Annotated in this window: 33 protein-coding genes (1 of these 33 cut by a window edge); 31 read left to right on the top strand and 2 right to left on the bottom strand. The window is 44.4% G+C overall.

Features of this window, described 5'->3' with window-relative positions; all coding sequences use genetic code 11:
• Positions 1 to 21: 21 nt before the first annotated feature.
• From BMX50_RS13735 to BMX50_RS13710, 6 genes are all read left to right on the top strand, one after another.
• Positions 22 to 2,130, top strand: a complete 2,109-nt coding sequence (locus BMX50_RS13735; protein ID WP_091211074.1) for a GDSL-type esterase/lipase family protein — start codon at positions 22 to 24, stop codon at positions 2,128 to 2,130.
• A gap of 11 nt (positions 2,131 to 2,141) precedes the next feature.
• Positions 2,142 to 3,320 (top strand): AGE family epimerase/isomerase, encoded by a 1,179-nt coding sequence (locus BMX50_RS13730; RefSeq protein WP_091211073.1) that lies wholly within the window; start codon positions 2,142 to 2,144, stop codon positions 3,318 to 3,320.
• 1 nt (position 3,321) lies between these two features.
• A complete protein-coding gene (locus BMX50_RS13725) occupies positions 3,322 to 4,485 on the top strand; it encodes a sialidase family protein (RefSeq protein WP_091211072.1) in 1,164 nt (387 codons plus the stop codon).
• The gene (locus BMX50_RS13720; RefSeq protein ID WP_091211071.1) at positions 4,475 to 7,036 is read left to right on the top strand and encodes a family 20 glycosylhydrolase; all 2,562 of its coding nucleotides are present in this window, start codon (positions 4,475 to 4,477) and stop codon (positions 7,034 to 7,036) included. The genes BMX50_RS13725 and BMX50_RS13720 overlap by 11 nt, the downstream gene beginning before the upstream one ends.
• A 73-nt stretch (positions 7,037 to 7,109) precedes the next feature.
• Entirely contained in the window at positions 7,110 to 8,363 is a 1,254-nt protein-coding gene (locus BMX50_RS13715) for an MFS transporter (RefSeq protein ID WP_091211070.1), read from the top strand.
• A gap of 129 nt (positions 8,364 to 8,492) precedes the next feature.
• Complete coding sequence (locus BMX50_RS13710) at positions 8,493 to 10,037, top strand: sulfatase family protein (protein WP_208864702.1); 1,545 nt, start codon at positions 8,493 to 8,495, stop codon at positions 10,035 to 10,037.
• Positions 10,038 to 10,244: 207 nt separating this feature from the next.
• On the opposite strand, the gene BMX50_RS13705 is transcribed toward BMX50_RS13710, so the two are convergent.
• The gene (locus tag BMX50_RS13705; RefSeq protein ID WP_091211069.1) at positions 10,245 to 10,994 is read right to left on the bottom strand and encodes a hypothetical protein; all 750 of its coding nucleotides are present in this window, start codon (positions 10,992 to 10,994) and stop codon (positions 10,245 to 10,247) included.
• Between the two features lie 505 nt (positions 10,995 to 11,499).
• On the opposite strand from BMX50_RS13705, the gene BMX50_RS13700 reads away from it, so the two are divergent.
• Positions 11,500 to 12,507 carry a GntR family transcriptional regulator gene (locus BMX50_RS13700; RefSeq protein ID WP_091211068.1) on the top strand — a complete coding sequence of 336 codons (1,008 nt, stop codon included), beginning with the start codon at positions 11,500 to 11,502 and terminating at the stop codon, positions 12,505 to 12,507.
• Here the strand turns inward: BMX50_RS13700 and BMX50_RS13695 are convergent.
• On the bottom strand, positions 12,502 to 13,533 hold the full coding sequence (locus BMX50_RS13695; protein WP_091211124.1) for a GntR family transcriptional regulator: 1,032 nt from the start codon (positions 13,531 to 13,533) through the stop codon (positions 12,502 to 12,504). The genes BMX50_RS13700 and BMX50_RS13695 overlap by 6 nt on opposite strands.
• Before the next feature lie 253 nt (positions 13,534 to 13,786).
• Here BMX50_RS13695 and BMX50_RS13690 point away from each other — a divergent pair, with 253 nt between their 5' ends.
• The 24 genes from BMX50_RS13690 to BMX50_RS13575 form a co-directional block, all read left to right on the top strand.
• Positions 13,787 to 15,130 carry a rhamnogalacturonan acetylesterase gene (locus BMX50_RS13690; RefSeq protein ID WP_091211067.1) on the top strand — a complete coding sequence of 448 codons (1,344 nt, stop codon included), beginning with the start codon at positions 13,787 to 13,789 and terminating at the stop codon, positions 15,128 to 15,130.
• Positions 15,131 to 15,167: 37 nt separating this feature from the next.
• Positions 15,168 to 16,388: an oligogalacturonate lyase family protein gene (locus tag BMX50_RS13685; RefSeq protein WP_244280976.1), complete on the top strand. Its 1,221-nt coding sequence runs from the start codon at positions 15,168 to 15,170 to the stop codon at positions 16,386 to 16,388.
• A 13-nt stretch (positions 16,389 to 16,401) separates the two neighbouring features.
• Positions 16,402 to 19,260 (top strand): glycosyl hydrolase, encoded by a 2,859-nt coding sequence (locus BMX50_RS13680; RefSeq protein ID WP_091211123.1) that lies wholly within the window; start codon positions 16,402 to 16,404, stop codon positions 19,258 to 19,260.
• 172 nt (positions 19,261 to 19,432) lie between these two features.
• A complete protein-coding gene (locus BMX50_RS13675) occupies positions 19,433 to 22,648 on the top strand; it encodes a SusC/RagA family TonB-linked outer membrane protein (protein WP_091211065.1) in 3,216 nt (1,071 codons plus the stop codon).
• Positions 22,649 to 22,667: 19 nt separating this feature from the next.
• Positions 22,668 to 24,191, top strand: a complete 1,524-nt coding sequence (locus BMX50_RS13670) for a RagB/SusD family nutrient uptake outer membrane protein (RefSeq protein WP_091211122.1) — start codon at positions 22,668 to 22,670, stop codon at positions 24,189 to 24,191.
• Between the two features lie 196 nt (positions 24,192 to 24,387).
• A complete protein-coding gene (locus BMX50_RS13665) occupies positions 24,388 to 25,797 on the top strand; it encodes a glycoside hydrolase family 28 protein (RefSeq protein ID WP_091211064.1) in 1,410 nt (469 codons plus the stop codon).
• A 52-nt stretch (positions 25,798 to 25,849) separates the two neighbouring features.
• Positions 25,850 to 28,711, top strand: coding sequence for an exo-beta-1,4-galactosidase (locus BMX50_RS13660; protein WP_091211063.1), 2,862 nt, complete (start codon positions 25,850 to 25,852; stop codon positions 28,709 to 28,711).
• Between the two features lies 1 nt (position 28,712).
• Positions 28,713 to 29,480, top strand: coding sequence for a rhamnogalacturonan acetylesterase (locus tag BMX50_RS13655; RefSeq protein ID WP_091211062.1), 768 nt, complete (start codon positions 28,713 to 28,715; stop codon positions 29,478 to 29,480).
• A 13-nt stretch (positions 29,481 to 29,493) separates the two neighbouring features.
• A complete protein-coding gene (locus BMX50_RS13650) occupies positions 29,494 to 30,303 on the top strand; it encodes a rhamnogalacturonan acetylesterase (protein ID WP_091211061.1) in 810 nt (269 codons plus the stop codon).
• 16 nt (positions 30,304 to 30,319) lie between these two features.
• Positions 30,320 to 31,393: a glycoside hydrolase family protein gene (locus tag BMX50_RS13645; protein WP_244280974.1), complete on the top strand. Its 1,074-nt coding sequence runs from the start codon at positions 30,320 to 30,322 to the stop codon at positions 31,391 to 31,393.
• Between the two features lie 10 nt (positions 31,394 to 31,403).
• Positions 31,404 to 33,545, top strand: a complete 2,142-nt coding sequence (locus tag BMX50_RS13640) for a hypothetical protein (RefSeq protein ID WP_091211060.1) — start codon at positions 31,404 to 31,406, stop codon at positions 33,543 to 33,545.
• A gap of 42 nt (positions 33,546 to 33,587) precedes the next feature.
• Positions 33,588 to 34,733, top strand: a complete 1,146-nt coding sequence (locus BMX50_RS13635) for a glycoside hydrolase family 88/105 protein (protein ID WP_091211059.1) — start codon at positions 33,588 to 33,590, stop codon at positions 34,731 to 34,733.
• Positions 34,733 to 37,204, top strand: coding sequence for a glycoside hydrolase family 31 protein (locus BMX50_RS13630; protein WP_091211058.1), 2,472 nt, complete (start codon positions 34,733 to 34,735; stop codon positions 37,202 to 37,204). Before BMX50_RS13635 ends, BMX50_RS13630 begins: the two co-directional genes overlap by 1 nt.
• A 20-nt stretch (positions 37,205 to 37,224) precedes the next feature.
• Positions 37,225 to 38,832: an arylsulfatase gene (locus BMX50_RS13625; protein WP_091211057.1), complete on the top strand. Its 1,608-nt coding sequence runs from the start codon at positions 37,225 to 37,227 to the stop codon at positions 38,830 to 38,832.
• A 467-nt stretch (positions 38,833 to 39,299) separates the two neighbouring features.
• Positions 39,300 to 40,955: a glycoside hydrolase family 28 protein gene (locus BMX50_RS13620; RefSeq protein WP_091211056.1), complete on the top strand. Its 1,656-nt coding sequence runs from the start codon at positions 39,300 to 39,302 to the stop codon at positions 40,953 to 40,955.
• Complete coding sequence (locus BMX50_RS13615) at positions 40,955 to 41,947, top strand: pectinesterase family protein (RefSeq protein WP_091211055.1); 993 nt, start codon at positions 40,955 to 40,957, stop codon at positions 41,945 to 41,947. Before BMX50_RS13620 ends, BMX50_RS13615 begins: the two co-directional genes overlap by 1 nt.
• Positions 41,948 to 41,952: 5 nt before the next feature.
• Entirely contained in the window at positions 41,953 to 43,854 is a 1,902-nt protein-coding gene (locus BMX50_RS13610; RefSeq protein WP_091211054.1) for a glycoside hydrolase family 88 protein, read from the top strand.
• A gap of 25 nt (positions 43,855 to 43,879) precedes the next feature.
• Positions 43,880 to 45,373 carry a tagaturonate reductase gene (locus tag BMX50_RS13605; protein ID WP_091211053.1) on the top strand — a complete coding sequence of 498 codons (1,494 nt, stop codon included), beginning with the start codon at positions 43,880 to 43,882 and terminating at the stop codon, positions 45,371 to 45,373.
• A 12-nt stretch (positions 45,374 to 45,385) separates the two neighbouring features.
• Complete coding sequence (locus BMX50_RS13600; RefSeq protein ID WP_091211052.1) at positions 45,386 to 47,038, top strand: UxaA family hydrolase; 1,653 nt, start codon at positions 45,386 to 45,388, stop codon at positions 47,036 to 47,038.
• A gap of 152 nt (positions 47,039 to 47,190) precedes the next feature.
• Positions 47,191 to 48,204, top strand: coding sequence for a zinc-binding alcohol dehydrogenase family protein (locus tag BMX50_RS13595; RefSeq protein WP_091211051.1), 1,014 nt, complete (start codon positions 47,191 to 47,193; stop codon positions 48,202 to 48,204).
• A 206-nt stretch (positions 48,205 to 48,410) separates the two neighbouring features.
• Positions 48,411 to 49,958, top strand: a complete 1,548-nt coding sequence (locus BMX50_RS13590; RefSeq protein ID WP_091211050.1) for an MGH1-like glycoside hydrolase domain-containing protein — start codon at positions 48,411 to 48,413, stop codon at positions 49,956 to 49,958.
• Positions 49,959 to 50,179: 221 nt separating this feature from the next.
• Positions 50,180 to 52,942 carry an alpha-d-galacturonidase gene (locus BMX50_RS13585; RefSeq protein WP_244280972.1) on the top strand — a complete coding sequence of 921 codons (2,763 nt, stop codon included), beginning with the start codon at positions 50,180 to 50,182 and terminating at the stop codon, positions 52,940 to 52,942.
• A 5-nt stretch (positions 52,943 to 52,947) separates the two neighbouring features.
• Positions 52,948 to 55,746, top strand: a complete 2,799-nt coding sequence (locus BMX50_RS13580) for a glycoside hydrolase family 95 protein (RefSeq protein ID WP_091211048.1) — start codon at positions 52,948 to 52,950, stop codon at positions 55,744 to 55,746.
• Positions 55,747 to 55,807: 61 nt separating this feature from the next.
• On the top strand, positions 55,808 to 57,671 hold the 5' portion of the coding sequence (locus BMX50_RS13575) for a malectin domain-containing carbohydrate-binding protein (RefSeq protein WP_244280970.1). 1,643 nt of this gene lie beyond the right edge of the window; the window shows 1,864 of its 3,507 coding nt (coding positions 1-1,864); it begins with the start codon at positions 55,808 to 55,810; its stop codon lies beyond the right edge, outside the window.

Genomic DNA, 57,671 nt, shown 5'->3' with positions numbered 1-57,671 from the left:
TCCATTCCTAAAATTTAGCAGATGAAATTTAAGAACAAGTATTATCTATTACTGCTGTTTGCTTTATTGATTGGGGTAAAACAGTTATATGCCCAAACGGGGGGTATTAAAATAGCTTGCATTGGTAATTCGGTTACCTACGGTTATGGCCTGGCTAATCCCGCACAGGAGAGCTACCCTGCCCAACTGCAGAAACTGCTGGGGAATCAATACCAGGTTTTAAACTTTGGGCATAGCGGCGCTACTTTGCTGAAAAGCGGGCATAATCCATATTATAAAACGCCGGAGTTTAAAGAATTGATAGATGCTAAGCCGGATGTAGCTATTATTCATCTCGGGTTGAACGATACCGACTCGAGAGATTGGCCCGATTACAGGCAAAATTTTGAAGCAGACTATGCCTGGTTGATTGATACCATCAGGAAGGCCAATCCGCATGTACACATCTTGATCTGCCGGTTAACCCCCATCTTCAGCGGGCATCCGAGATTCAAATCAGGTACCAGGGATTGGTACTGGCAAACTCAAAACCTGATCCCCTTGATCGCGAAAGCTAATCATGCTGATCTAATCGATTTTAACAAACCGCTTTATAACCGGCCGGATCTTTTTGCCGATAATTTGCACCCGGATAAAGAAGGTGCTTCGATATTGGCGGGGACTGTTTACCGCAGGCTTACCGGAAATTATGGTGGCCTGAAGTTACCCGCCGTATTTACCGATCAAATGGTATTACAGCGCGACCGCCCCATCCCGGTATATGGCACGGCTAATGCCGGTGATGAAGTCACCGTTAAGTTCAAAGGTGCCGTCACTAAAGCAAAGACCAATGAAAATGGCGAATGGAAAGTAATGCTGCCTGCATCAAAAGCAGGCGGGCCTTTTCAAATGAAGGTGAGCGCTAAGGATACCAGTATTACCCTCAGCAATATTTTAATGGGAGATGTTTGGCTTTGTGCAGGGCAATCTAACATGTATTTCCCGCTAAACCGATCGGCAGAGGCAAATACTGCTATGCGGACTGCATCTGCGAATACAAAACTGCATCTATATAAACTTAGTCCGCTGGCCGAAACTGACCCGGTGGTTTGGGATTCCGTAAGCTTATCTAAAGCGAATAAACTGGATTTTTTCTCAGGTTCATGGAAAGCATGTGACAGCAGCTCCGTAGCAGGCTTTTCGGCAGTGGCGTACTATTTTGGTCAAAAGATATCGAGAGAAGCCGGTGTTCCTATCGGCCTTATTGAAGTGGCGGTTGGAGGTTCACCAACCGAGTCATGGATAGACCGGTATACGATGGAGCATGACGATCAACTGGTTGATATGCTGAATAACTGGCGCACCTCCGATTATGAAATGGCTTTTTGCCGGGATCGGGCGGCCATCAACCTCAAAAATGCCGTCAACCCAAAGCAGCGCCACAGCTATGAGCCATGTTACAATTATGAAGCAGCCATTGATCCGCTTACCCGATTCCCGGTAAGGGGTGTGGTATGGTATCAGGGCGAAAGCAATACCCATAACGTTGAATTGTACAGTCGTTTGTTTACAACATTGGTAAGCAGCTGGCGGCAAAAATGGGGAGCTGATCTGCCTTTCTATACAGTACAGCTCTCTACCATCAACCGGCCTTCGTGGCCGGTTTTCAGGGATGCCCAGCGCAAACTGCAAAAAAGCATTCCCAATACGCAAATGGCCGTAAGTTTCGACCTCGGCGATTCATTGAACGTGCACCCAACCCGCAAAAAGGAAATAGGAGAACGGCTGGCCTTGCTGGCAGCGCGTTATACCTATCACCAGCCTGTTAAAGCCAACAGTCCCGAACCATTAACGGCTACCAAACAAGCCAATCAGATTGTGATATCCTTTGACTTTGCTACACAACTAAAAACAGCAGGTAATAAAGCTTTGAATGGTTTTGAGCTGATCAATACTAAAGGGCAAAGTATTTTCACAACTGGTACCATCAAAGGAAACAAAGTATGCCTCTTAATTCCTGCCAGTGAAAATATCAGGGGGATTAACTACGCCATGCAGCCATTTACCAGGGCTAATTTAATTAACGAAGCGGGGCTGCCCGCTCCAACTTTTACCATGCTGCTGCATGAGAAGGAAAACGTGTTTTATTAAAATCTACAACAATGAGTTATTCTGATACCGACTTACATACCTTAAAAACATTTTACGAGCATCAATTGCTGCAGGATACCATACCTTTTTGGTTTCCCCGCTCTGTTGATGAGCAATATGGCGGCTACCTGCTCATGCGCGACCAGGACGGCAGCCTGATAGATGATGACAAAGCCGTTTGGATCCAGGGTAGGGCAGCCTGGCTGCTGGCAATTTTATATAACACCGTTGAACCTAAACAGCAATGGCTGGACGGCTCGCGTTCAGGTATTAACTTTTTGCTTGACCATTGTTTTGATACCGACGGGCAAATGTTTTTCCACGTAACCCGCGATGGCAGCCCGATCCGCAAACGGCGGTACTTTTTTTCTGAAACATTCGCGGTTATCGCCATGGCGGCTTATGCCAAAGCATCGGGCGATGAGGTCATCGCTCAAAAGGCGAGGGACTTATTTGGTAAATGTATTGAGTATGCCACTGTACCCGGTTTGTTTCCTCCTAAATTTACATCCATCCGCCCCTCAAAAGGCATTGGTGTGCCCATGATCATGATCAATACGGCCCAGCAATTGCGCGAAACCATAGGCGATGAACGCTGCGACGTGTACATCGAAAAATGGATCAAAGAAATTGAAACCGATTTTGTAAAGCACGATATCAAATGTGTAATGGAACAAGTTGCACCTGACGGAAGTATTATTGACCATATTGACGGCCGCACGCTAAACCCCGGTCACGCGATGGAAGGTGCCTGGTTTATTTTGCATGAAGCCAAATACCGTAATAACGATGCGCACCTGATTGAACTTGGCTGCACCATGCTGGATTACATGTGGGAACGCGGATGGGACAAAGAACATGGCGGTATTTTATACTACCGCGATGTTTATGATAAACCGGTGCAGGAATACTGGCAGGATATGAAATTCTGGTGGCCGCACAACGAGGTTATTATAGCTACGCTGCTGGCCTATACGCTCACCGGTAACGAAAAATATGCCCGCTGGCACAAAATGGTGCATGATTATGCTTATGACAAATTTCACGACCCGGTAAACGGCGAGTGGTTCGGCTACCTGCACAAAGATGGGAGCCGGGCCCAAACGGCTAAAGGCAATTTGTTTAAAGGGCCTTTCCATTTACCCCGCCAGGAATGGTATTGTATGCAATTATTAAAACAACTGAAATAAGATGAAAAAATCAATCATATATCTTTTATTGAACCTGCTGGTTACGTCTTTGCACGCACAGCAACAGGAGGTGACAGTTTTTAAATCGGGAGCTGATGGGTACCGCTCTTTCAGGATCCCGGCTATTGTTAAAGCCCCAAATGGGGAATTGCTTGCCTTTGCAGAAGGAAGGGTAAACGGCAGCGGAGATTTTGGCAATATCCAGATTGTATCGAAACGGAGCGCCGATGGTGGTAAAACCTGGGGAGCTTTACAGGTTGTGGCTTCTAACGATACGCTGCAAACGGGCAATGCTGCTCCGGTGATTGACCGTACCGATCCGGCTTATCCTAAAGGGCGGTTGTTCCTGTTCTACAATACAGGCAATGCGCCCGAAAATATGGTGCGGAAGGGAAAAGGCCTGCGCGAGGTATGGTATAAAACATCAACCGACAATGGTTTAAGCTGGTCGGCCCCGGTGAATATTACTTTGCAGGTTCACAAACCTAAGCAGCCACAGGTTAACGGTGCTTATAACTTTAATGAAGACTGGCGCAGCTATGCAAATACTCCCGGTCACGCCATACAACTGGCCGCCGGGAAATATAAAGGCAGGATCTACATAGCAGCTAACCACTCTGCAGGCGAACCGCAAAAGTATTACGCGGATGGCCGGGCCTTTGGTTATTATACAGACGATCATGGCAAAACATTCAAGCTGAGCGATGAAGTGAGTTTCCCCGGTGCCAATGAAAATATGGCGGTTGAACTCAGTGGCAATAAACTGATGATGAATATCCGCAATCAATTGGGTAATATAAAACAACGTATCGTTACCATAAGCAGCAATGGTGGGCAAACCTGGGATACCACTTATTTTGACGCTCACCTACCCGATCCTGTTTGTCAGGGCAGCATCTTCAATTTAGGCAAAAGAAAAGGCAAGGCAATCCTGGCTGTTTGTAATGATGCCGATACCCTGCACCGGGATAACCTTACGCTTCGCATTAGTTTTGATGAAGGCAAAAGCTGGAAACAGAACTATGTTATAGCCAAATCGCCCGAAGGTTATAAGGGAGATTACAGCGCCTATTCAGATCTGGTAGCGGTTGATCAAAAGCATGTTGGCATCCTGTATGAAAAAGATGATTATAAACAGATAGTTTTTACCTGTTATGGCTGGTAAGCGGGGCTTTTTTACTTTTTGCTGTCTGCTTGTTTTTAGGTTGATGACGGTTGCGCAGGTACAATTACCTGTGTATCCTGATTCTCTGTTTTCTACCTATTATCAGCAGCGGGTGAGCCATTTTAAAACGCTGCCCAAAACTACAGATGATATCATTTTTTTGGGGAACAGTATTACCGATGGAGCAGAGTGGAGCGAATTATTTGGCGATAGCCGCATTAAAAATCGCGGCATCAGCGGGGATATCAGCGCGGGAGTGATCGCCAGGTTACCTGAAATTGCCGGTCGCAGGCCTGCAAAAGTTTTTCTGCTTATCGGCGTAAATGATCTTTCCCGAAATACTTCGCCGGATAGCGTGGTGAAAAATATTGGACTGATAAGCAACTATCTTCATGAACAAACTCCGGCCACACAAGTGTATGTACAAAGCATTTTACCGGTCAATAAAATCTATAATAAGTTTGGAATACATACTAATAAATCGGCTCGAATCATCGAGGTAAACCAACGGCTTGAATCGGCTGCGGATAAAAATCATTATACTTATATCAACATCCATGATGCGTTTCGCGGTAAGGATGGGCTGCTCAGACCTGAGTTGACTAACGACGGGTTACATCTAAAAGGCGAAGGATACCTGGTCTGGAAGCACCTGCTTTATCCCTATGTTTTCGACCTCGGATCGAAGCCATCTTTACTCCCATTGCCACAATCATTAAAATGGCTGCCTGGTTTTTTCCCGTTTTATAAATGTAATTCGGTTATAGCCGACAAAGAGTTGGCAAATGAAGCCAACATTATCCAACAATTACTGAAACTAAACGGTGCATCGGCCATTGGGCATGATTCAATTGGCAATAAACTTTATATCGAATTAAAGCTCACCAAACTTAAAGTACCCCGGCTGGCAGATGAGGCTTATCATTTACAGGTTTCAGAAAACTGTGTGAAAATAATTGCCAATACAGCTCATGGTATTTTCAATGGCATTCAAACGCTGATACAATTACTACGAGATAATGTGATACTGGACGCCTGCGATATAACCGACTGGCCCGCTTTTGCGTGGCGCGGGTATATGGTTGACGTTGGCCGTAATTATCAATCGGTAGAACAGCTAAAGCAACAGATAAACATGATGGCTTTGTACAAGCTGAATACGTTTCACTTTCATGTAACGGAAGATATCGCCTGGCGCTTAGCCATAAAACAATATCCTGAGCTTACCCTGCCCAAAAACATGACGCGTGATAAGGGGCGATTTTATAGTGTTGATGAAGTGAAGGAATTACAGCGGTTTTGCCGGGAACGCCATATTGAGTTTATACCGGAAATAGACATGCCCGGCCATAGCGCCGCATTTAAAAGGGCTTTTCACTGTGATATGCAAAGCGATACGGGTATGCGGATATTGAAAAATATTATCCGCGAGGTATGCGAAACCTATAAGCCGGCTTACCTGCATATCGGCGGCGATGAGGTAAAGATCAGCAATGCCGGTTTTTTACCGGAAATCTGCCGCACGGTTGAACAATATGGTGTAAAAACGATAGGGTGGAGCCCGGGAGGTAATGTACCTCAAAACACCATCAGGCAGTTGTGGATGAAGGAAGGGCCTGTAGATAAAAAGACTAAATATATTGATTCCAGGCATATGTACCTCAATCACATGGATCCGCTGGAAAGTGTCACAACCCTTTTTTACCGGATGATAGGCGATGTATCAGCAGGAAACAACAACGTATCAGGTGGTGAAATTTGTTTATGGAATGACCGCGCTGTAAACCGTGAGGAAGATCTGTTAACCATGAACCCGGTTTATCCGGCTATGCTTGCCTTTGCCGAACGTTCATGGCGGGGCGGAGGGCGGCCGGGTTGGACAGCCAATATCATATCGGCAGATACATCTGCATTAAATAGTTTTAAGGAGTTTGAAAACAGGCTTCTTGATCAAAAGGAACAAAGTTTTAAAGGATTGCCTTTTCCATATTACCGTCAGTGTAATTTAGTTTGGAGGTTTTATGGGCCATACAACAATGGCGGCGACCGGGAGGCAAAGTTTAAACCAGAAACAGATGCTTTTTTGAAGGATAGTGCTTCCTTCGTCGCAACTGGCGGCACATTGATATTGAGGCACTGGTGGTATCCGTTGGTAAACGGTTTGATTGTGCATCCAAAAGAAAATTCAACATGGTACGCTTCTGCAAAAATCTGGTGTGATACCGAAGGATATAAAAACTTTTGGATAGGGTTTAACAACTTGTCACGTTCGTACGCTACAGATACTCCTGATCCAGGTACGTGGGATAGCAAGGGAAGCGCCTTATGGGTAAATGGTAATATGATAAAACCACCATTGTTTAAATTTGCCGGGAGCAAGGGAAACCTGGAATCGCCATTGATTGATGAAGGTTATGAGTACCGGCAACCGGCAAGGATCTATTTAAACCGGGGATGGAATAATATACTGGTTAAATTGCCGGTAGCCGGCTTTACCGGAAAAGACAGTAACAACCCTGTAAAATGGATGTTTACGTTTTTGCCGTTTTAGCACGCTCAATTTTTTTTGATCAAATTTATGACGATGCCTGCCACTATATTTGGCGCTCGAAATAACAGAATAAATGTCAACAGTAAAACAAGCTATACCTACTATCAAACCGGCCGATGTAAAGCCATACAATAATATCTTCGGAGTATTGATAACTATTTTCGGGATGATTTTCCTGGAGTTCCTGGTTATGGGAATCTCGCTCGGTGTTTTACCCGATTATGTGCATAGCCGGCTTGGTTTTAGTAATTTAATGGTGGGTGTAGTTATAGGTTTGCAATATGCTGCTACGCTTTGCACCCGTCATTTTGCCGGTAAAATGGCAGATACAAAGGGTGGCAGGCAGGCAGTTGTAATCGGGATATTGCTCTCAGCCTTATCAGGTATTTTTTGCATTGTTTCGGGTTTAGCCATTGGTATTCCCTCAATTTCATTGTTAGCTTTAATTGCAGGGAGGATATTGTTGGGTATCGGTGAAAGCTATCTGGTAATAGGAGTTTTTGCCTGGGGATTTATTTTGGTTGGCCCGCAAAATACCGGCAGGGTAATGGTTTGGAACGGAATGGGTATGTACGGTGGCATGGCCTGTGGGGCACCTTTAGGCATTTGGTTACAGTCACAATCGTCAATTACGACATCGTTTGCGGCAATAGCCTTATTGCCTATAGTCAGTTTGCTGGCTATGCGAATGCTGCCCAGGGTAATATTATCGGGTCAGGTTAAAAGATTACCGTTTTATAAAGCAGTAGGCCTCGTATGGAAATCGGGAACAGGGCTGGCCCTGGCCAGTATCGGTTTTGGGGGGATTGCCTCATTTATAACCTTATTTTTTATACAGCAATCGTGGCAGGGCGCATCTTTTGCAATTACGGCTTTTGGCGCTGGGTATATTGTTGTGCGGATCTTTTTTGCCGGTTTGCCCGATAGGTTTGGCGGGGCACGGGTTGCCATGATCTCTTTACTGGTAGAGGTTGCAGGTCAGCTTTTAATATGGTCTGCCACCTCCGGCCTGGCGGGGATTTTAGGGGCGGGACTTACAGGTATTGGTATGTCGCTGGTTTTTCCTTCATTCGGGACTATTGCCGTGAAAAGAGTTAGTGCCGAAAACCGTGGAATGGCTATGGCTGCCTATAATGCATTCTTTGACCTGGGGATTGGGCTTACCGCCCCAATTGCCGGGCTTATAGCCGGAAAAGGCCATTATAGTAACATTTATCTATTAGGCGCATTAACCGCAGCGGTAAGTGCTTTACTGGCTTACTTAGAATATAAAAAGGATAAAGTTGTTTTTACAAATAACAGTGATGATGTAATTGAAATGATATAAGGATCAAGTAAAGCTTTACCGGTTAACAAAAAGCTTTTTTTATACGCTCAATCACTGATGATCCGAATCTTAAAAGTGCGATTCAAAAACCCCAAATTAAGCCTTCAATATACCATAATGAAGAAACAAATGAATAAAAACAAAGCAATGTTCCTGCTTATCGTGTTTATGCTGCTATGCAATATCAGCATGTACGCGCAGAGCAGACCCAATATTGTGATCATCATTTCTGATGACCATGCGTACCAGGCAATCGGCGCGTATGGCAGTAAACTGGCGAAGACTCCTAACATTGACCGGATAGCCAGGGAAGGTGTGATTTTTAAAAAGGGTTATGTAACCAACTCTATTTGCGGGCCAAGTAGGGCGGTTATCCTTACGGGCAAGTACAGCAATAAAAATGGGTTTAAGGATAATGAGAACTCTAAATTTGACGGTAGCCAGGACGAATTTGTAAAGCAACTGCAAACTGCAGGATATCAAACTGCATGGATAGGGAAATGGCACCTGGAAACCACGCCACAGGGATTTAATTACTATAAAATTTTACCGGGACAGGGCCAGTATTACAATCCTGATTTTATTAATATGGATGGCAACACGCAACGGGTAGAAGGATATGTGAGCAATGTCATTGAAGATGAAGCGGAAAAATACCTGGATTCCAGGGATAAAAGCAAACCATTTTGCCTGGTCATCGGCCATAAAGCAACTCATCGTACCTGGGTGCCGGATACCTGCGACATGGGGATGTATGATAAGGTTACCTTCCCGCTGCCGCATGACTTTTATGATAATTATGATAATCGGAAAGCCGCAAAGGTACAGGATATGACCATCAGCAAAACGATGCAGATGGGTTATGATCTTAAAATGCTGTCGGACAGCAGGAAAGGAGAGGAAGCTGTAAACCGGATGAACCTCGATCAGCGGGCTAAATTTGATGCTTATTATAGGCCGATAGAGGCAGACCTTAAAGCTAAGGGCTTGAGCGGGAATGCGCTTACTGAATGGAAATACCAACGCTATATGCGGGATTATTTAAGTACGGCAGCATCATTGGACAGGAACATCGGGCGTACGCTTGATTACCTGGATAAAAACGGTCTTTCAAAAAATACAATGGTGATCTATATATCCGATCAGGGTTTTTACCTGGGGGAGCATGGCTGGTTTGATAAGCGCTGGATATATGAAGAATCATTCAGAACGCCGATGGTAATGAGGTATCCGGGTGTAATTAAACCAGGAACGGTATCGAACGAGTTTGTGTTAAATCTCGATATTGCACCTACTGTGCTTGATGCAGCAGGTGTAGCTATTCCTAAAGATATCCAGGGCGAGTCGTTTTTACCACTGGTAAGAGGAACTAAGACCAAAGGCCGTGACGCAATTTATTATCACTATTATGAAAATGGAGAACATGCTGTTTCCCCTCATTTTGGGATAAAAACCAAACGCTATAAACTCATACGTTTTTATACCCGTGTTGAATGCTGGGAATTATATGATCTTCAAAAAGACCCGAACGAAATGGACAATATATTTGGTAAGAAGGGGTATGAAAAAGTTACGAAAGATTTGAAAACACAGCTTAAGCGACTGATCGATAAATATGAGGATGAGGATGCAGCAAAAATCTTTTCGGTCAATCTCAGGCCGGTTGCTTTATAAATATTTGTTACCTGCCGGGATAAACCTTAAATCAATTAAACGTGGAAGCTGGCTAATCCCTGACCTTGCCAGTTTATCCCGGTAATAACGCAAATCCACCGGCAAGAACCTGGCGACCTGCGTGGGGGCCTGCTTCATTTTTAATGGATGGTACAGTAATGAAACAGATCTGGGATGCAAAAAAATACCGGCGCCTGATAATTAAATCTAACTCGTTAGGTAGATTTTAAAAAATTGCGTTGAAACATTGGCCTGGCTGCTCTTTCTTAGTTCAAAGTTAGTCCAGCCGTTTTTATTTAAAAGCGATAGTACCGCTTTACTGTAATCCAGTTGTGGGTCATTATAATAAACAACCTGATTATGTGAATGGGATATGTCATAGGGGGCGTTGTCCAGGCCAGATTGCACGCCGTTTTCAGTTAATAGTTTGTTGATGCTTTCTGCTTTTTCTTTCAGGGCGGGCAAATAATAAATTTTGACAATTGCGGCTTTTAAGATGGTTCTAAAGTTGTTTTTCAATAAAAGGCCGGATACTTTTTCATCGGCATTTTGAATTTTGGTTTGGGATGGTTCACTAAGTCCGTTCATTGAAAACGCAACTGCGCTTTTCATTTCTATATAGGCCTGGGAAACTTGTTTTAGTGCTTTTGATGAGGAATCTAACCTATTGGTGATCCTGCCAAGGCTATCGTTGTATACTTTAATCTGTCTGTTTAAGGTGTCTTTTTTAGCTTCAGCTATTTTGATGTCCAGATCTGCTTTGGCATTTTTAATGTTTGACAAATAGCTTTGCAATCCGAAACCAAATATTGCAATAACAACGGTAACTATCGAAGTCCAATACGATAACTTCTTGTACGACGGTTTTTCGAGATCTTCTACTTTCAGTTTCAGTTCACGAACCTTCAGATCGAGTTCACGGAGTGCCAGGTCTTCTTTCAAGTCTTTGTTAGCCATAAGAGTATAGGTTTAAAAAAATGTTGAAGCAATTTAATGATTAATTGGAATATGATACTACTACAATTTCATTGACTTCGCTAAGTTCTGCGGTTGTTTTGACAAAGTCTTTGCCGGCTTGTGGCGGTTCATGGCTGTTAACTAATTCAGTTTAACGAGTAGCTGTAGTTTTACTAAAGACACCCTGAAAATATCCATTTAAGGAGTGAGCGGCCGCTGCATTTGCTGTAAATGTGAACTCTTTTTTATTATCCCAACATTAAAATCTGGACAATAAAGATGTTTTAATTTTATCATCCTTACAACACTTCTAAATGACCTTATTATTATAAATTTACAGAAATGAGGCCCTGATCAGCTGACAAAGAAAAATACCGGTACCGTTTCATATTCCAATATTTTAGTTTAATAACATATTTTATATTTTCATTGCTTTATAAGCGGCTTTGACGAATTTAAAGGATTGTTTAAACGACAATTGTAAACCAATAATAAATAAAGCATAATGCAAACAAAGCAAAGAGCTAATTACGGAGCGAAATCTCTGGTACAGCAAATTGTCGGAACTATAAGTAAGAACATTGACAAAGGTATTTACCGGAAAAATGAAAAGCTGCTGTCAATTAACAGCTACAGCAAGCAGCACGGTGTAGCCCGGGATACCATCGAAAAAGCTTATATGATACTTAAGAACGATGGTTATATCCAGTCGGTTTCGGGTAAAGGCTATTTTGTACTTGGTAAGCCGGATGTGAGGATGAAAGTGCTTTTGCTGTTCAATAAACTGAGCTCTTATAAAAAAACTGTTTATGATACCATAGTACGTACCCTGGGTGATAAAGCCAGGGTTGATCTTCATATCCACCATTATAATCCGGCTCTGCTTGAGGAAAGCATAGATGCTAACTTAGGCAATTATCATTATTACGTTGTTATGCCGCATTTTTTTGATTACAGTAATGAACAGGAGTATTTAACCATTTTAAAAAAGATTCCGGTTGATCAGTTGATATTGCTTGATAAAGATCTGCCCAAATTGGCCAAACAATCAGCTGTATTTCAGGATTTTCGTAACGATATCTACGGGGCATTAAAAGTAGTGACCGACCTGATTGCCAAATACGAAAAACTAATAATCATTTATCCATTAGATCGCCATCACCCACCCGAAATTAAAGATGGGGTAATGCAGTTTTGTGAGGAAAACCGCAAAAAGTTTGAAGTAATTCCTGCATTTAAAGCAGATGATCTTAAAAAAGGTGCAGTTTATATCGTGCTTACCGAAAATGACCTGGCCGATTTGATCAAAGGTGCAAGAGTAAGCGGTTACGAATTAGGGAAAGATATAGGGATTATATCTTTTAATGAAACCGTGTTTAAAGAACTATTGGATATTACCGTTATTACCAGTGATTTTGAAGAAATGGGCAGAAAAACAGCTGAGTTGATGCTTCAAAATAAAACGGCAGTTATTAAAAACGCCTTTAAAATAATTATCAGGAAATCGCTATAACGAAGCCCTGAGTGTGAGGTAAAAAGGTACCTCATACCGTCCGGTAGATCCATTTTTAATAATCTCTGCAGTCATTTTTCCCATCCGTTCAAAATCTGTTGATATGGTGGTTAAGCCATTCAGGATGATTTTTTTCAGTGGGGTTTCATTGTAAGAGATCACGCCAACATCTTTACCTATTTTTAGTTCAGTAGCCAGGATCCTTTCAATCAAAACTACAAGGTCGTTTTCCATCAGGTTAATGAATACATCTCCTTCATTTATCGGTTCGCCCTGTATGTCATGAACTACTTTGTAGGTAAATGCATATTGAATGCAGAAACTGAAAAAGCCTTTCAATATTTCGCCCGGAAAATACGTGTATTCAGGAAATATGATCTTTAGGGTATGATAATTTCTCAGCTGCGGTAAGGCTTCTTCCAGTGCCAGGTAAATATCTTTTTCAAAATTCTCGTACACTGCAGCAAAATCGCCTTTTATTCCCGGCACCAATTTATCAAGTATGATCAATTTCTCTTTGGGCAGGGTATTAATGATATCGTGAACGTTTTCGCCGCCGTGCATAAAGTGGGGCAGTATCACATAATGAGTATAATCATTACTGTTGTTTTGAAGCAGCTTCTTGAAAAACTCAAAGTCGTTATTGTATATATAAAAATCGATTGCCGCTTCATGGCCAAGACCATCAACTATAGCATCATAAACCAGTTTTTTATGGGTGCTTAGTTTATTGAATATTAAAAACACTTTGAACTGCTGCCCGGCCTCGGTGTTTTTAATATAATAACCTTTACCTGGCACTGAGCCAAGCAGGCCGATTGATTTGAGGTGTTTATAGGCTTTTTCTGCAGTATCACGCGATATTTCAAAATTGCAGTTTAGCTCATTAATAGATGGCAGCGTTTCGTTAATGACCAACTTTCCTTCTCGTACGCTTTTGATGATGGAGTTAGCTAACTGAATGTATTTAGGCGTAGATGAATAATAATCAATATAGATGTATTCTAAAAAGCGTGAAGACTTCATAACGATTGACTTGGCTACTGGGAAAAACTTAAAGGTAATTAAATTAGGTTTGATAAGGCTTTCCTCTTTTGCATGAGTAAACCAGGGAAGCTTAATAGGCAACCAAATTAAATAAAGTGATGAATTTGTTACAATAACATAGCCTTCAATCAGGATGGTGCAGGACGCTGTTGGTGTAAACATGCGCTAACTTTAATTATTATAAACCAGGGCCCACGTTGGCCGGCCAATAACCAGATAAATACTATCCATAATGATCAAGCTGCCTTACAAGATATTGCTGTGCGCTATTTGTGTTTTGTTACGGTTTATCGTACCTGTACCGCTTTTTGCACAGGCGGTTAAAACCGGCTTTAAATTTGACTTTAGCAGCGGGAACACAGCGCCCGGCTATCAAAAGGTAAGTCCGGATGAGGTTTTTAATGATGTAAAAGGTTATGGTTTTGATTTCGGTTCAAAAGTAACAGCTGTAACACGCGATGGCGGAAAGAAACTTACAGGTGGGTATGTAACCGGTGATCAGCCTTTTTATTTCTCGGTAAATCTACCTGAAGGAAATTACAAGGTTACCTTAACTGTGGGTGATATAAAGGGAGGTGGTAATATCACGGTGCGTGCCGAATCGCGCAGGTTGATGCTGGAACAGGTAAAGACTAATAACTCGGTTAAAAAGTTAAGTTTCATCGTAAATATTCGTAAGCCCGATATCAGCACCGGTGGCAAAGTAGCGCTTAAACCACGCGAACTGGGCAAATATGATTGGGATGATAAGCTTAGCCTGGAGTTTAATGGTACAAAACCCTGTGTTGATGCGCTGGAGATAGAAAAAGTAGATGACCAGGTAACCGTTTATCTGGCCGGAAACTCAACTGTGGTTGATCAGGACGATGAACCCTGGTGTTCGTGGGGGCAAATGATCACCAGGTTTTTCAAGCCGGGTGTGGCTATAGCCGATCATGCCGAATCCGGGCTTAGTCTTGGCAGTTTTTTAAATAGTCACCGTTTAGATAAAGTATTGAGTGTAATTAAGCCGGGCGATTACCTGTTTATAGAGTTCGGACATAACGATCAGAAAGAAAAAGGGCCGGAAGATGGCGCTTACAAATCATATACCGAACGTTTTATGCTGTTTATTAATAAAACACGCGAGAAAAAAGCCATTCCCGTAATTGTAACTTCTACAAGCCGCCGTGCTTTCAATGATAGCAATAAAGTAGTAAATACCCTTGGCGATTATCCCGACGCTGCAAGAAAAGTTGCCGCAGATCTGAATGTTCCCCTGATAGACCTCAATGTCATGTCCGCCAGGTTTTATGAGGCATTGGGTAACGAAGCATCTAAAAAAGCCTTTGTTTGGTACCCTGCAAACTCGTTCCCAAACCAGCCAAAGGACCTGGCCGACAATACCCATTTCAACAGTTACGGTGCCTATGAGCTTGCAAAATGTGTTATAGAAGGGATCAAAAGCAATCATCTGGGCATTGAGCGGTATATTATTGATGCACCGCCTTTTGACCCTGCCCATCCTGATCCGGTAGAAACCTTCAGCTTACCGGCCAGCCCTAAGAACAGCACGATAAAACCTGACGGAAATTGACTTTTATAGACGTTATATAAATTTTAATAAAATGATAATGAATAAAAAACTGTTACTACTTGCGCTTGGTGTTTTACAAGCCGGGCTGGTTGCCGTAAAAGCCCAGGAAGTAATGGAAACAGGAGGCGCCAAACCGATGCCTGAACAGTGGATCGATAGTGAAACAGGTCATAAAGTGGTCCGTTTGGTAAACCGCGAGAGTGACAACGGCAGCTTTTATTTCAACAATACACCTTTTGTTCCTCAAATAAAGAACGAAGGTGATCTGATGGTATTTTACGGCAAAACGGATAAAGGGGAACAGCTATTTACGGTTAATTTAAAAACGCAGAAAATAGACCAGCTGACAAACAGGGCGAAGGTATCGGGCGAGATGGTTTGTGCCAAAACCCGCGAAGCATTTTATCAAAGCGGCGACAGCATATTCGCTGTAAATGTGAATACCCATAAAACAAGATTTATTTATGCATTTGCACCCGACTTTAAAGGTAGGGTAGGTACTGTAAATGCCGATGGAACGTACATGGCCTGTGTTAAGGCTACGGGTGAACAAGAACGTGAAATACTTGCAAAATACCCTGAAAAGCACGATTTCTTTAACCGGATCTATGACGCGCATATTCAGCATACGCTATATGTGCTTGATGTTAAGCACAAAACATTAAAACAAATACACCAGGAAAACGAGTGGACAAATCACCTGCTTTTTTCGCCAACAGATCCAGATAACCTTTCCTATTGCCATGAAGGTCCCTGGGAAAAGGTCGACCGGATCTGGAACATCAATATAAAAAACGGCGAAAACAAGCTGTTACACAAACGTACTATGGTAAATGAAATAGCCGGTCATGAGTTTTTTTCGCCGCTGGGTAATACCGAGTGGTTTGATCTGCAGAAACCTAAAGGGCAAACCTTTTTTCTGGCAGGCATCAATATGAAAACAGGAAAAGAAGACCGTGTTTATCAAATGGACAGGAACGAATGGTCGATCCACTTTAATGTAACTAAAGATGAGCAAACATTTGCCGGTGATGGAGGCAATTCCGGGCAGGTAGCCAAAGCACCCGATGGCATGTGGATCTATCTGTTTAAGCCAAACGGTGATCGTTTTAAATCAGAGAAATTGGTAAATATGAAACACCATAATTATCACCTGGAGCCCAATGTGCATTTCTCGCCCGATGAAAAATGGGTTATCTTCAGGGCCAATTTTGAAGGTCATGAGGGAGTTTACGCTGTAGAAATTGCCAAACATTAATACCCCAAACAGGATGTCATTGATCAAAAATAATATAAAAATAGCTATTGTATTTGCCCTGTTAGCAGGTGCCCAAACAGCATCTGCACAGGTTGGCTGGCCCACGGCTACCGAACAAACCAAACCCTGGGCCCGTTGGTGGTGGGAGGGCAGCGCAGTAAATAAAAAAGACCTTACCTGGAATATGGAAAGCTACCATAACGCTGGTTTAGGTGGGTTGGAAATTACACCGATTTATGGCGTAAAGGGTGCCGAAAACCAGTTTATACAATACCTGTCGCCGCAATGGGTTGATATGTTGAAGTATACATTGACGGAGGCTAAACGCTTAAATATGGGGATTGATTTGGCTAATGCTACTGGCTGGCCTTTCGGCGGTCCATGGATTACCAATGAAGATGCCAGTAAAGAGCTGTTCTGGAAAAACTACGACGTTAAAGGCGGTGAAAAACTGAATGAGCCTGTGGTATTTATGCAGCAACCGCTGGTGAGGGCCGATGGACAAGCTCCAAAGATCACAGACCTGGTTGAACCTATTAGCAGCAATAAAAACCTGCAGCTGATGGCCCTTGACCAGGTACGGTTTGAGAAACGGATCCCTTTAACTGTTTTAATGGCCTATGATGGTAAGGGGCAGGCGCTGAACCTTACGAACAAAGTTGATGCTGCTGGTAACCTTAACTGGACAGCTCCTGCCGGAGAGTGGAAGCTATACGCGCTTTTCCAGGGCTGGCATGGTAAAATGGTAGAGCGTGCCGCTCCCGGTGGTGAAGGTTATGTTATTGACCACTTTTCAAAACCCGCTCTTGGTCATTACCTTGCCCGGTTTGATGAGGCATTTAAAGGACGGGATTTAAGTGGCATAAGGGCATATTTTAACGATTCGTATGAGGTGGATGATGCACGTGGGCAATCAAACTTTACCCCGCTGTTTTTTGATGAATTTATTAAACGCCGCGGCTATGACCTGCGCGATCATTTACCTGCTTTATTTGGTAATGATAGTAAGGAAAACAACAGCCGCATCCTGTGCGACTACCGCGAAACCATATCCGACCTGTTGCTGGATGATTTTACCAAGCCATGGCATGACTGGGCCAAAACAAAAGGTGCATTGATTCGCAATCAATCACATGGTTCGCCATCAAATATACTGGATCTGTACGCAGCTATTGATATTCCTGAAACGGAAGGGGATGACGTGCTGCGGTTTAAATTTGCTACCTCGGCGGCACACGTGATGGGTAAGCCGCTTGCATCATCCGAGTCGGCAACATGGCTTAATGATCATTTTTTGTCGTCGCTGCGAGATGTTAAACAGGCTATTGATAAATATTTTGTAGGTGGTGTAAACCATATTTTTTATCATGGTATCAGTTATTCGCCTCAAAACGCGCAATGGCCGGGCTGGTTATTTTATGCAGCAGTTCATTTTAATCAAACCAACCCGTTCTGGAATGATTTTTCAACCTTAAATCAGTATATAACCAATTGTCAGTCGTTTTTGCAGCAAGGAAAGTCCGATAATGATGTGTTGGTTTATTACCCCTTATTTGACAGTTTTTCTGAACCGGGGGATAGGGGTTTGCTCAAACATTATGATGCCATGAAGCCCGATTTCAAGGGGACAGGGTTTGAGTCATCAACCGAAGAAATGCTTAAAAAAGGCTATACATTTGATTTTATATCAGATAAGCAGATAATGGGCCTGCAAAGTTCAGGCAACCAGATTTTAACCGCTGGTCTTAATTATAAAACCATCCTTTTGCCCGATAATAAATATATCCCGCTTGAAACCTTTAATAAAATGGTGAATCTGGCAAAGGCGGGCGCGACAATAGTGGTGTATAAAAATCTTCCATCGGGTGTGCCCGGATACACAGGGTTACAGGAGCGTGAAAAAGCATTTAAAAACCTGCTTGCCGGATTGAATTTTACTGCTGGAAATAATGGTGTTAAAGTTGCCACAATTGGCAAAGGCCGTTTTTTGATTGCCGATGATATTTCCTCATTACTGGACGAAGCGGGCATCAACAGAGAGCAAATGACCGATAAAGGTTTACAGTTTGTACGCCGTACTTATAAAAATGGTAACAGCTATTTTATATCAAATAATGGCGGCAACCCGGTTAATGGCTGGATTGATCTATCGGTTAATGCAGCATCTGTAGTGGTATTTGATCCCATGACTAAGGTTTACGGATCGGCAAAGATCAGGAAACAAACCAAGGGCAAAACCAGTGTGTACCTGCAATTACTGCCCGGAGAGAGCTGTATTTTACAAACCTTACCGGTAAAAATTAAAACGGCCGACTATACCTATTACAAGGCCGCAGGCAAGTCTGTACCTGTAAGCGGTACGTGGGCACTGAACTTTGCCGAAGGCGGCCCAACATTGCCGCAGCCCATAAAGACTTCAGAGCTTAAATCATGGACAGAATTAGGCGGCGAAGACCTTAAAGCTTTTTCCGGAACAGGCAGCTATGCTATCAGCTTTAAAAAGCCGGCTCAAAATGCCCTTGCCTGGAAGCTTAACCTGGGTAAGGTTAACGAAAATGCAGAGGTTTATCTCAATGGTAAAAAGCTGGCTACACTTATCGGCCCGCAATATGTGGTTACCATACCTTCAGCACAGTTAAGGACAGTTAATCAACTGCAGATCAGGGTAGCTAACCTTATGGCTAACAGGATCATTGATATGGATAAGAAGCATATCCCTTACCGGATCTTCTATAACACTAATTTCCAATCGCATAGTGCAGGTTCCAAAGGGCCTGATGGGCTTTTTACCGCTATAAACTGGGAACCAAAGCCTTCCGGCCTGATCGGTCCGGTAACACTTGAGCCGGTTAAACAGCTGTTTATTAAATAATTATTTGAGGGTTTTATTTCAAAAAGGTGGTCGGATCCGGCCGCCTTTTTTTATGTTTTTAATGCCTTTGAGCAGGATACTACAGGATGGTGTTGTTGAAATTAACTTTTATGTTCGTATATACAATTATATACCAAACTGTACCAAACAGTAAACCCCTTAACTTGATTTTATGAAAAGAATTTTTATTCATTCTTGTAAAATGCTATTGCTATTACTGCTCTTTAATATGGCAGGGGCAAGCAGTGTTTTTGCACAGCAGCTTAGCATTACGGGTACCATTACAGATAGCAAGCACCAACCGGTTTCGGCTGCTTCTGTGCAAATAAAAGGCACAAAATCGGGTACCACCTCTAACCTCGACGGAAAATATAGCATTAAAGCAGCCGCAGGGCAGGTGTTAATATTTAAATCGATTGGTTTTGACGCCAAAGAAGTTACCGTAGGCTCCGGTAACACCATCAATGTTACCTTAACTGAAGCCGAATCGCAACTGAACGAAGTAGTAGTTATCGGTTATGGTGCTCAAAAACGCGCTAATGTTACCGGTTCTCAGGCTACTTTCAAAGCCGATAACCTGAACGAACGGGCTGTAACGCGCGTTGATCAGGCGCTTGTTGGGCAGATGGCAGGCGTAACCGTTAAACAAACAACCGGTGTGCCGGGCAAAGCATTTAGTGTTAATGTACGCGGAAGCGGCTCTATAAGTGCCGGTAATGAGCCGTTGTATGTAATAGATGGCTTTCCTTTGTCTGTATCAGCAATAGGCAGCGGTGGTAGTTTCAGCACAGGAAACCCGCTCGATAATATTAACCCCAATGATATCGAAGATATCCAGGTTTTAAAGGATGCAGCAGCAGCAGCCATATATGGTTCAAGGGCATCAAACGGTGTTGTTTTGATCACTACCAAAAAAGGAAAATCGGGAAAAGCTAAAATCAGTTACAGCGCTTATTACGGTTATAACGCGGCTGCCAAATATTTGCCCATGCTTAACGGCGATCAATGGATTGACAGGGCTACCGAAATGATCAACGCCGCTTATGTGCTCAAATTTGGTGTACAGGGAGCAACAGCAAGTGATGACAATGCAACACGTCAGGCACTGAATGGCGGTGCTTTTAGTTCGGCCTATATGCTTGATCCGAGATGGGCTACACCAGGCCATCCGGGCTTAGAATATGTAGATTGGCAGAAAGCCATTGAGCAAAAGGGCGCTATGCAAAACCAGGCGCTGAGTGCAAGTGGCGGTAACGAATTTGTAAATTATTTTATTTCAGGGAACTATGCCAATCAGGATGGTTTTGTGAAAGGGTTGGGTTATAAAGCCTACTCGGCCAGGGCCAACGTGGAGGCACGTATCGCCAAAAACCTGAAATTAGGGTTAAACATAGCGCCTACTTATTCAATTTCGCAGGATCCGGGTGTAGAGGGGAAAGATAATATTTTTCACCAGGCACTAAGCTATAGCCCTATCCAGGAAGATACAGTTGGTTTATATCCTAATGCGTTTAAAAATGGGCAATACACCTGGGGTAACTCGGCAAACAGCCCTATAGCTAAATTGGAGAACAAGGTTGGGCAAACCAAAAAATACCGTACACTGGGCAGCATATTTGCCGAATACGAAATTATAAAAGGCTTAACATTAAGGAGCTCACTTAATCTTGATAATGTTGATAATGCATCTAACAGTTACACCCCGTACACTATTGCAGGCACTTTGGCTTCCAGAACGTTTAATGCATCTACAAACGCCAATCTTACCGCTAATACTTCAGGTTCGTACAGTACTTTTAAAAGACAAACGTTTGTTAATGAAAATACGCTTACCTATAATACCACCATTCATGCAAACCATAGCCTGAGTATATTATTGGGCCAGTCATACAACACAGATCGCTTAGATCAATCTACGCTGTCATCGGTTGGCGGTTATACCAGCAGCGTTATCCAAACCTTAAATGCTGCTGCCAACGTAACCGGCAACACAACCGGAACCAAAAGTGTATTGGTATCATACTTTAGCCGCGCGCAGTATGCATATAAGAACAAGTATCTTTTATCCGCAAGCTTGCGCGAGGATGGTTCATCAAGATTTGGCGGCAATACCAAATATGGCGTTTTCCCTTCAGCGTCGGTAGGCTGGCGTATCATACAGGAGGACTTTATGAAAAGGCTGCCTGTAATGAGCGATCTGAAATTGCGCTTTAGTTATGGTGTAAATGGTAATAACAGTATTGCCGATTACGGTAGTATTTCACAAATAGGTTCATACGGATATGTTTTGGGTTCGCCGCAGGCATTGGCTATCGGGCAGGCCCCAAGTAATTTGCCAAACCCCGATATCAAATGGGAAAAATCACAAACTTATGATGTAGGGCTCGACTTCGGGTTTTTCAGTAACCGTTTAACCGGCTCATTTGATTACTACAATAAATTGAATACCGACTTATTGCTGAATGTGCCCATCCTTCAGTCTACTGGTTTTAGCAGCCAGTTGCGCAATGCAGGTTCGGTACGTAACGTGGGCCAGGAGTTAGAGTTAACCAGCCGTAATTTAGTTGGTAAGGTTCAATGGAGCACATCAATTAATATCAGTCATTATAAAAATAAGATCGTAAGCCTTTATGGTAACCAGAAACAAATTATTATCCCAAATTCATTTGATGTTTCTGATGCCATTTTGCGGGTAGGACAGCCTTTAAACAGTATTTATGTTGTTAAACAAATCGGTTTCCTAACGCAGGCAGATCTTGATAACCATGTGGCAACTTATGGTACGGGTGAAACCGTTGGAGACCCCAAATACCAGGACCTGAACGGTGATGGTGTAATAACCGAGGCAGACAAGCAAATTGTTGGTCATCCAAATCCTAATTATACCTGGGGGATCACCAATACCGTACGCTGGAAAGGTTTCGACCTTACTGTTTTGGTTCAGGGTCAAAACGGTGGATCAATCTATTCCTTACTGGGCAGGGCTATCACCCGTACCGGCCAGGGCTTTACGGATAATGCACCTGCATTTTATGATAACCGCTGGAGATCACCTGAAAACCAGGGGGCCGGCCGGGTTAGCAAAGCCTACTCTACATTTGGTTTCGTAGCCAATACGGATTGGTTGTATTCTTCAGATTATGTAAGGGTTAGGAATATTACGTTAGGGTACGATCTTAAAAATATATTTAAAACCAAAGTTTTAGGAGCAGCACGCCTGTACGTTACGGCCGAAAACTTCTTTGGTCATGATAAATATTATGGAGGTTTGAATCCAGAGGCGCAAAATACAGCCATCAGCTCAGACAGTAACTACCCCGAAGCAGGTGATTACGGAGGCTTGCCATTAGCTAAATCATTGATTTTCGGGCTAAATGTTACTTTTTAATTACTTCAACATTATCAAAATGAAAAAGATATTTTTTCTATCAACCATATCAGCTGTGTTTTTAATGGCCTCCTGTAATAAGGATTTAAACCAGGTGCCTATATCCAGCTCAACAACAGCAACTTTTTACAGGTCGCCGAGTGATTTTTTGCAGGCTACAAACGCTATTTATGCCGATCTGCACAATTACCCGGTACGATTGGCTAATATGTCCGAGATCCGTTCGGATAATATTTATGGCGTTTCGGTTACCGTGCGTGACTGGGACCCGGTGAACGATTTCTCGCCCTCGTTAGCAGCAAATGCATATGTTACCGAAGCCTGGGGAACCGATTTTAACGGTATTTTCAGAGCTAATACCCTGCTTGACCAGGTTGCCAAAAATGGCAGTTATATAGGCTCCGCGTCATTAGCCACAAGGTTACAGGCCGAAGCCAAATTTCTGAGGGCATTTTATTATTTCGACCTGGTGAGGTATTACGGTAAGCTCCCTGTTATTGACCATCCGGTTACTGCACCCGAGGCCAATGCAATAGGCCGTAGTTCGGTAGCCGATGTTTACAAACTGATCATAGCCGACCTGCAATCAGCGATAGCTAATTTACCCACCACTTATACCGGGGTAGAGGTGGGCCGTGCTACCAAATATGCGGCAGAAGCGTTACTGGCACAGGTTTACATGGCTAAATCGGCGCCAAATTATGGTATAGAAGGGCCTGGAACCGGATCAAACGAATGGAATTTAGCTTTGCCATTACTGCAGGATATTATCAGCAGTGGCAAGTTTGCTTTTGAGCCTACTTACAGCAACATTTTTTCATATACCAACCAAAGTCCTGCTGTTAATAAAGAGGCTGTTTTTGATGTAATGTATACAAGCGGCATCAGCGGTACGAGTGATCTTTACGGAGCTTCATATCCGTGGACGCTTGCACCAAGCGCTTATTTTTTATCTATCAAGGATACCAAATCAAACGGAAGTCTGGAAATTATCCCGGTATCAAATGATCTGGCAAACAGTTATGACGCAGCCGATGTGCGGAAGGCATTTACCGTATATACCGCAGGTTACACCAACGCAGGCAGTACAGAAAATCGCCCTTTCTTTAAAAAATGGCTCGATATAACTAAAATCCCAACTGCCAGCCGTTTTGACTGGGGAATTAACTTCATCGCCATCAGGTATACCGACGTTTTAATGCTTAAAGCCGAATGTATCTTGAACGGGGCAACAGGAGGTTCACAGGCTGATGTTGATGCTATTGTTAACCAGGTACGTACACGGGCTGGGCTGCCATCAGTAACAGGCGTAACGCTTGCCCAGTTGTTTGACGAACGCCGCAGGGAATTTGCCGATGAAGGCTCACGCTGGTTCGACCTGCAAAGGAGCGGTAACCTGTTAACCATTATGAATAGCTGGATCGCGAAGGAAGATGCCCAGAAAGCCATCAAACCGGTTATAGCTAATTACGTTATTTACCCTGTACCGCAAACACAACTTGATGCTGCACCGGGGTTGTACACACAAAACCCCGGGTATTGATTCCTGGGGAATGATGAAAGAATTATTCAGGTCATCATAAAAAAGGCTTGCCCCTCTGTGCTTCGGGAGGGGTAGGCCTTTTAAAGAATAAAACACTGTTATGTTAGTCATTAGTCGAAAGCCTTAAGTTCCAAGTCGGAAAAGTATGAACTTAACTTTTTACTTAAGACTTAGTACTATTAACTTAACGCCACCTATGAAATTATTACGTTATTCTGTTTTCCTGATAGTTATTACCGCCAATGCTGTAAACGGGCAAACTAACCTGGATTGGGCCAAAAAGGTTGGTGCCAGGCAATCTCCTCAAAAAACAACAGTTTGGTATGTAAACGATAATGGTGCGGCTAATGATGGCAACACCATAAATACAACTGCCATACAAAAAACTATCGATCAATGTTCGGCAAAAGGTGGTGGCATAGTTACATTTAAACCCGGTAAATATTTAACGGGTTCCATTTTTTTGAAGAAAAACGTTTGCCTGAATATTGATCAGGGCGTGGAGTTATTGGGCAGCCAGGATATAAAAGATTACCCTGAAATTGACACCCGTGTTGCCGGTATTGAAATGAAATGGCCTGCCGCGTTGATCAACATAGCCGGGCAAACCAACGTGGCAATTACCGGAAAAGGATTGGTAAATGCGCAGGGTAAGCCATTTTGGGATATTTACCGGAAAATGCGGGCTGAATATGACCCCAAAGGCTTACGCTGGATAGTTGACTATGATGCCAAACGTCCCCGCACGCTGCTGATTTCCAACTCCCAGGATGTTACCATCAAAAATATTACGCTGCAACAGGCCGGGTTTTGGACGGTGCAGCTGCTTTACTCTGGTTATGTTACTGTTGATGGTATTACCATCCGCAACAACGTTGACGGCCATGGGCCTTCGACAGATGGTATAGATATAGATTCGTCCAGCTGGATCCTGGTGCAAAACTGCGATATTGATTGCAATGATGATGATTTTTGCCTTAAAGCCGGTCGCGATTGGGATGGGTTGAGGGTAAACAGGCCAACCGAGTATGTAGTGATCCGTAAATGTATTTCAAGGGCAGGCGCGGGATTGCTTACCTGTGGCAGCGAAACATCGGGAGGGATCAGACACGTGCTCGCCACCGACCTCACAGGTAACGGAACCAGTAACGGGTTAAATATTAAATCGGCCATAACGAGGGGAGGCACGGTGGAGGATATCCACTTTACCAATATAACCATGAATGGCGTGGGGACTGCTTTTCAAATCACCATGAACTGGAACCCGACCTATAGTTATTCCAAATTACCCGACGGCTATAATGAAGCTACGCTGCCCGATCATTGGAAAAAGATCCTGCACAAAGTGGAGCCTGCCGAAAAAGGGATCCCGCATTTTAAAGATGTTTATATTTCGAATATTAAAGTAACTGGTGCAAAAAAAGCCGTCAATGCCATAGGTCTCAAAGAATCAACCATGCAAAATTTTCATTTTGATGGGGTTAATATCGAGTCGGGCACCGCGGGCGATGTGCAGTTTGCGCAGGCATGGGAGTGGAAAAACTCACAGATCGTTACCCAGGACAATACTAAACTTAATTTAACTGACGCCGGTGCTGCTCAATAATAAATACAAGACTTTAAAAAGGCTCCTGCTTTGCATAATTGCGGGTTTGGGAATGCTTTTTTGTGCCTGGTCTGTTCCTCCTTCGCAAAAGAGTAGCAACGTTATTTCACTGGAAGGGCAATGGCAGTTTCAAATGGATCCGGCTGATAAGGGGATAGCAGAAAAATGGTTCTCAAAATCGCTGGCAGATACTATTCATTTGCCGGGCTCTATGACCCAAAACTTAAAGGGGGATGACATAACCCTTAAAACAAAATGGACAGGCAGTATTTACGATAGTTCGTGGTTTTACAACCCGCGTTTGGCAAAGTACCGGGTGCCCGGCAACCTCAAAATACCTTTCTGGCTTACGCCGCCAAAACATTATACAGGAGCGGCCTGGTATAAAAAGGAAGTAATTATTCCTGCGGATTGGAAAAATAAACACCTTGTGCTTTTCCTGGAGCGGGCCCATACCGAAACCAGGTTATGGGTTGATGATACTGAAATTGGTATGCAAAACAGCCTGGTGGCCCCGCATCAGTATGATCTGGGAGATAAACTATCCCCCGGAAAGCATCAGATTACACTTTGTATAGATAACCGCATTAAAGCCATCAATGTAGGCCCCGATTCTCATAGTATTACCGATCATACACAAGGGAACTGGAATGGTATGATCGGCAAAATGGAGCTGAGAGCCGGAGACCAAACCTGGTTGGATGAGATTCAGGTTTATCCTGATCTGAAACAAAAAACAGCCCATATCAAAATACGGGTAAAAACAGAACGGACATCTGTTGCCGGCGCTATCACACTTTCGGCTAAAGCATTTAATACCACAATTTCACAGCTTATACCTGTCGTAAGCAAACCCGTTAGTATCAAAGATACTGTGACCGAGTTCAGCATCGATTTGCCAATGGGGGCCAAAATGCAAACCTGGGATGAGTTTACCCCGGTTTTATATCAGCTTACCGCTACGCTGCACACTGCCGATGGATCAACAGATACCAGGAAACTGAGTTTCGGCATGCATGAGTTTAAGGTCGATGGAAAAACATTTACCATAAACGGGAAGCCCGTTTTTCTGCGGGGTACGGTGAATAACTGTGAGTTCCCGCTTACAGGCTACCCGCCCACTACCGAAGCAGAATGGGACAGGATCTTCAAGATTTGCAGAGAACATGGGCTTAACCACATGCGGTTTCACTCCTGGTGCCCACCCGAGGCTGCTTTCGATGCAGCTGACAAAGCGGGCTTCTACTTGCATGTAGAAGGGCCTTCATGGGCAAACCATGGCAGCGGCTTAGGTTTGGGGCGACCGATTGATCAGTATATTTATGACGAAACCAACCGCATGGTTAAGTGGTATGGCAATCATCCTTCATTTTGCATGATGGCTTATGGCAATGAGCCCAGCGGTAAACAAGTAGAATACCTTACCAAATTTGTTGATTACTGGAAAGCTAAAGACCCGCGCAGGCTATACACAGGGGCGGCAGTAGGTGGCAGCTGGCCGGTGATCCCTAATAATGAATATATGGCCCGTGCAGGGGCAAGAGGCCTGGCCTGGAACCAACGGCCTGAGAGTTACTCTGATTACAGCAAACAGATAGCCCAGTTTAATGTGCCCTTTGTAGCCCACGAAATGGGGCAGTATTGCGCCTTCCCCGATTTTAAGGAGATTAAAAAATATACAGGAATCTATAAGGCCAAAAACTTTGAACTTTTTCAGGAAGACCTTAAAGACCATGGTATGGCCGATGAAGCCGAAAAAATTCTGATGGCTTCCGGAAAATTACAGGCTTTATGTTATAAGCATGAAATTGAAAAAGCCATGCGTACGCCCGGATATTCGGGATTTCAGTTGCTTTCACTGAATGACTATCCGGGGCAGGGAACGGCACTGGTTGGCGTACTTAACGCCTTTTGGGATAGCAAAGGGTACATCACAGCAAAACAGTTTGCCCGGTTTTGCAATGCCACCGTACCGCTTATCCGTACCGAAAAGTTTGTATATCAAAACAATGAAATGCTGAAAGCGCAGGTTGAACTGTTTAACTACAGCAAACCTATAACCGCTGCGCTGAGCTGGAAATTAACCGATGCACAGCATAAGGTGATCAGCCAAGGTGTTTTGGATAAAAAAAATTATGGAATGGGTAACTGTCAGCAGGCGGGGATAATCAATGTGCCGCTGTCAAAAATAAAATCACCCGAAAAACTAAACCTGGAAATTGCAGTGCCCAATACACAATACATAAACGACTGGGATTTTTGGGTATACCCGGCTACCTTGTCTGCGGTAAAAACCGACGTGTACTATACCACAGTGCTGGGTGATAAGGCCAAAGAGGTACTTAATAATGGCGGCAAAGTATTTCTGAATGCGTCGGGTAAAGTAATTAAGGGAAAGGAAATTATACAGTCGTTCACGCCGGTTTTCTGGAATACTTCCTGGTTTAAAATGCGCCCACCGCATACGCTGGGTTTTGTGTGCGATCCTAAACATCCCGCATTTAATGATTTTCCTACATCATCATACAGTGAGATACAATGGTGGGATATCCTGTCGAACGCGCAGGTAATGCACCTGGAAGATTTTCCGGCAACATTCAGGCCTGTTATCCAGCCTATTGATACCTGGTTCATGAACCGCCGTTTAGCATTATTATTTGAAGCGAGGGTAGGTAAGGGGAGCCTGATGGTAAGCAGCGCCGATCTTTCGCCAACAATTGGTGATGACAGGCCGGCGGCGAAGCAATTGTATTACAGTATTTTAAAATATATGTCCTCACCGCAGTTTAAACCTGCTGATATGATAGCGATGGAGACTATTGAAGATCTTTTTAAAACAGCTTCAAAGGAGGTGTTTGTGTCCTATACCAATGGCGCACCAGATGAACTGAAGCCCAAAAACATAAAAAAATAATATGAAAGCATTAAAACCGGTTTTAGCTTTATTAATGATAGCCTTTGTGAGCCTGGCTTTTATCAATCAGCAAAAGCCAACCATTTATTTGATAGGTGATTCAACTACACATAATAACGATAAGGAAACATGGGGCTGGGGAAGCATTATCCCAAACTATTTTGACCTCTCAAAAATCAATATTGAAAATCACGCCATGGCCGGTCGCAGCACCCGCACGTTTATAAAGGAAGGCAGGTGGAATAAGGTTGATTCGCTTTTAAAACCGGGGGACTACGTGATGATGGTATTTGGTCATAATGAAGGCAGTAAACCTGATACTACCAAAGCGGGATATCGTGGTGTACTAAAAGGTACTACTAACGAAACTGTTGAGCTTACCTGGCCTAACGGTACTAAAGAAACCGTGCATACCTATGGCTGGTATTTTCGCAAATTCATCAGGGATACCAAAGCTAAAGGAGCAACGCCCATTGTACTATCCATGATTCCCCGGAACGAATTTCGTGATGGCAAAGTTATCCGTGCCAATGATGATTACGGCAAATGGGCGCAGGAAATAGCGCTGCAGGAAGGTGTTAGGTTTATCGATATGAACCGCATCACGGCCGATAAATATGATAAATGGGGGGCTGATTCGGTTAAAAAGTTCTTCCCCGGAGATCATACCCATACCAATAAAATCGGGGCTACAGTGAACGCCGAATCGGTAGTTGACGGCATTAAAGCTGATCCTGCAAATCCTCTGAATAAATATCTTAAAAACTAATTTTTAGGTTACCATGAAAAAAATGATGCGTACATATGCAGGTTTAGGCTTACTGTTGATGTTGGTTATACTGTTATCTTCTTTTGTGCTGATGAAACCGGCAGATAAACCAACTTTTTACCTGATAGGCGATTCGACTGTAAAAAATGGCAAAGGTAAGGGCGACGGCGGTTTATGGGGATGGGGAAATTATATCGCCCCTTATTTTGATACAATAAAAATTGCGGTTGAAAATGATGCGCTTGGAGGTACCAGCAGTCGCACCTTTCAAACCATGGGTTTGTGGGATAAGGTGCTGGTGAAAATTAAACCCGGCGATTTTGTGATCATGCAGTTTGGGCATAATGACGCCGGTGCGCTGGATGATACGGCCCGCGCCCGCGGAACTATCAAAGGCATTGGCAATGAGCAGCAGGAAATATATAACCCGATACGGAAAATAAAAGAGGTGGTACATACCTACGGCTGGTATATGCGCAAGTTTGTTACGGATATTAAGGCAAAGGGGGCAACTCCGATCATCTGCTCCCCGATACCCCGTAATACCTGGAAAGATGGCAAATCTGCAGGGCGTAACAATGAAAACAATTACGGGCAATGGGCCCGTGAGATCAGCGAGCAAACCGGAGCCTTTTTTATCGATTTGAATAAACTGATTGCCGACGATTATGACCAGGAGGGCGAAGCAAAGGTAAAATCAACCTATTTCGGTACTGATGCCACGCATACGCTTGAGCCGGGTGCACAGCTAAATGCCAAATTTGTTATCCAGGGCATCAGGTCATTTAATCAGCTGGGGCTTAATAAATATCTAAAGCAATAGTTCAATAAATGTTCAAATGATGAAAAGAAGGGATTTTATTGAACAGTTAAGTATGGCTTCGGCGATGGCATTATTGCCTGGTTTGGCTTTCGGTAATTCAAAGGATCACGTTTCTGCTTTTGCCAAAAAACTAAAGCCTGTCGGCCGCGCCTTGGAAATGGAAGGTTATTACGTATGGTGTAACAGTCCAATTGAAGGGCCGGATGGCCGGATCCACGTGTTTTTTTCAAGATGGATTGCTTCAAAAAAAATGGGCGGATGGATCAATGGATCCGAAATATGCCATGCTGTGGCCGATACGCCCGAAAGCGAGTTTAAATTTCTGGGAACCATTCTTGCCCCGCGCGGGCCGGGGTACTGGGATGCCACCACGTGTCATAATCCATCCATAAAAAAGGTGGATGGTAAATACTGCCTGTTCTTTATGGGCAATTCTAACGGTAAAACTAATACCAAACGGATAGGACTGGCTACCGCTGATTCTTTGGATGGCCCCTGGACACGCCCGGATGAACCGTTGCTTTTACCAGGCTCCGAAGGGGCATGGGACGATCATTGCACTACCAACCCCGCATTTATTAAACATCCCAACGGGCAATACTGGCTGTTTTATAAATCATGGAATACCAAAGAATATGAAACCTCAACCGACCCATTGGTAAAGGGTAACCGTAAATACGGGTTAGCCATTTCCGATAAACTGGAGGGGCCTTATATCAAATATGACGGCAACCCGGTGATAGATTTTTCGGGGCGGGGAAACAACACTCAACTGGAAGACGCTTTTGTTTGGCTGGATAAGGGCCGCTTTAAAATGCTGGCGCGGGATATGGGTGTATTTAATCACCAGTATGGTTTGTACATGGAATCAAAAACCGGTAAAAAATGGAGCGAACCGGAGATAGGTTATTTTAACGCCAAATATTATCATATTGATCAACCGCCGCCTCCCAAATACCTGAACAAATACGGCCGGTTTGAAAGGCCCCAACTCTTATTTCAAAATGGGAAAGCAACCTATATGTTCACTACCTCGCAAGGTGGTAAATACATGACGGCATCACCATTTATATTTAAAATAGAATCATAACACCCGCAACATGAAAAAAATACTGCCTGTATATTTTGCATTTTTTACTGTTGTTTGGCCGGTTGTACTAAGGGCGCAAAATAAAATAAATCGTAAGGCTTTGGTGCAAAGGCATAATGTAATTAATAACGGTACAGACACGCTTTCGTCACTATCTGTTGGCAATGGCCGTTTTGCTTTTACGGTTGATGCTACGGGCTTGCAAACCTTTCCTGAGCATTATGATAAAGGCATTCCGCTGGGTACACAGTCTGAATGGGGCTGGCACAGCTTTAAAGATACAGCAGGCTATAAGTTTGATGAAACATTAAAAACCTATAGGCTCAATGGCCGTGATGTAAGCTATTCGGTGCAATGGAACCAGCCTGGGCGTAACCGGAATGCTGCTAACTGGTTTCGGGAAAATGTACATCGCCTGCAATTGGGCAATCTTGGTTTCGTGTTATTACATAAAGATGGGAGCGACGGGCAAATAAGTGATCTCCAAAATATCCGGCAAGAACTCAATTTGTGGACGGGCGCTATTACCAGCTCTTTCACTTTTGATGGTGAGCCGGTAAAAGTTCAAACTTATGCGCACGAGGGTAAGGACCTGATAGCGGTGAAAGTACAGTCACCGTTGTTAGCCCAGGGCAGGCTTAAGGTGAGGTTACGTTTCCCTTTCCCCACCAATCAGTTTGCTGATTATGGCGACAATTGGAAAGATCCGCAGAAGCATTATTCGGCGGTTGTTAGTTCCGGTGCAAGCCAGGCTATCATCATTCATCGTTTAGATACCAATCAGTATTTTGTACGCCTTGCCTGGAACGGCGCTGCATCCGTTAAGAATACAGCTGCTCATCAGTTTGTGTTATCCCCGCAAGGTAAAACAGGTGAACTGACATTCACCTGTTTGTTTGCTCCGCAGAAAACCACAGCGCCTTTGCCCGGTTTTGCTCAAACGCAAACAAACAGCATACAGCAATGGAAAGCCTTTTGGCAAAGCGGTGGCGCGGTTGATTTCAGCGGCAGTACCGATCCCCGGGCAAAGGAACTGGAACGTAGGGTAGTGCTGTCACAGTATCTTACCAAAATACAATGCTCAGGCCACCAGCCCCCGCAGGAAACCGGTTTAACTTACAATAGCTGGTACGGTAAGCCGCACCTTGAAATGCATTGGTGGCATGGGATCCATTTTGCGCTATGGGGCAGGGAGCAACTGCTCGAAAACAGTTTAAGCTGGTACCGGCATGTAAAAGCCAATGCAAGGGCCATTGCTAAAAGACAAGGATACGACGGGGTTCGCTGGCAAAAAATGACCGACCCGGATGGTAACGAAAGTCCATCCTCGGTAGGGGCATTCCTGATCTGGCAGCAACCGCACTTTATTTATTTTGCCGAACTGGATTATCGTGCCCATCCAAACAAGCAAACCCTGGATAAGTATAAAAACCTTGTACTGGCCGATGCAGATTTTATGGCCTCGTTCCCAACTTATGATAAGGAGCATGACCGGTATAATTTAGGCAAAGGCATTATCCTGGCACAGGAACGTTATAAACCCGAAGAAACATACAACCCAACTTACGAGCTGCAATACTGGCGCTGGGCTTTAAATACCGCCCAGTTATGGCGTAAACGCCTGGGCTTGCAGCCGGATAATAAATATGCCATCATCCTCAAAAAACTGGCTGCCTTACCTCAAAAAGATGGCGTTTACCTGGCTGCGGAAAGTTCGCCCGATGCATATACCAATCCTAAATTAAAAACGGATCATCCGGCGGTTTTAGCTGCTTATGGCATGCTGCCCTATAATACTCAACTGGATACGGCGGTAATGAAGAAAACCTTTAACCTGGTTTGGGACGTATGGGATTGGAAAGATACCTGGGGCTGGGATTTCCCGATGACCGCCATGACCGCGGCCCGTTTAAATATGCCCGAAAAAGCTGTTGATGCTTTATTTATGCCCATAAAAACCAATACTTATTTAGCTAACGGCCACAACTACCAGGACGGGCGATTGCGGATGTACCTGCCGGGCAATGGCGGTTTATTGGCCGCTGTGGCTATGATGTCTGCTGGCTGGGATGGCTCGACCATTGCCAATCCCGGTTTTCCTAAAAATGGGAAATGGAAAGTAAGGTGGGAGGGGCTTAAAAAAATGCCATAATACCGAATATTTTGTGAACCCGATCTGATAAAAATCTACAATATGAATAAACTATTTATAAGGATAAAAACGGTATTGTGCGCCGGTGCCATCATGGCAATGGCGGGTACTGTTAATGCACAACAACCGGTAAAAAGTAAGGTATTGGCCGATATGGCCCTCGCCAACAATTATTTTATGCAGAAATGGCCCGATCCGGGAGCTTCTGTTACCGTAAAGGGCACAACCCGTACCAGTAATTTATGGACAAGGGCTGTTTATTACGAAGGACTGATGGCGATGTACAAGATCGATCCTCAAAAAAAGTATTATGATTACGCGGTTGACTGGGGCGAAAAACATCAATGGAGCCCCCGTGGTGCTGTTGATACCCGCAATGCGGATAACCAATGCTGCGGGCAAACCTACATCGACCTTTACCTCATAGATAAAAAGCCCGAGCGCATTGAAAAAATAAAGCAAAGCATCGACCTGATGGTGAACAGCGAGAAAAAGGATGACTGGAACTGGATAGATGCGCTGCAAATGGCCATGCCGGTATATGCCAGGCTGGGTGAAATATATAACGACAATAAGTATTATGAAAAGATGTTCGAGATCTACAATTACTCAAAAACCGTACACGGCGGCAAAGGATTGTATAATACGGCAGATCATCTTTGGTGGCGTGATAAGGATTTTGTTCCTCCTTACAAGGAGCCTAACGGTGCAGATTGCTACTGGTCGCGCGGTAATGGTTGGGTAGTTGCTGCCATGCTGCGTGTATTGGAAGTGATGCCTAAAAACGCGCCTCACCGCAATGAGTATTTATCAGTGTACAAAGAAATGATTGAGGCACTGGTACCGTTACAGCGTACGGATGGCTATTGGAACGTGAGCCTGAAGGATTCGACCAATTTCGGCGGGAAGGAACTGTCGGGTACGGCCTTATTTACTTACGGCATGGCCTGGGGTATTAATCATGGCATCCTGAAAAAGAAAACCTATTTGCCCGTAGTTATCAAAGCGTGGAACGCCATGTCAAAAGAATGCCTGCACCCGGATGGTATGCTTGGCTTTGTACAGGGAACTGGCAAAGAGCCTAAAGATGGCCAGCCTGTTGGTTATAACAATGTACCCGATTTTGAAGATTATGGTTTGGGCTGTTTCCTGCTGGCCGGCAGCGAAGTTTATAAACTAAGTAAGTAATGAAGAAGGTATCCCTGTTTCTGGCCTTTGTTTTATTAGGTGTGGTGAATGCCTTCGCCCAGACGGGTATCGGCAGCAATAAGTCCGGCTATAAAAAACAAGGCAATACATTGTATTTTAACAATGCCAATGGCGATGTTAAAATTGAATTTTGTTCGCCTTCCATGTTCCGTGTAAGGGCAAGCTGGAGCCGCAAATTTGCACCCGATGAACATTTAATGCAGGAAAACTATAAATGGCCTGCTGTTGATTATAAAGTAACTGACGCACAGTCGGCATATATTATTCAAACGTCGGCTTTAATTATTACAGTCCTCAAATCACCCTTCATTATTAATGTAGCTGATAGCAAAGGCGTGATGTTATCATCAGAATATGTACCGAACGGCAAGCAAAATGGTGGCCTGCATCATATCGGCGATACGGTAATGTGCACTAAGGACCTCTTGCCCGATGAGCATTTCTTTGGCTTTGGCGAACGTATGGATTTTACCGACCAGCGCAATAAGCTGGTAAAACTCAATGTAGGCAGGGGGAAAAGCAAAAATAATTTGCTTGGTGCTTACAACATCAATGAGGCTAATTATTGCCCTGTACCATTTTTTATGAGTACTAAGGGGTATGGCATCTACCTGCATAATTCATCAGCTACAGAATGGGATATGGGCAGCAAAACAGATGATGAATACAGCTTTAAAGCAAATGACGGCGAATTGGATTACTACTTTATTTATGGCCCAACATTTCCGGCTATTTTAAACAGTTATTTAAGCATTACAGGCAAATCGCCCTTGTTACCAAGGTTTGCTTTTGGTTTGCATATGGGTACTTATAGCGGCGGTACTTGGGGGCATGAGGAACTTACCTCGGATAAATATGTAATTGAACTGGCCCGTAAAATGCGTGAAATGGGGATTCCTGTTGATATTCTATTCCTTGATTCTACCTGGCGGCTGTTTGGTAAAAATGGGGGCAAGGGAGCAACAACCTTTGAATGGCGTGAAACATTTAAGGACCCCAAAGCCATGTTTGATAGCTTGTATGCTATGAACTTTAAAATGGTGGGGCTGCATATCCGCCCAAGGTTTGATAATGCCAAAAACCTGAACCTGCTTGACCAGGCACAGGCCAAAGGTTTTACGTACCCGGAAAACGGAAAACCGGGCGAGTTTGTAAACTTTTTTGATCAGCAGGCTGCAAACTGGTGGTGGGACAATGGCGTTATGAAAGTTGCCTCCATCGGTGCTAAATTCCTGAAAACGGATGAGGGCAGTGCATTTGGTTCATTAGCTAATGAAAGCGAAAAGGTTGGGCCTACAGGTAAGGAAATAACCCAGCTGCATAACGTATTCCCTATTGCTTATGCTAAGGCACCATATTTGAAATTTCAGGAATATAATGGCATCCGCGGTCTAAATCAAACCCGTGAGGGTTATTCCGGCATCCAGCGGTATCCGTTCATTTTTGCGGGCGACTGGCCAAGCGAATGGCAGTATTTTGCACCTGTTATAAAAGCCGGATTAAATATCGGTATGTCGGGCGTAGGGTATTGGGCGCATTGTATGGGCGGCTTTGAGCATGCTGCCGATCCTGAATTATATATGCGCTGGGTACAGTTTGGGATGTTCAGTCCGGTGGCTATGGTATTTGGCATGGACCACCCGGGTTATAAAGAACCCTGGAACTATGGGGCCGAGGCTTTAGCCAACTTTAAAAAATACGATGATCTGCGTTACAGATTGATACCCTACATTTATAGCAACGCGTATACACAATACCAAACGGGCATGCCGCTCATGCGCGCCTTGGTATTGGAATACCAGGATGATCCTAATACCTACAATATAGCTGATCAATACCTGTTTGGCGATAACATGATGGTTTGCCCGGTGACGGTAAAAGGCGCACAAACACGTACGATATATTTACCAAAGGGAGTTTGGTTTGATTACTGGACAGGTGAAAAATATACCGGAAAGCAGTACATACATATCCTAACCCCGGCCGATCATTTGCCCATTTTTGTAAAAGCAGGTAGTATCATCCCGATGCAGCCGGCCATGAAATATATGGATGAAAAACCGGTAGATGTGATTACGCTTGATGTATTTCCGGGACAGGCATCCGAGTTTAAATTGTATGAAGATGATGGCATCTGCCTAAAATATCAGCAGGGCGGGAAGGGGATCACTCAAATAGCAATCGCAGAAGCTGCCGGTGGATGGGAGTTGCAGATCAAAAAGCCTGTAGGTAGCTTTATCCCGGCACCGCACACCTATCTGGCAAAAATGCACTGGCCTCATGATCAGGAACCATCTTTGATCACAGAAAATAATCAAGCATTGAAAGCAACTGACAGTGCTGATGCATTAGCTAAAACGGCAGGCTGGTATTATGATAAAACAACTCATTTGCTTTGGATAAAAACATTGCATAGCAATCATGAGGATATTACGCTTAGTGTTAAATAGATCACGTTTATAACTTTCCTATGAAAAAGTTACTCAGTATAATTTTTGTTTTTTCTGCAGTAAGTAGTCCAGTATTTGCTCAGCAAAAGGCTACAGGCAAACGGCCAAACATTATAATTATCCTGGCCGATGATATGGGTTACTCAGATATTGGCTGTTTTGGATCCGAAACCCAAACACCAAATCTCGACGCGATGGCTAAAAACGGTTTGCGCATGACGCAGTTTTACAATGCATCGCGCTGCTGCCCAACCCGGGCATCATTGCTCACCGGCCTTTATCAGCACCAGGCCGGCGTTGGCGATATGGTAAACCATCGGGATGTGCCTGCTTACCAGGGCTACCTGAACCAAAACTGCGTAACCATAGCCGAAGCGCTTAAGCAAGGTGGTTATAATACGTTAATGGCTGGCAAATGGCACGTCGGGACAGATTCATCGCATTGGCCGGTTAAACGCGGGTTTGATCATTATTTTGGTTTGATAGATGGCGCAAGCAGTTATTTTAATCCAACTATGCCTTATCGACCTAACCAAAAACTTACTATTGCTTTAGATGATAAGGAATATACGCCCGGGCCAAACTGGTATTCAACCAATGCTTATGCCGATTATGCCATTAAATTTATTGAGGGTAATAAAAGTACTTATAAGCCATTCTTTTTGTACATGGCTTTTACCAGTCCGCATTGGCCAATCCAGGCGCTGCCCGAAGATATTGCCAAATACAAAGGTAAGTACCTGGCAGGATGGGACAAGCTGAGACAGCAGAGGCTGGAACGCCAAAAACAGTTAGGGATCATCAGCAAAGATGAAAAACTATCTCCCAGGGATAAGAGCGTACCGGAATGGGATAGCCTTACTCCGGAAGAAAAAGAACAGTTTGATACCAAAATGGCCGTATACGCCGCGATGGTCGACCGGATGGATCAGAATATAGGCCGGATCAGGAAAAAGCTTAAAGAACTGGGTGAGGATAAAAATACAGTGATCATGTTTCTGTCAGATAATGGTGCCAGTAATGAAACCATTACCGGGCCGGGCTTTACCCTCGAAGTATTGGCTGCAAACAGCAAGCCCGCGAGTGACCCAACATCTTTTACATCATACGGGTCATTAGGGGCTAATGTAAGCGATACCCCTTTTCGCTTATTTAAGCACTGGGAATATGAGGGTGGTACAGCCACACCTTTTATAGCTTATTACCCTGATGTTATTAAGCCGGGGGCTATTGTCAGTAAGCCGGCCCATATTATTGACCTGATGGCAACCTGCCTTGACCTTGCCGGGGCAACTTATCCTAAAGTTTATCATGGCAATAGTATTCCGCCAACGGAAGGCATAAGTCTTGTTCCGGTATTTAAGGGACAAAGCTGGAAAGGGCATAACGGATTGTTTTTTGAGCACGAAGGTAACCGTGCTGTAAGGCAAGGCGACTGGAAACTGGTATCGCAACGCCCCGAAAATAAATGGGAGCTTTACAATATCAGCACCGACCGCTCCGAATTAAATGACCTGAGCGCCCAATACCCTCAAAAAGTAGCCGAACTCGAAGCAATGTACAGCGCCTGGGCCACCCGGGCAGGGGTAGTTGAGTTTGACAAATTACCAAAATCAAAAGGCGAATAGTGTAATAAGGCAGTAAAAAGGTTAAAGCCGGCATTTTAAGAACGCAGTTTAAAAATGCAAAACATTCATTGCCGTTGGTTTTAACCAACGGGATCAAAGCTGAAAAGTCCTGGCTTTAGCCCAATTGTGCAAGCGGATTTGGGCTGAAGCCCTCTTATTGCTACTCATTATCCCGTTGGTTAAAACCAACGGCAATGATTTTTCTCTACCTGTAAACGATATTCACAACAACAAAAAAGGAGCATACAAAGGAATGATGTGCAATCAGGAATAATTCATAGGCATTTAAGCAGTAATATGATCCCGCCCGCCGCCGCCCAGAATTTACGCAAACGTTTCTGGGAACGTTTGCGCGGTTTTAGTTGGGCAAATCCTTTTTTTTATTGCTGTCAGCCTTTAATCTTGTTTAGGATTTAAGGGTCCTGCACCAATTATAAGGCGATAAATAGCTGTTTTAAAATATAAACATGTCGGTAATAAAAATAAGGTTTGGGGTAGCGGTTCTGCTTTTGGCGGGTTGTTTTACATCGCAGGCGCAGGTTCGGCAGTATTCCTGGCAGCATTTGCCGCAGGTAAGCAAGCCCTCATTTAAAAAAGATACAATTAACATTTTAAAATACGGTGCTAAAGCCGATGGAATTACATTAAACACTACAAGTATCAATAAAGCGATAGCTGCTTGCAGCGCAAAGGGGGGAGGGGTAGTGCTTATCCCGCAGGGATTGTGGTTAACTGGTCCGCTGGTGATGAAAAGCAATGTAAACCTGCATGTGAGCCGTGCGGCGTTGCTTCAGTTTACCGATGATAAAAGCCAGTATAAACTGGTTGAAGGCAATTATGAAGGTCATGCTGCGGTGCGTAACCAATCGCCAATATCAGGTACCGATCTTACCAATATAGCTATTACCGGCGAAGGGATCATAGATGGCCATGGCGAGGTTTGGCGGGCGATAAGCAAAGAAAGGCTTACCGAAGCTGAATGGAAAAAACTGGTGGCATCGGGCGGTGTAGTGAGCGAAAACGGCAAGTCCTGGTACCCGTCTGAAAGTTATGTCAGCGGACTAAAAACTCCGGGAGCCGGTGTGATAGGCAATGGCAAAACCCTCAAGGATAATGAACCTTTCAAAGATTTTTTCCGGCCGAATATGTTGGTGCTTACCAATTGTAAAAAGGTATTGCTGCAGGGTGTTACGCTGCAAAATTCGCCTGCCTGGGATATCCATACTTTATTATGCGAAGACCTTACGGTACAGAATGCAAGGGTTAGAAACCCCTGGAATGCGCAAAATGGCGACGGAATTGATGTGGAGTCGTGCAGGAATGTGTTAATAGAGGGCAGCACTTTTGATGCCGGTGATGATGGCATCTGCATTAAATCGGGAAGGGACGAGGAGGGTCGCAAACGTGGCAAGCCAACCGAAAATATTATCGTGAGGGATAACGTGGTTTACCGTGCCCATGGTGGTTTTGTGATCGGTAGTGAAATGTCGGGCGGGGCGCGTAATATTTTCGTGTCTAACTGTACGTTTATTGGAACTGATATTGGTCTGCGTTTTAAAACTACGCGCGGCAGGGGCGGGGTGGTTGAAAATATTTTTATTAAGGATATCGCCATGAAGGATATTCTTCATGAGGCCATCCTTTTTGATATGTACTATGGCGGCAAATCTCCCGGCGAAGACGATAATGTAAACGACCAGGTTGTTGTGCCGGTAACCGAAGCTACGCCTTCATTCCGAAAGTTTTATGTGGATAATGTGGTATGTAATGGCGCTGAAAAAGCGCTCATGATCAGGGGACTGCCCGAGATGGGGATTAAAGATATCCACATCGAAAACAGTACTTTCAAAACTGTTAAAGGCGCGGATGTAATAGAGGCGCAGGATGTTTTCTTAAAGAACATTCACCTCGAAAGCAAAGAAACCAGTCCGCTCATTAATGTTCAAAACAGCAGCAGCATTACGTTTGATCATATTACTTATGGCGATACGCAGCTGTTGTTAAAGATCAGCGGTAAAAAATCGCAGCAAATAAAATTGCTGAATACAGATGCCTCAAAGGCGAAAAACAAAGTTGAGTTTGGTTCAGGCGCGGCAGAAAATTCATTAACCGGTTTAAAATAATGAAGAAGGTCGCGGTGTTGATATGGATCGTTTTTGTACCGGCATTACTGTTGGCGCAGGCGGTTGTATACCCAAAGCGCTTTACTGTGGCCCAGGATGGCAGCGGCGATTTTAAAACTATTCAGCAGGCTGTAAATGCCGTTCGCGATCTGTCACAACAAAAGGTTAGCATCTATATAAAAGCAGGTGTTTACCAGGAAAAACTGGTGATTCCTTCCTGGAAATGTAATATTGAGTTGATTGGAGAGGACCCAAATAAAACCGTTATAACCAACAGTGATTTTTCGGGCAAACCGAACTCGCAAGGGAAGGATGCCTTTGGAAAAACTGAGTTTACAACCTATACTTCCTATACGATTTTGGTGCAGGGAAATGATTTTACTGCCCGTAATTTAACCATAGCAAACGCAGCCGGTCCGGTAGGGCAGGCCGTTGCTTTGCATGTTGAGGGAGACAGGTGTGCCGTGATCAATTGCCGTTTGCTTGGCAACCAGGATACGCTGTATGCCGGTACCGAAAACAGCCGCCAGTTTTATAAAGACTGCTACATTGAAGGTACTACAGATTTTATTTTCGGCGAAGCAACTTCTGTGTTCCAAAAATGTGTGATTAAGAGCTTAAAAAATTCCTTTATAACGGCTCCTGCAACTACGCCCCGGCAGCAGTTTGGCTTTGTGTTTTTGGATTGTAAACTGGTACCCGCGGATACTTCTGTTAACAAAGTTTTCCTGGGCAGGCCATGGCGACCGCATGCCAGGTCAGTTTTTATCAATACCACAATGGATAAGCACATTTATGCCATTGGATGGGACAACTGGCGTAACCCCGAAAACGAAAAGACCGCCTTTTTTGCCGAATACAAAAGCCAGGGTGTTGATATAAGTAAACGTGCGCCATGGTCGCACCAGCTAACTGAAGCCGAAGTGAAGAAATATACTTTGATTAACATTCTTGCGGGGAATGATCACTGGGATATAACGCAGATAAAATGAGTTGTATGAAGAAAATATTATTGTTGAGTGTATTCCTGTTTGCGGGTTTGGGGCTTAAGGCGCAAACGCTGCCATGGTCGCAGCGAATGGCTAATACCGCTATTCGTATCTGGAAGGATTCTTTGCCGGGCACTAACTGGTCGTACGATCAGGGGATTGTTTTGCAGGGCTTGCAAAGCGTTTGGCAGCAATCGGCCCAAAACGAATATTTTGGTTATATCCAAAAATCGATGGACAGGTACGTAGGCACAGATGGAAGCATTCGCACTTACAAAGCCAAAGATTATACGCTGGATAATATCCTTTCAGGGCGAAGTCTGTTATTTCTGAACCAGGTATTAGGTGCCGGAAAATATTATAAAGCGGCTTCCTTACTGCGCAAGCAATTGGACGAACAACCCAAAACACCCGAAGGTGGTTTCTGGCATAAAAAAAGATATGCTAACCAAATGTGGCTCGATGGCTTATACATGGCCGAGCCATTTTATGCCGAATATGCTTCCGTTTACCATGAAGACGCAGACTTTGACCAGATAGCTGATCAGTTTATCTGGATGGAGCAACATGCACGCGATAGCAAAACAGGTTTGCTGTACCATGCCTGGGATCAAAGCAAAAAGGAACGCTGGGCTAACCCTCAAACTGGTCTGTCGGCAAGTTTATGGGCCCGTGCCGATGGCTGGTATGCTATGGCTCTGGTTGATGTGTTGCCATATTTTCCGGTTAATCATCCTAAACGTGCCGCGTTAATGGCCATTTTGAACCGCCTTGCTGTGGCGATACAAGGCAGCCAGGATTCGGGTTCGGGTTTGTGGTACCAGGTACTTGATAAGGGCGGTAAGAATGGTAATTATCTGGAAGCATCGGCATCGTGCATGTTTGTTTACACGCTGGCTAAAGGTGTAAGGGAAGGCTATTTGTCTCAAAAATATCTGCCGGTAGCTCAAAAGGCTTACGACGCCATCCTCAAAAATTTCATTGAAACGGATGCTGACGGACAGGTAAACATTAAAGGCACCGCAGGTGCGGTAGGTGTTGGCGGCGAACCATATCGCGATGGCAGTTACGAGTACTATGCAGGTGTAAAAACCGTCGTTAATGAAACTAAAGGTGTTGGTTCATTTATGCTGGCCAGTGTGGAGATGGAGCGTTTAGCCAATCTGAATATAGGCAAAGGCAAAACTGTACTTTTAGACAGCTATTTTAATAACGAACATCATGATGATGTCACCGGTAAAAGTATCCCGTTCCATTACAAATGGGAGGAGCAGGACAACAATGGTTTTTCGTTTTTTGGACAGATCTTTAACAATTATGGTCTGCACACCAAAACTTTAAATGAAGCGCCGGATGCGGAGAACCTCAAAAAAGCAGCAGCCTATGTTATTGTTGACCCTGATATCCCGAAGGAAAACCCGGATGCAAAATATATTGAAGAGCCACATATCCAGGCCGTCAGCAACTGGGTAAAAAATGGTGGTGTATTGGTGGTGTTAAATAACGATACGGGCAATGCCGAGTTTGTACACCTCAACAAACTGATGGCGAAATTTGGCATCAGCTTTAACTTAAATAGTGTTAACCGTGTGGTAGGGCGTAACTTTGAGCAGGGTGCAATTAATATCCCACAAGATAATGCCATCTTTAAAACGGCCCGAAAAATTTACATCAAAGAGTTGAGCACCCTGCAGCTCAATAATCCGGCAGTTGCGCAATTAGTTAACGGTAAGGACGTCATTGTAGCTACTGCCAAATATGGTAAAGGTACTGTGTTTGCCGTTGGCGATCCCTGGTTTTATAACGAATATACAGACGGCCGCAAGCTGCCTCCTGATTATGATAATTTTAAAGCAGCTAACGATCTGGTAAGCTGGCTGGTTAAGCAAATTCCTCAAACAAAAAAATAGTAACCTATTACAATTTAAAAAGAGCATGATATTATCAAGATATAACCTCAACAAAACAACGGTACCGGCAAATGAATTGCCTCCTGTGAATGTATTTGACTTGCCCGAAAAAGTGCTGCAATTCGGTACTGGCGTTTTACTGCGCGGCCTGCCCGATTACTTTATTGATAAGGCGAATCGTGCCGGCATTTTCAATGGCAGGGTAGCTGTTGTTAAATCTACAGATAAAGGCTCAACTATTGATTTTGATATGCAGGATGGTTTGTACACCATTTATTCAAAAGGGATTGAAGATGGTAAGGAAGTTAATGAGCAGGTGATCTGTTCAGCGATCAGTCGCGTGCTTTCGGCATCAAGTGAGTGGGAAGAGATTTTGGAGATAGCCCGGAGCAAGGATTTGCAGGTAGTGATCTCCAATACAACGGAGGTAGGCATTCAACTGGTGAAGGAAGATGTACGTAAACATCCGCCGGCATCATTCCCCGGCAAATTGCTGGCTATTTTATATGAGCGTTACAGGGCCTTTAACGGCAGACCAGATACCGGGCTGGTGATCATCCCAACCGAGCTGATCATCGATAATGGTAAAAAACTGGAATCCATTGTACTGGAACTTGCCCATTTGAATAAACTGGAGCCCGCATTTATGGACTGGCTGGAAAGCAGCAATAGCTTCTGCAATTCATTGGTGGACAGGATTGTGCCCGGCAGACCAGATCAGCAAATGAGCGATGCCATGGAAACCGAGCGGGGGTATACCGATAACCTCAGCATCATGTCCGAAACTTATAGTCTCTGGGCTATCCAGGGCGATGAAAAAATAGCCGAAGTATTATCTTTTGCCCAGTCAGATAAAGGCGTGGTGATTACCCCCGATATTGAACTGTTCAGGGAGCTGAAGCTAAGGTTACTTAACGGTACGCATACGTTGAGCTGCGCGGTAGCCTATCTTTCAGGTTTTAAAACGGTTAAGGAAGCCATGGATGATGTACATTTTACAAAGTTCATTACGCAGTTGATGTTCACCGAGATCATGCCATCCATCCCTTACCAAATTGATGAAGATGTAGCCCGCGATTTTGGCAATAAGGTGCTCGACAGGTTCCGTAACCCAAACATCAGGCATGAGTGGTTAAGTATTTCGGTACAGTACGCTACTAAAATTAAAATGCGTGTTATTCCGTTATTATTAAACTACTATAAACAAAACAATAAGGCACCGCAGATGATGGCCCTTGGTTTTGCAGCTTTTATTCGCTTTATGCAGATCACGGAAACAGCTGAAGGCAAGTATGTCGGAACAGCCCATTCGGATAGTTACACCATAACGGATGACCAGGCAGCAACTTTAAGCAAAGCTTGGAGCGGAGCAGATGCTGAGACCGCGATAAATGCTATCCTCAAAAACAAAAGCCTTTGGGATACCGATCTGACAACCTTACCCGGCTTTACCGAGGCTGTAACACGTCAGTTTAAGCTGATTAACGAACAGGGGGAATTAGCGATACACGCTATTTAAACAGAACGAGCAATGAAACAGAATATATTAAAAGTACACCCTGCCGATAACGTGCTTGTAGCACTTACCGATTTACAGGCTGCAGAGCAGGTTACTTATAAAGGTGACACTTATACAGTAAAGGAACTGATCCCGGCCAAACATAAATTCGCTATCGTAGATATTCCTGAAGGCGGCGAAATTATTATGTACGGCGTATTGGTAGGTAAGGCCCAGAGCCCTATACCCGTTGGCGGTTTACTAAGTACTGCTAATGTAAAACACGCGGCTAACAGCTTTTTAACAGGCCAGAGCCATACCGATTGGCACAAGCCTGATATCAGCAAATGGGAAGGTAAAACATTCAACGGTTATCACCGCGAAGATGGTAGCGTGGGCACTGCTAATTACTGGCTGGTTGTACCGATGGTTTTTTGCGAAAACCGTAATATCGAAGTATTGCAGGAAGCATTGGTAAAACCACTTGGTTATGGTCGCAAAAAAACATACGAGATCAAAGCGCAGGAATTGATTGGCAAAATAAAGGCAGGTGCGCAGATAGATGAAGTTTTATATACCGAAATAGGCAGCGATACCGCTCAAAGTGCTGGTAACAAAGTTTTCCCTAATGTTGATGGCATTAAGTTTTTAACCCATACAGGTGGCTGTGGTGGTACCCGCCAGGATTCAACTGCGCTTTGTGGTTTGCTGGCCGGGTATATTACGCACCCTAACGTTGCGGGGGCAACAGTTTTAAGTTTAGGTTGTCAGAACGCCGAAGTTAAAACTTTACAGGAGGAGATCAACAAACGCTCGCCCCAGTTTAACAAACCTTTGTATATTTTAGATCAGCAGAAAACAGGTAAAGAAGCCGATTTGATGGAACAAGGCATCAGGCAAACGCTGGCAGGTTTAATGCAGGCTAACCAATACACCCGTAAACCGGCCCCTTTAAGCAAACTGACTATCGGGTTGGAATGTGGAGGCTCTGACGGCTTTTCTGGTATTTCAGCAAACCCTGCTATCGGTTACACTTCCGATTTGCTGGTAGCTATGGGCGGTTCGGTTATTTTGGCCGAGTTCCCGGAGCTCTGTGGCGTAGAGCAAAACCTGATAGACCGTTGCCTGGATAAAGACAAGGCCGAACGCTTTGCCGACCTGGTACGCACCTACAGTCAGCGCGCCGAAGAAGCAGGTTCAGGCTTTTACATGAACCCATCGCCGGGCAATATTAAAGATGGTTTGATCACTGACGCTATCAAATCTGCCGGTGCTGCCAAAAAAGGCGGTACCTCGCCGGTAGCTGATGTGTTGGATTATCCTGAAAGAGTGACAAAGCCAGGCCTTAACCTGCTGTGTACGCCGGGTAACGATGTTGAATCTACCACGGCCGAAGTTGGCTCGGGAGCGAATATTGTATTGTTTACCACCGGCTTAGGTACACCTACAGGTAACCCAATAGCCCCGGTTGTAAAAATTGCTACCAATACCGCGTTATACAACCGCATGAGCGATATCATCGACATTAATACCGGTACTATTGTTGAAGGCGATGAAACCATTGAACAGGCCGGCGAACGCATCCTGGATTATGTAGTAAAAGTTGCCAGCGGAGAGATTGAAGTCCACGCGGTACGCCATGGCCAGGATGATTTTATTCCGTGGAAAAGAGGGGTTTCGCTTTAATTGTACACTTTCTCCACCCCGTGTTCGTGTCCCCACGAACACCCGCAGACAGGTACAGAGGGATATATGGAATGAAAAGAGAAACAAGGGGGAAATAGCCCAGGTTTCCGTGAGGACACGGAAACGGGAGAGAAAAACATGACGAAAAACCAATGAAAATACTAACCTGTACCACACCCGGTCAGCTGGAATATGGCATTGCCGAAACTCCGCAATTAAAACCGGGTTATTCACTGCTCAAAATAAAACGCATAGGCATTTGCGGTACCGATCTGCACGCCTTTGAAGGAACACAACCTTTTTTCAGCTATCCAAGAATTTTAGGCCATGAGCTTGCAGCCGAACTGGTTGAAGCCGGCGATGCCGAAGGTTTTCAAAAGGGAGAAGCTGTTACTTTTATCCCGTATTTCAATTGCGGGCATTGCATCGCCTGTCGTTCGGGTAAAGCAAACTGCTGTGTAAATATCCAGGTTTGCGGCGTGCATACGGATGGCGGCATGGCCGAATATCTGCAGGTTCCGTCACACTTACTGGTTCATGGTGAGGGATTAAGTTTTGATGAACTGGCATTGGTTGAACCTTTGGCTATCGGTGCCCATGGTGTGCGGCGAGCCGACGTAAAGGCGGACGAATTTGTACTGGTCATCGGCGCGGGACCCATCGGCTTAGGTATTATGGAGTTTGCCCGTATTGCCGGAGCAAAGGTTATAGCTGCCGACGTGAACGAGCAGCGCCTAAACTTTTGCCGTGAAAACCTGAAGGTTGACTATACCATCAACGTGAAAAATGAAGACGTAACCGAACGCTTGAAAGAGATCACCAATAGCGACATGCCAACTGTGATTATCGATGCTACCGGCAATCAAAAAGCCATCAACGGGGCGTTCCTGTATTTGGCGCATGGCGGCAGGTATGTGTTGGTCGGCTTGCAGCGGGATGAGATTATTGTAAGTCACCCCGAATTTCATAAACGCGAATCTACTTTAATGAGCAGTCGTAACGCTACCCGTGAGGATTTTGAGCATGTGATCGGGTCTATGAAAAGCGGACTGGTAAACCCGCAAACGTATATCACTCACCGGGTAACTTTTGACGAAGTAAAAGATCAGTTTGAAAGCTGGCTTAACCCGGCTAACGGAGTTATTAAAGCTATTGTGGAGGTATAAGAGGCTGTTCAATGACTGTAGAGACGCATAATTGCGTCTCTACAGTCATCAACATATAAAAGCCGTCATTGCGAGGTACGAAGCAATCCCCAATAGGCAGAGGGGCTATGCAAGTCCGCCCTGTAGAGTAGGGGATTGCTTCGTACCTCGCAATGACGGGCGGGATATAGCAGTTTTATTTAATCGTTTTTAACAGCTTCTAAGAGATGATAAAAAGGGCATTTTTAATCAGTTTGTTTTTTTGTGTAGCAGGCAATGCTTTCGCGCAGCAAAAGCGTGTATTAGGTTTTGAAAAGCTGAAAACTTATGTGGATAGCTTTAATAAAACAGATACCGAAACGGTTAAAAACTACATCACGAATGACCATGCTTACGACTGGCTTGCCAAAAATGTCCCTTTGTTTGAGTGCCCGGATTCAGCCATTCAAAAGATCTATTATTACCGCTGGTGGACATTCAGGAAACATTTGAAACAAACACCGGATGGCTTCATTTTTACAGAATTTATAACCCCGGTTAGTTTCACCGGTGTATATAACAGTTCAAGCAGTGCTCTTGGTCACCAGGTATATGAGGGGCGCTGGCTGCATGACCCGCGATACATCAACCAGTATATCAATTTTTGGCTTTATGTTGACCCTAAACAGAAGAAGCCGCACCTGCATGCTTTCAGCAGTTGGATTGATGACGCGGTGTATAATTATTACCTCGTAAACCTTGATACACATTTTGTTGAGCAGGCCTTGCTTCCGCTCAATGCCGATTACAATGTATGGGAAACGGAAAAGCAGTTACCTTCCAAATTGTTTTGGCAGTTTGATGTGCGTGATGCGATGGAGGAAAGTATCAGCGGGGGGCGTAAGATCAAAAACATCCGGCCTACCATTAACAGCTATATGTATGGTAATGCCGTAGCCCTGTCAAAAATGGCGGCACTAACCGGCAATGATTCACTGAAAACAAAATATACGCAAAAAGCTATCGACCTGAAAAAACTGGTGCAGGACAGTTTGTGGAATGATAGCGCATCTTTTTTTGAAGTACGTAAACCCGACGGGCATTTTGCCGGGGCCCGCGAGGAACTCGGCTTTATCCCCTGGTATTTCAACCTGCCCGATGATAAGCCGGCATACGCCAAGCAATGGGATCAGCTAACCGACACTAAAGGTTTTAACGCGCCCTGGGGTATCACCACAGCCGAACGCAGGCACCCCTTGTTCCGCACCCATGGTACCGGGCATGGCTGCGAGTGGGACGGCGCGGTATGGCCTTTTGCTACAACCCAAACCTTGAAAGGGTTAGCCAATTTGCTTACTGCTTATCAAAACAAAGGCACTATGACGCCGGGTGTTTTTTATAACGAATTGCACAAATATGCCCTTTCGCATATCAAACGCGGGCAGCCTTATTTAGGCGAATACCAGGATGAAAAAACTGGCTACTGGCTTAAAGGCGATAATCCGAGGAGCAGCTACTACAACCACTCCGGTTTTTGTGATTTGGTCATCAGCGATCTTCTTGGCCTGAAACCGCGTGAAGACAATATACTCGAAATCTTCCCGCTTATCCCTCAAAACCAATGGAAATGGTTTGCACTGGATAATGTACTTTATCATGGGCACACGATCAGCGTGGTTTGGGATAAAACCGGTACAAAATACCACAAAGGCAAAGGTTTTATCATTTATGCCGATGGTAAGGTAATTTCCCGGAGCATACATCTAAAACATGTACTGGTAAAACTTCCGGCTTAATCCTGACTCATTTTCTCTCTTTTATTGGCTTGCTGGCTTTAATGATGATAATATCGTATAGTAGATAGAGAAAATATCAGATGAAATTGCAGCAGCGTACTGATATTTTTGAATACTATACAACCAATTAAGTTCACAACCAAAGGTATCATTTGAGATACTGAAGCCTTCTTTCAAATCAAAGAAACGGGCTTTGGTAAGCCTGTTTAATACGAATGAAAATGAAGATGTCCAATCGTTATCTCCTGCTGTTATTCGCGCTGATCTTTTCTTTTCATTCAAGCTTACACGCGCAAAAACCTTCAAAAAAAATCACCATTATTACCCTGCCTAAACACCATGCAAGGATAAGCTATGGTGTGCAAAAGTTAACGCTGGCCCTGCAACACGCCGGGTATTCAATTGCCGAACAATCTTATAAAGGCGTAATGCCTTCAGGTAATGCCATAGTTGTTGGTTTGCTCGCGGATGCCCCGGTTAAGAAACTGGTTGGCGCTACAAATAATCGCCCGGGAAAAGAAGGTTTTATCATCAGTGATAACGGCCTCAAAAATAAACTATTGATAGCAGGTGCCGATAATTCCGGTGCGCTGTATGGCTGCCTTGAACTGGCGGATAGGATCGGCCTGAATAAAAAAATTCCCGTAAACATTAATCTGCATGACCAGCCCGAAATGGTTTTGAGGGGTACCTGTATCGGTGTGCAAAAGCCTGCCTTACTTCCTGGTCGCGGTACTTATGAGTACCCTTATACGCCGCAGAATTTCCCCTGGTTTTATGATAAGGCTTTATGGATCCGCTACCTGGATTCGTTGGCCCATAACCGCATGAACTCCTTATATTTATGGAATGGTCACCCTTTTGCATCATTGGTAAGGGTAAAAGAATATCCTTATGCCGTGGAGGTTGATGATGCCACCTTTAAGAAAAACGAAGAGATCTACAGTTTTTTGGCTGATGAAGCCGATAAACGCGGCATCTGGCTTATTCAGGGTTTTTATAATATCATTGTATCCAAACCATTCGCCGAAAAAAATAACCTGAAAACGCAGGACAGGAACCGGCACATTGTACCCATCATTGCCGATTATACCCGTAAATCTATCGCCGCTTTTGTGCAAAAGTATCCTAATGTAGGTTTGCTGGTTACGCTGGGCGAGGCCATGGAAGGTGTTGGGCAGGACGATGTAGACTGGTTTACCCAAACTATAATTCCCGGAGTAAAGGATGGCTTGAAAGCTTTAGGCCGTACCGATGAACCGCCGATCGTTCTTCGGGCACATGATACCGACGCGCCCAATGTAATGAAATACGCCAAACCACTTTATTCAAATCTATATACCGAAGCAAAATACAATGGCGAGGCGCTAACAACCTATGAGCCGCATGGTCCCTGGGCCGATTTGCACCGTACGCTGAGCAGCATTGGCACCGTGCAGATAGAGAACGTGCACATCATGGCCAACCTGGAGCCTTTCCGCTATGGTTCGGCTGATTTTATACAGAAATGCGTACAGGCCATGCATACTATTTATGGGGCAAACGCCTTGCACTTGTATCCGCAGGCATCATATTGGGACTGGCCTTACACTGCTGATAACACAGGCGGAAAACGTTTGCTGCAGTTGGACAGGGACTGGATCTGGTACAAAGCATGGGCGCGCTATGCCTGGGATAGTAAAAGGGACAGGGCTGGTGAGATAAGCTATTGGGCAAAGCAACTGGCCGATAAATATGGATGCGATCAGGCAAATGGGGAAGCAATTTTAAAAGCTTATGAAGAGTCGGGCAATATCTCGCCCGAACTGTTGCGCCGTTTCGGGATCACCGATGGTAACCGCCAAACCATGACTTTGGGCATGTTGATGAGCCAATTGGTTAATCCCGAAAAATACGGTCTGTTCTCTTTGTTGTATAATTCGGAAGGGCCTGTTGGCGAAATGATGAGTGAGTACGCCGAAAAGGAGTGGAAGCACCAACCGCATGTAGGCGAAACACCGGTTAAGGTTATTGACAGTGTGATACTTCAAGGGAAAAGAGCTGTTGGTGCTATCGATAAAGCATCGGCGGGGATAAAAAAAGACAATGCCGAGTTTGCCCGTTTAAAAAATGACATGTATTGCTATAATGCTATGGCTAATAGCTATGCTTACAAGGCAAAGGCAGCTTTGTGGGTACTGCGTTATAAATATTCGGATAATGTTGCTGATCTGGAAAAGGCACTACCCGAGTTGCAAACCAGTCTGGAGTATTATAAACAACTGGTAAAACTAACCGAAAATACTTACCTGTATGCCAACAGCATGCAGACCAAGCAGCGCAAAATCCCGGTTGGTGGTAATGATGCCAAAATGAAAACCTGGGTCGAGCTTTTACCGGTTTATCAAAAGGAGCTTGACAACTTTAAACGGAATATCGATTCGCTGAAATCGCCCCAAACGCAGCAAAAACAAAAGGAGGTTACGGTTTTGAAGAATGAGCCGGTGAAGCTTGAAAATAGTGGCAGTGGTAGTAGCAGTTATCAGATAAATTCAGGCGAAGCGGTTTATGCCGATACCGCCGCGCTGATAAAAAACATAGCAAAAGAGTTGGCAGGTTTAAAAGGGATTAAGCTATCCAAAGCAGATCAGCAGAAGAATGGTACAACCATCAGCTTTAAAAATGATAAGCCGGTAAAAGTGCTGGTCGGTTTTTTCAATAGCAAGCTGCCGCAATATCTGCCCGAGCCGCAACTGGAAACAGATGCCAGTGCCAATGACTATGGCCAGGCTGATATTAAGATTGCCAATGCTATTCAAATTGATGGCCTGCCGCCTGTAAATATCCATACATACACTTTTAAAGCCGGGTCAAATACCCTTACCTTAGGTAAAGGATCCGCCTTGGTTTTGGGTATTGTTGATGCAGATGCCAATGTGCCGGTTTACGATGCCGGCTTAAGCAATGAAGGTAATATCAAAGATTTACGCTGGCTTTTTAACTGAAATCTATGAAAATCCGGAAGAGTTTATTTATTGTGATATTCATGTTTGGGGTTGTGCGGGTATTTGCCCAATCGCAACCACTAAAGCTTTGGTATAAACAACCCGCCCAAAAATGGACTGATGCCTTACCTGTTGGTAATGGCCGTATAGGGGGCATGGTCTACGGTGGCGTTGTCGAAGACCATATCCAATACAACGAACAAACCCTATGGACAGGCGGCCCCCGCGACTATAACCGTAAAGGAGCCGTGAAATATCTGGAACCTATCCGCAAACTACTTTCCGAAGGTAAACAAGCCGAAGCGGAGGCGATGGCCCAGCAGCATTTTATGGGCATGAAGAGCAATGAGTTGAACTATGCTGCTGATTCGGCAAAGTGGTTTAACGCTATGAAGGACATTCGCCCGCCGCTTAAGAGTAAGGAATGGACACCCATTACATTGCCAACCGAGCAGGGCTGGGAAACAGCGCCCGGTTTGGAGGGCCTGGATGGTGCGGTTTGGTTCACAACGACCGTTAACGTCCCCCCTGATTGGCAAGGGAAAAACCTGGTTTTAAATCTTGGGCGCATTCGCGATATTGACTTCACTTACGTTAACGGAAAGCGCATTGGCTCCACCAATGGCACTGCCTACCGCAAATATACCATCCCGGCTGCCGATGTACATTTAGGTAGCAACCAGCTATCTGTTTTGGTAGTTAATTTTTACGATAAAGGTGGATTTACAAGCAACACTAAAACTTTATCAGTTTATCCCGAAGGACGTGAAAGCGATGTGATTAGTCTTGCCGGGGCATGGCATTACCATGTGCAGGATGATAACCCGCCTGCATATCCCCGTTACAATGCCGATTACCAGCCTTTTGCCGATTTGTACCTGCAATTTCCTAAGCAGGAAATAACAGATTATAAACGCGATCTCGATCTTACCAATGCCACGGTTCATGTAACTTACAAAGCCGATGGCGTTAACTATGCCCGCGAATATTTCAGCAGTGCCCCCGATCAGGTAATGGCCGTACATCTCACCGCTGATAAACCCGGTAAAATCACATTGGAGGCTTTATTGAGCAGTCTGCATAAAAACTATGTCATCCGTAAAATTGATGATCACACGCTGGCGATATCTTTAAAAGTAAAAGACGGTGTTTTACGTGGCGTAAGTTATCTGCATGTGCAATCTATAGGTGGCAAGGTTGTAGTAAGCCCGAAAAGTATATCGGTTACCGGAGCTAATGAAGCGACGTTTTATCTCACAGCCGCTACCAATTTTAAAAACTATCACGATGTATCGGGCAACCCGGAGGCCATCTGTAAAAAACAAATTGCAGCTATAACTACTAAGAGCTATGCAACTATCAAAGCTGCTCATATAAGGGATTATCAAAAGTATTTCAATACGTTTTCTATCGATTTAGGAAAGGGCGAAAATGCTGATCTGCCTACAGATGAACGCATTTTGAAGTTTGGAAAATCTCCTGATCCTTCATTTATTAGCTTATATATGCAGTTTGGCAGGTATTTGCTGATTTCGTCGTCAAGGCCGGGTGGTGGTCCGGCAAATTTGCAGGGTTTATGGAATAACCTGCTTACACCTCCATGGGGTAGCAAGTTCACCACTAATATCAACCTCGAAATGAATTACTGGCCCGCCGAGCTGCTTAACCTGTCAACTTGCAGCGAGCCGTTTTTTAGCATAGTCGATGACCTCGCCAAAACCGGGCATGAAACCGCTGTTGAGCATTACGGCGCACCTGGATGGGTATTGCACCATAATACAGATTTATGGCGAGGGACGGCACCGGTTAATGCTTCCAATCATGGCATTTGGGTTAGCGGGGCAGCCTGGCTTTGCCACCAGTTGTGGGAGCATTATTTGTACTCGGGCGACAAGGGTTTTCTGCAAAAACGGGCATACCCAGAAATGAAAGGTGCCGCGGAGTTCTTTGTGCATTTTTTGGTGAAAAACCCTAAAACAGGCTGCCTCATCAGCACGCCATCCAACTCGCCCGAACATGGCGGTTTGGTTGCAGGGCCAACAATGGATCATCAGATCATCCGTGATCTGTTTAAAAACTGTATTGAAGCAGCCAAAGTGCTGAATATTGATCGGGCTTTTGCCGATACGCTGAAACTCAAATACAGTCAGATAGCACCAAATAAAATAGGTAAATATGGTCAGTTACAAGAGTGGCTGGAAGATAAAGACGATACTACGGATACCCACCGCCATATTTCGCACATGTGGGGCGTTTATCCAGGAACGGATATCACCTTCAAAACTCCTGAACTGCTGAAAGCTGCCGAACAATCCATGAAATACCGGGGCGACGAGGGTACCGGCTGGAGCATTGCCTGGAAGGTAAATATCTGGGCGCGGATGCACCAGGGCGATCATGCTTATTTGATGCTAAGCAAGTTGCTTTCACCTGCCGATGTAAGTTCCGGCAAGGAGAAGGGTGGGGTTTACCACAACCTGTTCGATGCACACCCACCGTTCCAGATCGACGGGAATTTTGGCGGCGCTGCCGGTTTGGCCGAAATGCTGCTCCAAAGCCAGGGCGATGCGATTGAGTTATTGCCCGCTTTACCAACTGCTTTACCGCAGGGAAATATTAAAGGTATTTGTGCAAGAGGCGGTTTTGTGCTGGATTTTGAATGGCAAAATGGCCAGTTGAAAAATGTGGAGGTGTTTTCCAAATTGGGCAAAACATGTCGTTTAAGCTACGCTGGAAAGACAGTAGATATTGAGACTCAAAAAGGTAAAAGCTATCGGTTTAATGCTGATTTGAAACAATTGTAAAATGCAGGCAGGGAGAATTAATCATACTCAAAAATGCAGGTCGGTATTTCGATTTGTTTTTGTGTTTTTTATCTTTCTGTTTGGCTTCAATTTAAGCAAAGGCATTGCCCAGCAAAACATCCGCAGGGAGACCTCATTAAATACCAATTGGAAAAGTATCGCCGACGATAACAACCCCAAGGCTAATACAGGTTTTGAACAAGCTGCCTTTAACGACACTAAATGGCAAACGGTAAACGTACCCCATAATTGGGACACCTATGAGGGCTATCGCCGCCTGAAACATGGTAACAGGCATGGCACCGCGTGGTATCGTAAAATATTCGCACTTGAAAACAAGAAAAATGATAAACGCTATTTCTTGTGGTTTGAGGGCGTTAGTTCTTACGCTACAGTATGGCTCAATGGCAAACGGGTTGGTTATCATGCAGGTGGTCGCACATCGTTTACTCTTGATGTAACGGAAGCTATTAAAGCAGGTAAGAAAAACCTGGTGTGCGTAAGGGCAGATCATCCTTCTTTCATCAAAGACCTGCCCTGGGTTTGTGGCGCCTGCTCTGATGATCCGGGTTTTTCGGAAGGATCGCAACCAATGGGTATTTTCAGGCCGGTTCATTTGATAGTTACCAATGCCATTAGAATTGAACCCTTTGGCGTACACATCTGGAATGATACTACTGTTCGTGAAAAATCAGCTACGCTTAATCTTGAAACTGAAGTTAAAAACTACAGTGGGAGGCCATCTAAAGTAATCGTCACCAATAGATTGATTGATGTTAACGGCAAAACTATCGCCCAAACAAAAACAAATAAAACACTAAGTGCAGGGGAGACTAACGTAATAAGTCAACAATTTGCAGATGTTAAAAATGTGCATTTATGGTCGCTGGAAAAACCGTACTTGTACAATGTAGCAACAGAGGTTTGGGCCGATGGGAAATTGATCGACAGAATTCAAACGCCTTATGGTATTCACTGGATCAGTTGGCCCATTGGCAGGAATAATCATGATAATCGTTTTTACCTCAATGGAAAGCCCGTTTTTATCAATGGTATTGCCGAGTATGAACACCTGTTGGGCAAAAGTCAGGCTTTTGAAGCCCAGGAAATTAAAGCACGGGTGATGCAGGTAAAAGCTGCCGGTTTTAATGCTTTCAGGGATGCGCACCAGCCTCATAACCTCGCTTATCAGCAATACTGGGATAAGCTGGGCATTTTATGGTGGCCGCAATACTCGGCGCATATCTGGTACGATTCGCCGGAGTTCAGGGCTAATTATAAGGCTTTACTGGTTGATTGGGTAAAGGAACGCCGCAATAGTCCCTCGGTTATATTATGGGGATTACAGAATGAAAGTAAATTACCTGCCGATTTTGCCCGTGAGTGCAGCACGATCATTCGTAAGCTTGACCCTACTGCTTCATCTCAACGCAAAATAACAACCTGTAATGGCGGAGAAGGCACCGATTGGGATGTGCCCCAAAACTGGACAGGCACTTATGGAGGCAACCCACTTACTTATGGCGATGACCTGAAAAAGCAAATATTAGTTGGCGAGTACGGCGCGTGGCGAAGCCTCGGCTTACATACAGAAGGCCCTTTTAATGCAAATGGTCCACTAAGCGAAGACCGCATGACCCAACTCATGGAAACTAAAGTCCGCCTGGCGGAGTCTGTTAAAGATCAGGTTGCCGGGCATTTTCAATGGCTGCTGTATTCACATGAAAACCCCGGAAGAACGCAGGGCGGCGAAGGCCAACGGGAGCTCGATAGGGTAGGCCCTGTCAATTACAAAGGGCTGTTTACACCCTGGGGCCAACCTACCGATGCTTTTTACATGTACAGGGCCAACTATGCGCCAAAGGATAAAGAGCCTATGGTTTACATCGTATCGCATACCTGGCCAAACCGCTGGCTTATTCCGG

It is taken from the genome of Mucilaginibacter gossypiicola, from assembly GCF_900110105.1.
In the GTDB taxonomy this organism is placed as follows: domain Bacteria; phylum Bacteroidota; class Bacteroidia; order Sphingobacteriales; family Sphingobacteriaceae; genus Mucilaginibacter; species Mucilaginibacter gossypiicola.
The sequence above is the reverse complement of the archived record's forward strand: the minus strand, read 5'-3'. Positions and strand labels throughout refer to the sequence as shown.

Bases quoted from the DNA above. Each gene is read 5' to 3' on its own strand.
- BMX50_RS13735 (WP_091211074.1), top strand. From the start codon at position 22: ATGAAATTTAAGAACAAGTATTATCTATTACTGCTGTTTGCTTTATTG.
- BMX50_RS13730 (WP_091211073.1), top strand. From the start codon at position 2,142: ATGAGTTATTCTGATACCGACTTACATACCTTAAAAACATTTTACGAG.
- BMX50_RS13725 (WP_091211072.1), top strand. From the start codon at position 3,322: ATGAAAAAATCAATCATATATCTTTTATTGAACCTGCTGGTTACGTCT.
- BMX50_RS13720 (WP_091211071.1), top strand. From the start codon at position 4,475: ATGGCTGGTAAGCGGGGCTTTTTTACTTTTTGCTGTCTGCTTGTTTTT.
- BMX50_RS13715 (WP_091211070.1), top strand. From the start codon at position 7,110: ATGTCAACAGTAAAACAAGCTATACCTACTATCAAACCGGCCGATGTA.
- BMX50_RS13710 (WP_208864702.1), top strand. From the start codon at position 8,493: ATGAATAAAAACAAAGCAATGTTCCTGCTTATCGTGTTTATGCTGCTA.
- BMX50_RS13705 (WP_091211069.1), bottom strand. From the start codon at position 10,994: ATGGCTAACAAAGACTTGAAAGAAGACCTGGCACTCCGTGAACTCGAT.
- BMX50_RS13700 (WP_091211068.1), top strand. From the start codon at position 11,500: ATGCAAACAAAGCAAAGAGCTAATTACGGAGCGAAATCTCTGGTACAG.
- BMX50_RS13695 (WP_091211124.1), bottom strand. From the start codon at position 13,533: ATGAAGTCTTCACGCTTTTTAGAATACATCTATATTGATTATTATTCA.
- BMX50_RS13690 (WP_091211067.1), top strand. From the start codon at position 13,787: ATGATCAAGCTGCCTTACAAGATATTGCTGTGCGCTATTTGTGTTTTG.
- BMX50_RS13685 (WP_244280976.1), top strand. From the start codon at position 15,168: ATGAATAAAAAACTGTTACTACTTGCGCTTGGTGTTTTACAAGCCGGG.
- BMX50_RS13680 (WP_091211123.1), top strand. From the start codon at position 16,402: ATGTCATTGATCAAAAATAATATAAAAATAGCTATTGTATTTGCCCTG.
- BMX50_RS13675 (WP_091211065.1), top strand. From the start codon at position 19,433: ATGAAAAGAATTTTTATTCATTCTTGTAAAATGCTATTGCTATTACTG.
- BMX50_RS13670 (WP_091211122.1), top strand. From the start codon at position 22,668: ATGAAAAAGATATTTTTTCTATCAACCATATCAGCTGTGTTTTTAATG.
- BMX50_RS13665 (WP_091211064.1), top strand. From the start codon at position 24,388: ATGAAATTATTACGTTATTCTGTTTTCCTGATAGTTATTACCGCCAAT.
- BMX50_RS13660 (WP_091211063.1), top strand. From the start codon at position 25,850: ATGCTTTTTTGTGCCTGGTCTGTTCCTCCTTCGCAAAAGAGTAGCAAC.
- BMX50_RS13655 (WP_091211062.1), top strand. From the start codon at position 28,713: ATGAAAGCATTAAAACCGGTTTTAGCTTTATTAATGATAGCCTTTGTG.
- BMX50_RS13650 (WP_091211061.1), top strand. From the start codon at position 29,494: ATGAAAAAAATGATGCGTACATATGCAGGTTTAGGCTTACTGTTGATG.
- BMX50_RS13645 (WP_244280974.1), top strand. From the start codon at position 30,320: ATGATGAAAAGAAGGGATTTTATTGAACAGTTAAGTATGGCTTCGGCG.
- BMX50_RS13640 (WP_091211060.1), top strand. From the start codon at position 31,404: ATGAAAAAAATACTGCCTGTATATTTTGCATTTTTTACTGTTGTTTGG.
- BMX50_RS13635 (WP_091211059.1), top strand. From the start codon at position 33,588: ATGAATAAACTATTTATAAGGATAAAAACGGTATTGTGCGCCGGTGCC.
- BMX50_RS13630 (WP_091211058.1), top strand. From the start codon at position 34,733: ATGAAGAAGGTATCCCTGTTTCTGGCCTTTGTTTTATTAGGTGTGGTG.
- BMX50_RS13625 (WP_091211057.1), top strand. From the start codon at position 37,225: ATGAAAAAGTTACTCAGTATAATTTTTGTTTTTTCTGCAGTAAGTAGT.
- BMX50_RS13620 (WP_091211056.1), top strand. From the start codon at position 39,300: ATGTCGGTAATAAAAATAAGGTTTGGGGTAGCGGTTCTGCTTTTGGCG.
- BMX50_RS13615 (WP_091211055.1), top strand. From the start codon at position 40,955: ATGAAGAAGGTCGCGGTGTTGATATGGATCGTTTTTGTACCGGCATTA.
- BMX50_RS13610 (WP_091211054.1), top strand. From the start codon at position 41,953: ATGAAGAAAATATTATTGTTGAGTGTATTCCTGTTTGCGGGTTTGGGG.
- BMX50_RS13605 (WP_091211053.1), top strand. From the start codon at position 43,880: ATGATATTATCAAGATATAACCTCAACAAAACAACGGTACCGGCAAAT.
- BMX50_RS13600 (WP_091211052.1), top strand. From the start codon at position 45,386: ATGAAACAGAATATATTAAAAGTACACCCTGCCGATAACGTGCTTGTA.
- BMX50_RS13595 (WP_091211051.1), top strand. From the start codon at position 47,191: ATGAAAATACTAACCTGTACCACACCCGGTCAGCTGGAATATGGCATT.
- BMX50_RS13590 (WP_091211050.1), top strand. From the start codon at position 48,411: ATGATAAAAAGGGCATTTTTAATCAGTTTGTTTTTTTGTGTAGCAGGC.
- BMX50_RS13585 (WP_244280972.1), top strand. From the start codon at position 50,180: ATGAAGATGTCCAATCGTTATCTCCTGCTGTTATTCGCGCTGATCTTT.
- BMX50_RS13580 (WP_091211048.1), top strand. From the start codon at position 52,948: ATGAAAATCCGGAAGAGTTTATTTATTGTGATATTCATGTTTGGGGTT.